Origin of the sequence: Butyrivibrio sp. AE2015 (assembly GCF_000420825.1) — a bacterium.
In the GTDB taxonomy this organism is placed as follows: Bacteria; Bacillota; Clostridia; order Lachnospirales; family Lachnospiraceae; genus Butyrivibrio.
This window is the reverse complement of sequence record NZ_ATVR01000014.1, coordinates 1-57,671: the sequence shown is the minus strand read 5'-3', so window position 1 is coordinate 57,671 and position 57,671 is coordinate 1. Positions and strand designations below refer to the sequence as shown.

The window sequence follows — 57,671 nt, the reverse complement described above, 5'->3', positions numbered from 1 at the left end:
AAGACAGACAGAGTAATGCTTCGCAGAAACAGGGTATCAAGAATCTTTTTTGACAGAAAGTTCTATGATTATCCAATCTCACTTAAGGTCGAAACTTTTAAGAACATGGGCCTTGTCAAGACAATAGCCTGTGGATTCTCATATTTGTGGGCTATGATCTTTAAGAGAGAAGAGAAGTCTCTTGAGGATTTCTATGTAAACAGATTTGGTAAGAAGCTCTATTCAATGTTCTTTGAGTACTATACAGAGAACCTTTGGGGTAGACACCCATCAGAGATCGATCCGTCATGGGGAGCCCAGAGAGTTAAGGGCGTATCAATCCTTGCAGTTCTTAAGAATGCTTTCCGCAAGAAGTCAGGTAAGACTGATGGAAAGGTGGAGACATCTCTTATCGAGGAGTTCAGCTATCCTAAGCTTGGACCTGGCCAACTGTGGGATGTCACAGCAGCTGAGATAAAGAACCTGGGCGGCACCATCGTTTGTAACGCCAAGGTTACCAAGATCAGAAAACAGGGTGATCACATCAAGGGAATAACATATCTTTTTGATGGAAAAGAGATGGAGATTGATGGCGATATAGTAATAAGCTCAATGCCTGTTAAGGACCTTGTTGAGGGAATGAACGATGTTCCTGCAGAGCCGCTTAGAATTGCCAAGGGCCTTCCATATAGAGATTATATGACTCTTGGAGTTTTGGTTCCCAAGCTTAACCTTGAGAACAAGACCAAGATTAAGACTATAGGTAATATCGTTCCTGATAACTGGGTTTATGTTCAGGACAGAACAGTTAAGATGGGACGTTTCCAGATTTATAACAACTGGTCTCCATACCTTGTAAAAGACCTGGAGAATACAGTTTGGGTTGGACTTGAGTATTTCTGCTTTGAAGGTGATTCAATGTGGAATATGACTGAAGATGAATTTGCCGAAATGGCAATTGGAGAGATGGTTACACTTAATCTTATCAGCAGCGCTGATGAGGTTATCGATTATCACATGGAGAGAGTTAAAAAAGCTTATCCGGCTTACTTTGATACTTATGAAGAGATGGATAAACTTGTGGATTATCTCAATACCATAGATAATCTGTATTGTGTTGGACGTAATGGTCAGCACAGATACAACAACATTGATCATTCAATGTGTACTTCTTTTGAGACGGTTAAGAACATTCTTAGTGGGGAGACTGATCGAAGTAATATATGGAATGTCAACACTGAGAAGGAATATCACGAATCTGATTCAGCACCTGAAGAAGAGGTTGAGGTAGATTGAGTTTTATGGGTGTGGCAATAGTGTCACACCCTTATTTTTATAAAAGATTTTAAGAGGTTTAATTGTGAAAAAGATTAGTATTTTAATACCTTGTTTTAATGAGGCGGAAAACGTAGAAGGAATATCCAAGGCAGCAGAGGAGGTTTTAGTAAATAAGCTCCCTGAATATGACTATGAGATCGTGTTTATAGATAATGCATCCACAGATGGCACAAGGGAAAAGATAGAAGCTATCTGCGCCGGTAACAAAAAGATAAAAGCAATTTTTAATGTTACAAATTTTGGACAGTTCAATTCTCCGTTTCATGGCATGTGTTCACTGGATGGAGACTGTGTTATTCCAATTTGTGCAGATTTCCAGGATCCTGTTGAGCTTATACCTGTTTTTGTGAGAAAATGGGAAGAAGGACATAAGATTGTAAGTGGTGTTAAGTCATCAAGCAAAGAGAATGGATTTATCTATTTCCTCAGAAGCTGCTATTACAAGATGATAAAGAATATGTCCAGCGTTCGTATGATAGAGCATTTCACAGGTTTTGGCCTTTATGATAAAACATTTATCCAGCTTCTTAGACAGCTTGGTGATCCAATCCCTTTTATAAGAGGAATTGTTGCCGAGTACGGCGAGGGCTTTAACATGACAACAGTTGAGTATGAGCAGCCTCAGAGAAGAGCGGGAAAGACACACAACAATTTTTATACATTGTATGACGCAGCTATGCTCAGCATCACTTCATATACCAAGGTGGGCTTAAGGCTGTGTACAATTGCAGGATTTATTTGTGCTCTTGTGGATCTTATCGTTGCTTTTGTGTACCTTGTATTAAAACTGACACATTGGTATAGCTTCCATGCAGGTTACGCACCAATGATCATTGGTATGTTCCTGATTGGCGCTATCCAGCTATTTTTCATAGGCCTTATGGGTGAGTATATCCTTAATATCAACACCCGTGTGATCAACAGACCTATTGTAGTTGAGGAGAAAAGAATCAATTTTTAAGGGGAATCCGCTATGCAGTTGGTATCGACAGAATTCTTTATATTTCTTCCTATAGTTGTAGTGATTAATTTTATAATCCCGAGAAAGTTTAAGTATATCTGGCTTTTGATAACCAGTTTATTCTTTTACGCCAGTATTGATGTTAAGAGCGCAGCAGTGCTCATAGTTTCAATTGCACTATCTTATGGTTTCGGGCTTTGGATTGAGAAAAGTAAACAGAAAAATGCTGCAGGTAAAGCAAGTGTGAAGGTTCTTGCCTTTGCCATAGCGGTCCACATTGCGGTGCTTATCGCCTGCAAGTATCTGAATTTTATTGAAAAGACCTTTCTATCACTGTCAGGCAGATTGGAAGATGCAGTAAATTTAAATCTCATTGCGACTCTTGGAATTTCTTTTTACATGTTAAAAATCATCGGATACCTGATTGATGTATACCGAGGAGATCTCATTGCGGAAAAGAATCCTCTTAAGTTTGGGCTATACGTATCTTTCTTTCCACAGATAACGCAGGGACCTATCGAAAGAGCCAAAAATATGCTGCCACAGTTTAACTTCCCTTTGACTGTTGACTATGACATGCTTAGGGATGGACTTTTGGAAGTGATCTGGGGATATTTTTTAAAGCTTGTGGTTGCTGACAGACTGGCAATTTTCGTTAATAACGTGTACATGTATCCTGATGAGGCTGTCGGTTTTACAACCCTTGTCGCTACATTGTTCTATACATTTGAAATATACACTGACTTTGCAGGATATTCACATATCGCGATTGGTATTTCAAGGATCCTTGGAATTGAAGTAATGGATAACTTTAATTGCCCATACCTTGCAAGCAGTATTGCAGGTTTCTGGAGAAGATGGCATATCTCACTCTCTACATGGTTAAGGGACTATCTGTACATTCCGCTTGGCGGAAACCGAAAAGGTACAGCAAGGAAGTACCTCAACATCATGATCGTATTTGCTGTCAGTGGGCTTTGGCACGGAGCCAATTGGACATTTGTGGCATGGGGACTTTTGCACGGCCTGTTCCAGGTTACAGGCTATGTCCTAAAGCCTGTCAGAGACTTTTGTGTGAATGTGTTTAAGGTAGAAAGACATGCCTTTTCACATAGAGCACTGAAAATAATGGTGACCTTTTTACTTGTTAACTTTGCGTGGGTTTTCTTTAGGGCTACATCCATTTCACAGGCCCTTCTAATAATTAAGAACAGTTTTGTGTTTACACCCTGGATGCTGGCCGACGGCAGCCTTTTTAAGCACGGACTTGATAATGCGGACTTCTTCGTGGCGATTGTGGGACTTATCATTGTGATCGTCACAGATATAGTGAGCTATAACGGTTTTGTTATAAGAGAGAGGATCCTTAAGCAGGGCATCTGGATCAGATATGTCATTGGAATTGCAGCCATTGTTGCAATCCTCATCTTTGGAATCTGGGGTCCCGGCTACGACAGCGCAGCATTTATCTACCAACAGTTTTGATGATATAGGAATTCAAAATCAAATGTGGCTCCATGCTCGCATGGAGAGCAATCCGTATATCATCAAAAAGTATAATATTTCAAGGAAGTTTAACCATGAAAAAGACACTGATTAACATTCTTAAATCAATAATCTTTCTGCTCCTGCTTGGTCTTGCCATTTTAGCTGCGATCGTGATCCTTAAGCGAAAAGACAGTGATTATAAATACACCGATTTTTTTAACGAAGCTAAAAAAGATAACATAGACGTACTTTTTATGGGATCATCCCATGTAATTAATGCCATTAACCCGGTATTCCTTTTTGAGGATTATGGAATAACCTCTTATAACATGGGCGGACATGGCGCAATGCTGCAGGCTACTTACTGGGAACTTAAGGAAGCTCTTGAGTACTGCACACCAAAGTGGGTTGTTGTGGATGCTTACATGCTTGAGAAAAATATCAGGTACCTGGATAACAGAGAAGAGTTTGATGATGAGGATGAGGTAAATACTGCAGTTGAGCAGCTCCATCTCAATATGGATGCCTGGCCTTTAAACGATCTTAAAAGAGAAGCCATAGATGACCTTATCCAGAGAAAAAGCGTTAAAAATGAGTTCTTATATGAGTTTATTATTTACCACAACCGTTGGAAATACTTAAATGAAAATGATTTTAAGACAATAACGGGAACAGCAGAAAGAAATCACCTCTTTGGCGCAGAGATGAGATATGATGTGGAACTTGAACCTGAGCAGCATCCTGATGTTACAGAGGCAGATCTTTTGACAGAGGATACTGTTGGAACAGAGTATCTTGAGAAGATTATCGAGCTTTGTCAGGACAAGGGGATAAACGTAGTTACGACATTTATTCCCTTTGCAGCCGGTGTAAAAGACAAGGCGGCAGCTATAAGGGCCGGAGAGATATCCGAAATGTATGATGTTCCTTATATCAATATGCTGGAAGAAGATGTGATAGATGTTAATACCGATCTTAATGACCGCAGTCACCTTAACGTAGTCGGAGCCAAAAAAGTTTCTGATTACATGGGACAGTGGCTTTCAGACACAGGAGATCTTACAGATCACAGAGGCGATGACAGATACGCATATTGGCAGCAGTGTGTAGAGGATTTTAATGAAGAACTTGATGATGTTCTTTTCACTGAGGACAATCTTTATATTAAGCTTGACCTTCTTTGCCTTGAAGATTACAATTTCGTGCTGTATGTAAACGATGGTTCACCTGTATTTTTGGATGATTATCTAAAGAGAATGGTGATCAAGTCTTCTATGACCAACAAGATTGATACCACCACCGGACCATATATTCTGGTAAAAGACAACTCTCATGACAAGATGTATGAGGCAAGTGAGGGCGATAGCCTGAGTGGCATGAGTACAGCGCTTGGCACTCTTAACTATCAGCCTGTTGAGCACTATTTCAGGCTCTTGTATTCTGATGAGGATCAGGATACCAACTATCTCTATGATGATATTCATTATCTGGAGGATATTCAGCTTATCATCTATGATGAAGATGGCGAGATCTTAGAGCACGATTATTATAAGTCAAACGGAACCAATTACGTGCGTTGAATATACGTTAATACTGTTAATTTTTTAGTTATAAATGGAGGTTTTTTATGAACGATAAGGTTTGTATCGTAGGAATTGCAGGAGGAACAGCTTCGGGCAAAACAACAATTGTCCGCATGATCAAGGAAAAATTTGGGGATGACATTGTTGTTATCAATCATGACTCATATTATAAGGCTCACAATGATTTATCTTATGAGGACAGGACAAGGCTCAACTATGACCATCCTGAATCATTTGATACAGATCTTCTCATCGAGGATGTTAAAAAGCTTAAGAACAACATAGCGATCGATGTGCCTGTATATGATTACACTATCCACAACAGAGCAGATCAGACAGTTCACGTAGTACCTAAAAAAGTAATAATCCTTGAGGGTATTCTTATCCTTGAAAACAAGGAACTTAGGGATCTTATGGACATTAAGGTGTTTGTTGAGACAGATGCAGACGAGAGACTTATGCGCAGAATCCGTCGTGACATGGTTGAGAGGGCAAGAAGTATTGACTCTATTCTTAAGCAGTATACAGAGACAGTTAAACCTATGCATGAGCAGTTTGTTGAGCCTAGCAAAAAATATGCTGATATCATCATCCCTCGTGGTGGAGAGAACATAACAGGTATCAGTATTCTTCAGGAGCATCTTAACCTTATGATGCAGGGATAAGGGGATAAAAAGTTGATTTCGATTGTTGGTGAGGTAGTTAAGTTAATATTCTGGCTTTTTTGTGCGCCGTTTTTAATTGGAGTTTTATTCAATTTTATATTGCCAAAGGAAAAGAAAAGCCTCGGGGTAACTTTCCTTTTGGGAGTCCTTATATACCTGGCCTGTTTTGAAGTGATCGCCATATACTGTATGACTACGATCATGTACAGTGCCTTCGCATATTGTGTGAAGTATTTTTTGATACTTGCATGGATACTGATAGCACTTGGAATTGCGAGAGCCTTTTATGCCCTTTATGTAAAAAAAGACAGAAGTTTGATCTTTAATACTGAGGCATTAGGAGAATTGAAAAAGCAGGCCAAACTGGAAACAAAGATTTACTGGCTGATATTTTTTGCTCTTGTGATATTTCAGCTTGTGATGGCTCTGGTAATGGCAAGTTTTGATGGAGATGATGCCTATTATGTTGTGGAGTCTCTTCTTGCCCAGCAGGCGGATGTTATGAACACTATCCTGCCATATACCGGCAATTCGACATCCCTTGATATCAGGCATGCACTGGCAGTGATAACTATGTGGATAGGCTTTATAGCCAAAGTCAGCGGAGTTCATGCAACTATCGTTTCACACTCGGTTATTCCGCTTTTATTCATTCCACTGGTTTATCTTGTTTATGTGGAAATAGGGAAAGCCTTATTAAAAAGCAGACAGGACATGGTGCCTGTTTTCATGATAATCGTAAGCTTTCTTATGATGTTTGGAAATGTTTCCCACTACACGCCTGCCACATTTTTCTTAATGAGAACATGGCAGGGAAAAGCCATGGTCGGAAATCTGGTATTTCCGCTTATTTTCTGGATCTTCCTTGAAATGTATGGAAGTGTCAGAGGAAGTAACAACGAAGAACCAGCTTCTGTGGATAAGACGGCTGCAAAAAGAGGTTATTTGTGGATAATGCTTGCGCTTGTGAATATGCTCTCAGGCATGTGCAGCGCCATGGGCGTGATCTTCGGCACAGGGCTCATTGCACTTTTAACACTGCTTTTATTGGTATTTAGCAGGAATTTCAAGGTGATAATTGGAGCGGCACTTAGTGTTGTGCCAAACCTCGTATATCTGGCCCTTTATTTTTCAATCTGGACAAGCGGAATGTGATGAGGTGACCATTTATGTATGGAATATTCATGGAGTGCTTTGTTGCTCTTAAACTATATGGCGGAAATGGCGTGCTGCTTTTGATGTTTGTGGCAGCAGCTCTTTTTATAACGTTTTGTGAAAAAGACATAAAAAAGAAAATAGTACTTGGAATATTGCCCCTAGTAATTCTTGTGGGATTTCTTTTCCCTGTTACGAAGATCGTGTATGTAGCTCTATTTGATGATGGAAGCGATACATATTACAGGATACTGTGGCTTATTCCTATGTACATAGTGATAGGTTATGGCGCCTGCAAGGCTCTGATGGGGATAAAAAGAGAAGCAGTTAGAAGAGGCATTTTTGCTTTGATGGTTCTGGTAATCGCAGTTACAGGCTCTTTTGTATATGCCAATCAGTATATGTCTGTGGCAGAAAATCTCTATCACATTCCTCAGAATATTATCGATATCTGCGATGTTATAGCTCCGGATGAAGGAGAGCCAAGAGTTCGTGCAGCTTTCCCTTCAGAGCTGGTTCACTTTGTAAGGCAGTATAATACCAATATTCTTATGCCCTATGGACGTGAGATGGTGGTAACTCAGTGGGATTACTATAATGCAGTTTACGAGGTTATGGAAAAGCCTGAAGTTATAGATGCCAAGGCGCTTTTGGAGGCCACAAGGCAGACGAAGTGTCATTACATTGTTCTTTCCGATAGCAGAAAGATTAATGGCAATCTTTCTGAAATGGGACTTACCGTAGTAGAAAACATGCACGGATATACGATTTATTCTGATCCTGAGGTTCAGTAATACTATGAAGAGAAACAAGCAGCTTATTGGTATATGTGCGATTCTTGTTCTGTTTTCAGGCATATGCTTCGCACAGACAAAAGTTGAAAAAAATAATGCCAGCTCGCCTGTTGTTATCTCGGAAGTGTGCACGCATAATACCTCTGCAGCTTACGATGACAATGGGGATTATGGAGCAGATTACATAGAGCTATTCAACAGGTCGGACTCTGCAGTGAGCCTTCTTAACTGGGGACTTTCTGACAGTAATAAGGATCTTAGAAGATTTATTTTGCCGGATATAAGTATTGAGCCCGGCCATTGCATAATAGTTTGGTGCAATGAGATTACAGATGATACGGATGCTTATCTTGAGACGTACGTTCCTGTTGATGTTCATGGTGTAAACTTCCATCTTTCAAACGGAGAGAGATGTATTCTGACTGATGAGGATGGGAAAGTTGCAGATTCTGTTGCAATCCTTGAGGATCTTCCAAGGAATAAGTCTTACGTAAGGTTTTTAGATGACCTAAATGGGTGGGAGGTTTCTGATTCATCACCTTATAGGGTGGAAGCGAGAGTTCTTTCTTCTGAGAAAAAAAGTCTCAAAATGCCGACTTTTTCTCTTCCCGGAGGTTGGTTTTCAGAAAATGTTGAAGTTGAATTAAGTGCAGAAAAGGGAGACATATACTATACTTTAGACGGGTCAGATCCCGATGAGACTTCAATAAAATATGATGGCCCTATAACTGTTACAAACAGGTCGGAAGAAGAAAACATCTACTCCGCTATAGGCGATATTGCTGCGGAAAATGACTACCTTCCAGAGGAGCCTGTGGACAAGGGGACTGTTATCAAAGCTGTTGCAATTACAGAAGATGGAGCAAGTGATGTAAGCTCACAGACCTATTTTGTTGGTCTTGATGATAAAGCTTATGAGGGCCTTAATATAGTATCAATTTCTTTTTCACCCGATGACTTTTTTGGATATGATAAAGGGATTTATGTGACCGGAAAAGTTCGCGAGCTATTCCTTAATAAGGTTAACATGGATCTTTATTCCGGTGATTCTTCGCAGTTTTTCAATTTTGCCAAAAAGGGAAGAGGATGGGAAAAAGAGGTTAACGTAGAAATCTTTTCACCGGAAAGAGAACTGCTACTGGAACAGAAGGCGGGAATTCGTATTCATGGTGGATGGACCAGGAATCAGAACCAGAAGAACTTCCAGATCTATGCAAGGGAAGAATACGATGGAAACGCCAGGTTTAACTATGACTTTTTTGACAACGGAGCATCGTACAGTAAGCTCATGTTAAGAGCCGGTGGTTCTACTGATATTTTCGTTACAAAGTTAAGGGATGCATTTATCCAGTCTCTTGTAGCTGACAGAGCTATAGGAACCCAGAGGACTATTCCTTGTGCCGTCTTTTTAAACGGAGAGTACTGGGGATTTTATCATCTGCAGGAGACCATTGGCACCAGCTACATTAATCACTATTACGGAGTGGATGAAAATAATATCATCATCGTCAAAAATGGTGAGAGCCGGACAAACAGTCCGGATGATGTGAAGTTTTATGATGAAGTTGTTTCTTTTGCCAGAGATAATGACATGTCAGTTGAAGCCAACTATCGAAAGATAGAGGAAATGGTGGATATTCAGAGTCTTATAGATTATTACGCCATTGAGACATATGTTGGCAATTCGGATGCCTACCAAAATAACTATGCCGTATGGCGCAGCAGGGATCCGGGATTTGGCGAGTATGAGGACTGCAGGTGGAGATGGCTTTTATTTGACCTGGATGACTCCTGCGGCATGAACATGGATGCCAACACTGCTGACATTGATTCCTTTGTGACAGGTAACTGGTATGACAATAATCCTTTAAACGGAGACGTTTTGTTTTCAGCTCTCATTGAGAATCAGGAGTTTAAGAACAGATTTGTAAGTTCCTTTATGGAGATTGCAACAAACAACTTCAGATATGAAGACGTTTCAGGAAAGCTCTGGAATATGGCAAGTCAGTACAGCACTGCTATAATTAATTCAAACAACAGATTCAGAGGGGATGTGCAGCTCGAGGAATACCCTCTGTATGAGAATTATGAAGCCCCCTATGATGAGGCTGATTTTGCCGAGGATATAGGCTGGATTGATACATTTTTCAGAGAAAGAGCTGATTACATAATTCAATATATGCTTGATGACCTGGGACTTGGCCAGGGCTGAGAGCAGCAATTTATAAAAAGAAAAGAAGTAGCAATATTTATGGAAAAAGAAGTACAGGAATATTTAGACAGAGTGCATGAATCGGATTTTGCTATGCTCTCTGAAGTTGACAGGATTTGTAAGAAATATGGAATACAGTATTATCTTCATGGGGGAACAATGCTTGGAGCCGTAAGGCATCAGGATTTTATTCCCTGGGATGATGATGTGGATATTCTCTTTTTGAGAAAGGATTACGAGAGATTTTTAGAGGCTTTTGAAAAAGAGGCAGATACAAGGTTTAAGCTCCTTAGATTTGAAAGGTATCCACAGTTTTTTGATTTTATCACCAAGATTGCAGATATGGATCTGACATATGAGGGTACAACCTTTGGAGCAGAAGATTTCTATGAGAATAGGTACTCTCATCCGACTTTGGATCTTTTTGTTTTTGATAAAGAGGCAGATGCTCACAAGTGGCAGCTTACAAGGATGAAGCTTTTGTATGCCCTTGCCATGGGACACAGGCCTTACGTTGATTATGGCAAGTTCAAGGGAATAATGAAGTTGGCAGCATTTGTGCTTGCTGCTATTGGAAGAGTAGTTCCGTTTAAGAGTATTGCTAATAGTTATATGAAGCTGCAGACTCTTGGGGGAATAGCAAGTTTAGGCGATGACTACAGGACTTTGTTCATATCCAATGAACAGCCTGACCCGAGATACTGGGGACTTGATTTTGATGCGGAGCACCTTGTGAACGGTCCTGATACAGCTCTTATCAGGGGAAAAGAATTTCCTATCCCCAAGCTCCACGACAAGTGGCTTAAAAAGACCTATGGAGATTACATGGCACTTCCGCCAGAGGACAAGCGTGTGCCAATGCATGTGAATATTATAAAAGAGTGATCTTTTTTGAGAGGATTTATTATGAAGACAGTAGCACTTATCATAGCCGGAGGCACCGGTGCAAGAATGCATCAGGATATTCCGAAGCAGTTTTTAACAGTCAACGAAAAGCCTGTTATCGTTTATACACTTGAGGCATTTCAGAATCATCCGGAGATTGACTCTATCGCAGTTGTATGCGTTGAGGGTTGGGAGCAGATGCTAAGGGCTTACGCCAAACAGTTCAATATAACCAAGCTTGAATGTGTAGTTCCCGGTGGTGAAAACGGACAGGGCTCAATCAGAAATGGTGTATATGAACTTGAAAAAACTTTTGACAGGGATACCATCGTGCTTATCCACGATGCCATTAGACCAATGGTTTCTGCAGAGATTATTTCTGACTGCATTATGAAGACCAAACAGTATGGTAATGCCATTACGGCTATTCCTTGTGCTGAGGCCATGCTTACAACCGAGGATGGCGTGGTTTCTGAAGAGTCCTATTCAAGGGATAAGCTCAAAAGAACTCAGACTCCGCAGGGATTTAAGCTTGGAGAGATCTGCGATCTTCACAGACAGGCCCTTGAAAAGGGCATCACAGCTTCTGTTGCGTCCTGTACTCTTATGATAGAGATGGGCAAAAAGGTATATTTTTCTCAGGGGTCAGAAAAGAATATCAAGCTCACAACAGTAGATGACATCGACATTTTCAAGGCACTTCTTATGAGCAAGAGAAGCGAGTGGCTTAAGTAAGGGGAGTTATGTTATTTAATTCTTATGAGTTCATACTGGCGTTTTTGCCGGTGTTTATTATTGGATTCTGTGCCATAAGGCATTACTTCAGAGAAGATGAAAAGCTGATGAGGCTGTGCAATTTGTGGATAATTGCAGGCTCATTGGTTTTTTATACCTTGTTTGGAGTGAATAATCTCGTGATTCTTATCATAAGCATCTTGTTTAATGCTCTTGTGATACGATTTATGAATGGCTCAAAGATTCTATTGGCTGTTGGTATAACAGGCAATGTGCTTATTTTACTTTCATTTAAATTCTGTGGCACTTTCCTTCCTGTTGCCATTAGTTTTTATACTTTTAATCAGATATCGTATCTTGTAGATCGTTTCAGGGGAGAAATAAAAGACTTTGATCTTCCTGAATATCTTTCTTATATCTTGTTTTTTCCAAAACTTCTGCAGGGACCGCTCATGGGTTATGGGGCTTTTGATGAGCAGCTAAAAAAAGCTTTGAAAGAGCACCTGGATTTTGAGTATTTAATGAGAGGAATCCTTCTTGTCTCCATCGGACTTTTTAAAAAAGTAATTCTGGCTGATACTATTGGTAAGGCCGTAAACTACGGATATGAAAGTCTTGCAACCCTTGGCTGGTGGGAGGCAGTGCTGGTAGCAGTTTTTTATTCCTTCCAGCTTTATTTTGATTTTAGCGGATACTGCGATGTGGCCAGTGGAATCTGCATGATGACAGGTTTTGAACTTAGTCTTAACTTTGATTCTCCATATAAGGCTCTTAATATCATAGATTTTTGGAACAGATGGCACATAACTCTCACAAAGTTTTTTACCAAGTATATCTATATTCCACTTGGAGGAAGCAGAAAAGGTGCTGTAAGAACATATGTTAACATTTTGATCGTGTTTCTTTTAAGTGGTTTGTGGCATGGGACAGGCTGGACATTTATTATCTGGGGAGCTATGCACGGAATCCTCAATGTGGTTACAAGAGCGTTGGGAAATGTGGATTTCTTCAAAGCAAAAAAAAGCTTTGGTGGATATCTCATAAATATTTTAAGGCGTACCTTCACATTTATCTATGTGACAGTTGCCTGGGTATTTTTCAGGGCTGGTACTGTCTCAGATGCGTTTTTATTGTTTGGCCGTATGATAAGCGGTGGAATAAGACCTTACTACAGCGATTTTGCTAACTTCTTCAGACTTGACGAGATATGGTATGTGCTAAAAATGACACCAGTCGTTAGATTTAACTTTTCCTGGGATCTGTGCATGTGGCTGTTCCTTTTTGGCTCTGCAATTATCGTGTTCTTTGGAAAGAGCGCTGTGAATTATGCAAAGGAGTGCAGGATAGGAGTATTCACAACTCTTTTGTCAGCTCTTTTGCTGGTGTGGTGCATATTGAGCTTTGGCGGAGTCAGCACCTACCTATATATGAATTTCTAAGGCGAATATTTCGAGGTTGATTATTTTAGATGGAAAAAGACAAGAACTATAAAAATCTTTTTATAATGCTTCTGGCTTTGATGCTTATGGCCTTTGCGGCGTGCTCAGCTCTTGTAGTGTATGTGGATCCTTTTTTTCACTATCATACTCCATTAAAAGGGTTCCCATACGTTGTTGACAACCAGCTGAGCCAGAATCCTGGAATGGCCAAAAATATGGAGTATGAGGGGTGCATCATTGGCTCATCCATGACTGTTAATTTCGATACAGACGATTTTAAGGAACTACTTGATGTAAACACAGTTAAGCTCAGCTATAGCGGTGCCTACCCAAGGGATGACTACAACATCCTCTCTATCGTATTTGATAAGGATACTTACGCCAGGAGAAAAAATGATGTGAAAGCTGTGTTTTTTGCCATGGATATACCGACAATGACAGCTGACATAAACGCTACAAAGTATCCTCTACCCGAGTATCTTTATGACTCAGATCCTATAAATGACGTGAAATATCTTTTGAATAAAGATGTAATATTGCAGTATATTATGAGGCCTCTCATACAGGGACAGGGGTCAGATCTTTCTGAGATCTACAAGAGCTGGTGGACTCCTGATTACTACAATATTCAGTGGGTTATGCACAATTACGACGAGCCTTCCTATGTGGAAGAGGAAACATCTTTTGATACTCTTTTACCACAGACAAAAGAAAACCTGGATGTGAATATCCTGCCCTTTGTAAAAGATAATCCTGACACGGAGTTTTATTTCTTTTTCCCACCCTACAGCATTTTGTACTGGCATAATGTGATGCAGGAAAATACTTTTGAAGCGACCTTTAAACAGTATCAGTATGTGGCAGATGCTCTGCTTGAGTATGACAATGTTCATTTATTCTATTTTCAGACTATGCCTGAGACGCTGGATCTCAACAACTATGCGGACTACACACATTACAAACCCGACATTAACAGATTTATGGTAGAATGCTTTAAGAGTGGAGAATATGAGATAACATCTTCTGAGGATATGGCAAAAGAGCTGACTAAGATGCGCAGCATGATAGATGACTTTGATTTTGATGAATTGTTTTCCACTGAGTGGTAAAAAAGATTATAAGGATGGTGCTACATAAAATGAGTAGAAGAGATGAGAATGATCAAAGGCAGATCCCTATGTGGGTCCATATTGCTTTGGCGGTTATTATTGTCGGAGTTTTAGCTTTTTCGGCATTTAAGCTTTGGAAGTGGAATATGGGAACTGCCAAGACTGAAGGAGTAACCGGTGAGAGCTATGAGATAGAAGTTCTGGATCAGATATTTCTTTTGTCTGAGGATAAGAAAGCAGGGCATGAGGATGATGGCACAGAGACTATTCTTTTCCTTGGCAATGATGCTCTTACTTATGACACAAGTGAAACAGGTGTTACTGCTAATGTGCAGTCACTTATCCCCGGATCAAATTGCATAAATGCTGGCTTCCCTGCATCTACTGTGGCACTTAAGAACGCTACATACACTGATGACTACGGTCTTGATGCCTTTAGTTTTTATAATGTTGCAAAGTGCATATATGACGAGGACTTTGATCAGCTTATAGAAAAAGCTACATTATTTCCTGATTCTCAGTACGATAAGAGCGCAGAGGCTCTGAAGGCTCTTGATTTCAATACTGTAGATACTCTTGTGATCTTCTATAATGCGCAGGACTATTTAAGCCTTAGGATCGGAATGAATCCGGACGATGATAGCGATCCTGTTACATACAGCGGTGCTCTTAATGCAGGCATCAAGCTTATTCAGGAAAAATATCCTTTTATAAGGATCGTGTGTATGTCATTTCCTATGTGTTATGCCTATGATTCATCAGGACAGCTTGTGAGCGGAGACAGATTTGATTTTGGAAACGGTAAGCTCACAACATATCTGCAGTTCATGATCGATGTATCCGGAGCTACAGGCGTTTCTTTTGTGGATAACTATTATGGAACAATCGATGAGGATAACAGCTCCTCATGGCTTTTGGATAACGTTCATGTAAATGCTGACTGTAATGCATATATGGCGGAGCATTTTGTGAGAGTGATATATCCTGAATATACAAGTGGAACTGGGGAGAACTGATAATGATAGAGAACTTGACCAAAAAATACTGGAAACTTGCTGCGTTTTTATTTGTCTTTGCGGCAGCTTTATACTCTGTTTTCATGTCTGAGCAGCTTACCAATAATCTTGATGGCTACTGGCAGCAGGAATATTATGTCGGCAATAACTGGGAATTTACTTGTGGAAGATGGTTCATTGTAGTTCTTGATAAGCTTTTATTGGGAGTACATATTGATCCGCTTGTTTCACTGGTTTCAATAGTGTTGTTTGTACTTGGATTCGTACTGGCTCTTGATCTTTTTGATATTAAGAGCGGACTGCCTGCTTTTTTGTGCGGGGCCATATTCCTTTCATCAGCACCTGTGCTTAGTATACTGGGATATAAGTTCTGCTCATCTCATTATGCTTTATCATTCTTTCTTTCAGTACTTGCAATGTACCTGGTTGGAAAGGTAAATGCTAAACTATGGCCTATAATTGCAGGCGGAGTTCTTTTGTGCCTTAGCCTTGGAATCTATCAGGCTTTCCTCGGAACAGCGGCAGTTGTGGCATTTTTCTATATTATTTCTGAGATATTTTCAGGAAAAAGCTTTGGAGATAGCTTTAAAAAGGCATTGAGGCTTCTTGGTACTATCATCCTTGGCGGTGTTTTATATACGATAGTTACCAATATTGTTTTAAAGGTAACAGACCTTGGACTTACTGATTTCCATGGTGCGTCTGAGGTAGGCGTTGGAAGTATTTTCCTTTCTCTTTTGGAAGTTGTTGGAGGAATGTATTCCTTTATCTGGGAGGCAAGTTATATAAACATTCTTGATAACAACGGCATCGATCTTTTGATAAAACTTTTTGTTGCGGTTGTTGTTATTTATCTGTTTGTGAACATATTTAAAAAGGACAGGAAAAATGCAGTTCTTTTTGCTGTTTTGGTTGCTCTTCTTCCGGTGGCGGCCGATGCTGTACTTATCATTTCAAGGGAGACAGAACCTCAGATACACATGTCTCTTGCTGTGTATATGATATTGCCGTTTTTGATTCTTATTGCCATGAAAGAGATTGATGTGGCAAAGCTTGTACGCGGACTTGTGATCGCTTTTGTGGTTCTGATAATATATGGAAATTCCATGCAGGTTATTGTGGATCAGTATGCGATGCTTGAGGGCAAAAAAACAATGCTCACATTTGCAAACATGGTTGTATCTGACCTTGAGGACATGGGAGCACTGTCACCTGATATTGAGTATTTCATTATCGGAAAACCTTATTCAAATGGCCTTTATTACAAAAACGAGCTGCAGGACAGGGCCCTTGGCTATGCCAATGTGGGTGATTTTATCCTTGATGAGATCGGAATGCATGCATATTATGACGGACTCTTTAGGAAAACTCTTGGACTTAATATGAATATTTCAAGAGATTACTATGAGGACAAAGCTTACTCAGAGTATCTTGCTGATATGCCCAGCTTCCCTAATGAAGGCTATATCGTAAAATGGGACAATTATGTGATCATCAAGATGAGTGAGCCTTGATGAAGTTACTGATAACAGTTTTAAGAGAGAGATAATTATATGAAAAAGAGAATCAATCTGACAGATATTCTGCTGCTTCAGAGTGCGGTGGTTGTTTATTCCCTCTCCACAGTGGCAGCTAATCTGGCATCGAAATATGAATTTTTATCAACGGGATATTTATTGTTTTTTGGACTTGAATTTATTATTCTTGCTGCCTATGCGCTTATCTGGCAGCAGATGATAAAGAGGTTCCAGTTGTCTGTGGCATATGCCAATAAGGCCATGACTTTGATGTGGTCAATGCTTTGGAACTTTATAATCTTCAGCCAGGGAATCACACCCTTTAAAGTAGTGGGCGTGGTGCTTGTAGTTATAGGTGTTGTAATTATGAATACCGGCGCTGTGAAAGGAGAAGGAGAAGATGATTAATATTTTCTTTTTTCTAATGATCGTATCTGAGTTCATAGCCTCAACATCTCAGATGCTTCTTAAGCAGAGCGCCGGAAGAAAGTACTCATCATTTATCAGAGAGTATTTAAACGGCCTGGTTATTGGCGGATATGGCCTTTTGGTCTTATCTATGGTGATCTCTATTTTCTGTTATGATGGCCTTGGTTACATGGGGGTTGTAGTCATGGAGCCTGTCGGATATATCATCGTTATGTTTATGTCCAGATTCTTTTTCAGGGAAAAGATAACAACCAGAAAGCTTATAGGAATGATCTTTATAATTGCGGGAATCGCTGTGTTCTACGCGCTGGGGTGAGCGTTAAGTTTGATGAAGTGACTTGTTGATGTTAAAATGTAAATGAATTTTAGCTATAAAAGTGGCTAGATCGGGAGAGAAGTATGAGGAGAAGTTCTAAAAGAGGCTTGGGGCTTATGGGAAAGAGTTCGCGTAAAAGGCACCATGACGAGGATATAGATTACAGAGAGCAGTACGATGATGAGTACGACGATTATCCTGAGGATGATTACGAGGACGACTACAGTGATGTAGAGGATGATGATTACTACGAGGATGATCGTGAGTATGACGAGTCCGGTGATTACGAAAGGGATGATCAGGAATATGATCGCGAGACAGATGGCATAGATGATGACGAATATGACAGAGACTATGATGACGACCGCGATTATTATGAAGATGATGATTACGAGGACGATGATCCTTATGAAGATGAGGATGATGAACTCTATGAAGGTGATGAAGACTACAGAAATGTAGAAGACATCGATAATCGAAGAAATTATGAGCACGACGAATATGACGAGGATGATGAAGATTACGATGATGTCTATGATGACTATGTAAGCGATCGCCGGGGAGGAAGGCCCGATAGACGTAGCAGAGAGTATGATGACAGGAGGTCCGGAAGAGAGAGAAATCATGATGACAGACAATTAAGAAGAGGCAGAGATCATGATGACTGGCATGACAGAAGAAGGTCAAGCGATGATTCCGGGTCAGGAATTCTTGGCATCATAACTGAGTCTTCAGCAGTTGAGAGAATTGCTGCATTTATATTTATACTCCTGATTGTGGGAGCTGTGGCTACCGGTGTGTTCTATAAAAAGGCCATGGACAAAAATCATCAGATCAGTTCTTTTGCCAGTGTAGGGGAAAATTATGGCAATACCGAGATTGTAGGTGAGAGCGGCCTTATGGCGGTTGCGGATGCCCAGAGAGCAAAACTGGAGGCAGCACAGCTAATTTCCGAAGATGAGGAAGGAAAAGAGCAGGAGAATAGTGAGAAAGAGGATGAGAACGCCACAATAAACGTTTCCATGTCTGTTGCCACTATCAAAAGCGATATCAAGATTAAATTTACCAATTCCAAGACAGGAAAGCTTGTAGCGAGCACACCTTTTACTGTAACAGTAGTAAATCCTGATGGAACAAGCGTGTCATATGATGACCACGACCAGGACGGTATAATTTATAAAAAAGACCTGACAGCAGGTAAGTATACAGTTACGCCTAATGCTCTTTCAGGGGATTATGCCAATTACAAAGTTGATACTTCCTCCAAATCGGTTACAGTAAAGAATACAGTCGAGATGAAGGCTGTGGATGTGACAGGCGAGGTTAAAAAGGAATCTGAAGTAAATGTAGCCAAAGAGGACACAGCTGTTGCTGATAAGGTTGAGTCAGCTCTTACAGATACGGTTGAATGGGTTGAAAGTACCAAGACTGCTGTTGGCGAGGGCGACGGAAACAGTGATGGAAGTGGCAGCTACACGTACGAAGCTGTGGACAAGAGTAATATTGTAGATCCTTCAAGCAGTGCCATGAACGGTGTAGGAAGATTCATGTTCCTTGCTTTCACAACAGATGGCGAAAAAAGTGAGTCTGAAGAGGAAGATAAAGAGTTTAAGGTCAAGCAGTATGATGTTAACTTAAAACCGGGAGAGACTTCAAAGATTGAACTTATAGACGGACCATCAGAGCCTCATTATTCATCATCAGATTCAGATCTTGTAAAGGTTTCAGAGGATGGCACCATTACTGCTGTAGGAGAGGGAACTGAGTATATTACTATAACAGCTGATGGATATCAGAAAGAAATAGTTAAAGTTGTAGTTAAAAAAGAGGGTAGTGAATCCTCAAGTTCCAGCAGTTCCAGCAGCTCAAGTAGCTCAAGCAGTTCGACTTCAAACTCCAGCAGTTCAAGTACTACGGGCAGCAGTTCATCAAGTGACAAGGGCTCACCAATAAGTATCACCAAGGTGACAATAGTTAAGGGACAGACATTTAAGATTGAACCAAAAAATTCAGATATATCCCTTAAGGTTTCATCTGCAGATACAGGAAAGGTTTCTGTTGACGGAACAACCATAAAAGGTGAGGAGTCAGGTGAAACTACAGTGACAGTTACCGCTGATGGCTATTCAGAGGCCAAGGTCACAGTAACTGTAAAGAGCACAAGCGAAAAACTAAAGACCAAAGATGGCAAGTCTGTCTATATCAAGGACAGCGATGGCAACTATATCGAAGCTGATTACGGTGACTATTATATAGAGTCTGTTTTCTACCTTCGAAACGGTGCTACATCCTATAAATATACAGGATGGCAGACTATCGATGGCAAGACTTATTTCTTTGACAAAAATGGTAATCCTGTTACAGGCGAGCAGGTTATACAGGGAGCCAAGTACACATTTGGAAGTGATGGCGCTATTGCAGGATCATCCAATGTTATGGGAATAGATGTAAGTAAGTGGAATGGAAATATTGACTGGGCAGCAGTTAAGAACTCAGGTGTGAACTTTGTCATAATCAGATGTGGCTACAGAGGTTCATCCGAGGGAGCTCTTATTGAGGACTCAAAGTTTAAGTCCAATATAAAGGGCGCTCAGGATGCCGGACTTAAGGTAGGTGTATATTTCTTTTCACAGGCGGTTAATGAAGTAGAGGCTGTTGAGGAAGCCTCAATGGTAATCAGCCTTATCAAGGGCTACAGCCTTTCATATCCGGTTTACCTGGATATTGAAAAGAGTAACGGCCGTGGCGATGGAATCAGTAATGACCAGAGAACAGCCAATATCAAGGCTTTCTGCGGAACAGTTGCAAATGCCGGTTACTCAGTTGGTGTTTATTCCAATAAGACCTGGTTTACTGAGAAGATGAATGTTTCTCAGCTTAGCAGCTATAACATCTGGCTTGCCCAGTACAAGTCAGCCATGGAATATTCAGCTTCCAAGGTAAATATGTGGCAGTACACTTCAAAAGGAAAAGTGTCCGGTATTTCCGGAAATGTAGATATGAATATCTACTACTGATTGTCTATGATTAAAACAAAGCAAGAAAATAATTTAATATTGTTGTACGTAATACTGCCATTCCTGTTTTTTATGGGAATGGCGGTTTATGACGGAACCGTGTGGTGCGTCGATTCTCCAAGTTATACCAGTATGGATTTTTCAAGAGAACCGGTGTACCCTCTATTTCTTTTAGGGATAAGAAAGATATTTGAATTCTTTGATTTTGCAGGAACCATGTACGGACAGCCTTCTTATCTGTTTTGCGCAGTGATCATACAGAGCCTCTTTTGGGTGTATGCAACATCAAGAACTGGCTTTTTTATGTACAGGGTTGCAAGAGATAATACTAGTGAAGGTAAAGCAAAGGTTATTGGCTTTCTGACAGTGTTTTTCCAGATTGCTGTGGCTGCGCTTAATCGTTTTGCGGCTAAAAGGGGCTCCATGTATTCGGAGTGTATCATGACAGAGTCTCTTGCAATGCCACTTTTTGTGCTGTTTAACATAAGGCTGTTTGCACTGATAAAGGATAATAACCGCTTTAATAGGGTGGCTCTTTTTGTCTTGTGTGTGCTCATATCCAGTGTCAGAAAGCAGATGCTCATAACACTTCTTATCTGGGGATTTGTGTCTTTTGTGCTCCATCTTTTGTGGAAAAAAACCAGAAACATCAGAGAATTTGTGGAAAACTGCATTCTTATCATTCTTGCAATTGTCTGCATAAGCCTTGCTGACAGAGGTTATAATTACGCAGTCAGAGGAGTTTTTGCAGAGCACATCGGAAATAGCAAGGGAGCTCTTGATACAGTCCTTTATACTGCTAAAGCTGAAGATGCAGCTTTGTATGAGAAGTATGATACTTCTGAGGATTATCCGAATCTCAGCGAGCTGTACGCCAGGATCTATGACACTTTGATCGAGCGGGAGCTTACAATTGACTTTGCTTCATCAGGGTATGAGCTTGGAGAAGAGTCGACGATTTCTAACTCTGACTGGGTTTCCATGGCCGCGCACTATGCGGATAGCTATGATGTTATCGGATTTGATGTGGTACTGCCTCTATGCGATGAATATGTCGCGGAGCATTTTCCGGAACTTGAGGGAACTGCTGCGTCATTAAAAGAAGATGCGGTTGAGAAAGTTCTTTTGACAGAGCTTATGAAAAAAGATATTTCGGGAATATTTAAGGGAGAGTCAAAAGCCTTCCTGTATGTATTCAAGGCAAATGTGCTCAAGGCGTTTGTAATATCAGTGGCGAACATATCTCCAAGAATTCTTATTACAGCATCTTTGGTGATCTATATTTTGTATCTGACCTTGATGTTCAGAATGGGAGTCCTTAGGAAAAAAGAGGATATTCTTTTAATGGCATTCATTGTTATCGTAGGAGTGTTTATAAACAGCGTGGTCACGGGCTCTATGATATTCCCCCAGCCCAGGTATATGTGCTATTCTATGGGACTCTTCTACTTATTGATGAGTTGTGGTATACTCCTATGATGAGAATATGTTTGTAGGATTGCGAGAACGAAGTGAAGCAATCCGTCTTATCATAGCTTAGTAAATAAAAGAACAAAAGGAAAACGAGGAAAAATAAATGAGAACCTATTTAGTAACAGGTGGTGCCGGATTCATCGGTTCTAACTACATTCACTACATGTTCAAAAAGTATGATAATGAGATCAGGATCATTAACGTTGATGCTCTTACATATGCAGGAAACCTTGAAAACCTCAAGGACATTGAGAACAGAGATAACTACACATTTGTAAAGGCTGATATCTGCGACAGAGATGCTATTAACAAGATCTTTGAAGAGAATGACATCGACAGAGTTGTTCATTTCGCAGCTGAGAGCCACGTTGACAGATCGATCGTAAACCCTGAAATCTTTGTTCAGACAAACGTTTTGGGAACAGCTACAATGCTTAACGCAGCCAAGAAGGCTTGGGAGCTTCCTGACGGAACATTCAAGGAGGGCAAGAAGTTCCTTCACGTTTCAACAGATGAAGTTTACGGTTCACTTGATGATGACCCAACAGCTTTCTTCTATGAGACAACACCATATTCACCACACAGCCCATACTCAGCAAGTAAGGCAAGTTCAGATATGCTTGTAAAGGCTTATATGGATACATATAAGTTCCCTGCAAACATCACAAACTGCTCCAATAACTACGGACCTTACCAGTTCCCAGAAAAGCTTATTCCACTTATTATCAACAACGCTCTTGCAGGCAAGACACTTCCTGTATACGGCGATGGTAAGAACGTTCGTGACTGGCTCTATGTTGAGGATCACGCTAAGGCAATCGACATGGTTCAGGAAAAAGGCCGTCTCTTCGAGACATACAACGTTGGTGGACACAACGAGAAACAGAACATCGAGATCGTTAAGACTATTATTGATGTTCTTAAGGATGAACTTGATGATTCAGATCCAAGAAAGGCTAAACTTTCCTATGATCTTATCAAATATGTAGAAGATCGTAAGGGACATGATAGACGTTACGCTATCGCTCCTGACAAGATCAAGTCAGAAATCGGCTGGGAGCCTGAAACAATGTTTAAAGAAGGCATCCGTAAGACAATAAAGTGGTACTTCGAGCACATGGACTGGATGGCTAACGTAACATCCGGTGATTATGAAAAGTACTATGAAAAGATGTATAAAAACAAGTAAGGAGAACTGAGATGAAAGGTATAATTTTAGCCGGTGGATCAGGAACAAGGCTTTATCCACTTACACGTGCAATGTCTAAGCAGATGATGCCTGTATATGACAAGCCAATGATCTACTACCCACTTTCAACACTTATGCTTGCAGGCATTAGAGAGGTTCTCATTATTTCAACTCCAAGAGATCTTCCTATGTTTGAAGAGCTTTTCGGCGATGGATCACAGCTTGGAATGCATTTTGAGTATGCAGTTCAGGAACAGCCAAGAGGACTTGCTGATGCATTTATCATCGGTGCCAAGTTTATCGGAAGCGATTCAGTAGCACTTGTTCTTGGAGATAATATTTTCTACGGCCAGAGCTTTTCAAAGCTTCTTAGAGAAGTTGCATCAAGAGATAAGGGCGCAACTATCTTTGGTTATTATGTAAGAGATCCAAGAGCTTACGGCGTTGTAGAATTTGATGAAAACGGAAAGGCTATCAGCATTGAAGAAAAGCCTGAGCATCCAAAGAGCAATTACGCTGTACCTGGTCTTTATTTCTATGACAACCAGGTAGTTGATATAGCAGCAAATGTTAAGCCATCAGCAAGAGGTGAGATTGAGATCACAAGTATCAACAATGAGTACTTAAGAAGAGGCGAGCTCAGAGTTGAGACTATGGGCAGAGGCTTTGCATGGCTTGATACTGGAAACCACGATTCACTTCTTGATGCATCAGATTTCGTTTGTGCTTTCCAGAAGAGACAGGGACTTTACATTTCCTGTATCGAGGAGATTGCTTATAAGAGAGGCTTCATCGACAAGGAGCAGCTTCTTAAACTTGCTGAGCCTTTAATGAAAACAGATTACGGCAAATACCTTAAAGAGGTAGCTGAAGGGCTGTAAGTATGGATAAAAGAGTGTTTAGAATGGCGATACTCACTATATTAAGCGCTATTTTCCTTGTGCTTGTTATAGTGTATGCTGCCAACACTGAAAAAATAAATGCACTTTTTGGATGGGGACAGACTACATCGGAAGAGAATACTTCTGAAGTGGCTGCCTCCTATTACAGCGGGGATTTATCTGAGTATGGCCTGCAGATTGGCAATGACCTGGACGGCTTTTTGGCAGATCCTGACTTTTTTGATGAGACAGAGAAGATTTCTTCTGCTGTTGTCATAAAAAAAGTTTCTTCGTCTGAGGATTCTTCGGAAAGTTCATCGGCGTCAAGCTCTGGAAACTCAGATGAACAGTCAGGTACAGGAATGGCTGTTGTGGGAGAACTCCTTAATCCAAACGGACAGGGCGTTGATCCGGCCACACTTGATAGCAGTCTTTTTCAGTATAATGGCCAGATGCCACAAACTCCGCCTCCTGCAGGGCAGGCACCGGGAACTGCTGTTGGAACTGTACCCGGCAACTGATTTTTGTAAAAAGAAATTAATCTGACTGCAAGCAGCAGTTTAGGATATAAGAATAAAATTATTTATAAGAACAAATTTATAAAATGGAGATAGTTTTAAAATGGGTAAGATAACAGTAGAAACATGTGAGATCGAAGGACTTAAGGTTATAACACCTACAGTTTTTGGAGATTCTAGAGGCTATTTTGTTGAGACTTACAATAAAAATGATTTTGTTGAGGCTGGAATTGATGTAGAGTTCGTTCAGGACAACCAGTCAGCAAGCCACAAGGGAGTATTAAGAGGACTTCATTTCCAGAAGGAATTCCCACAGGATAAGCTTGTAAGATGCATCAACGGTGAGGTATTCGATGTTGCAGTTGACCTCAGAAGAGATTCAAAGACTTTCGGAAAGTGGTTTGGCGTAAGACTTTCAGCAGAAAACAAGAAGCAGTTCTTTATTCCTAAGGGATTTGCTCATGGATTCTACGTATTATCCGATTATGCAGAGTTTGCTTATAAATGTTCTGATTTCTATCATCCAAACGACGAGGGCGGCCTTATCTGGAATGATCCTGATATCGGAGTAGAATGGCCACTTCTTGAGGGAGTAGAAATTGACCTTTCAGACAAGGATACAAAGTGGAAAGGAATTAAAGAGTATTGATCAGGGGACTTAAGAAACTTCCCAAGCGCGCAGGCTTGGGGATTTTCTACGTACTGGCGCTTTCACTGGCGCTCTTAGTTATTTTTCACACAAACACTCTTGCAGACCCGCACACAGAGATGCTTAAAAAGATATGTGGTTGTATCTTGATAGGTGTCAGCTGTGTTCTGGTCTTCTTTTGGTATGACAGACTTCTTGTTTTGCCTGTTGAACTTTACAATTCAAGAAAGCTCATAAAGAGATTATCAATTAATGACTTTAAGAAAAGATATGCAGGATCCTATATGGGTATAGTATGGGCTCTTGCTCAGCCTGTAGTAACGGTAGTTATGTACTACATTGTTTTTGACAGGGTTTTCCAGTCAAGAGCACAGGCTGTATCTGACGGTGTTGAAGTTCCTTATGTATTGTTTTTGACTGCCGGCCTTGTGCCATGGTTCTTTTTCTCAGAAGCTCTTACAAATGGAACGACATCCCTTCTTGAGTACAACTATCTTGTAAAAAAGGTGCTTTTTAAAATCAGTATCCTTCCTATCATCAAGATAATTGCAGCTATGTTTATCCATGTGTTCTTTATTTGTGTGCTCTTATTCATTGCATGTGTATATGGCTATTATCCAAGCATTTACTGGCTACAGCTCATATATTATGTGGGCTGCGAATTTATTCTGGTTTTATCCATAAGCTATGCAACTTGTGCGATCGTGGTGTTCTTTAGAGACCTTTTGCAGATAATCAACATAGGACTTCAGCTCTTCCAGTGGGCTACACCTATTCTCTGGAATATTGAGATCATACCTGACAAATACAAGTGGATCTTTAAACTTAATCCTATGACATACATTGTTGAGGGCTATAGAAATACAATTTACGGTGATACATGGTTTTTTGAGCATTTCTATTCATCAACATATTTCTGGATCTTTGTAGTTACAGTATTCTGCATCGGGTCCCTCATATTTAAAAGATCTAAACCGCATTTTGCGGACGTTCTATAATCGGAGATTTGTATGGATAAAGACATTGCTATTGAAGTCAAAAATCTGACTAAAATATATAAGCTCTATGATAAGCCTATGGACAGACTTAAGGATTCTCTTGGACTTGCTAAAAAAGGCAAGTTTAAGGAGCACAAGGCTTTAAACAATGTAAGCCTTTCTGTCAAAAAAGGCGAAACTGTTGGAATTATTGGAACTAACGGCTCAGGAAAGTCCACTATCCTTAAGATAATTACAGGAGTTCTTTCTCCAACAGAGGGAGAAGTCAATGTAGACGGCCATATTTCAGCTCTTTTGGAGCTGGGAGCAGGCTTTAACATGGAGTACAACGGAATCGACAATATTTACCTTAATGGTATGATGATCGGTTTTTCTGAGGAAGAGATTGAAAAGAGGATGGATGCTATCCTTGAATTTGCTGATATAGGCGACTATGTGTATCAGCCTGTGAAGACCTATTCAAGCGGTATGTTTGTGCGTCTTGCTTTTGCAGTTGCCATAAATATTGATCCGGAGATACTTATTGTCGATGAGGCTTTGTCAGTAGGTGACGTATTCTTCCAGGCCAAGTGCTATCACAAGTTTGAGGAGTTCAAAAAGAAGGGAAAGACAATTCTTTTTGTATCACATGATCTTTCAAGTATCAGCAAGTATTGTGACAGAGCGGTTCTTTTAAATCAGGGTGTTCTGCTTGGAGAGGGAACTCCCAAGAAGATGATAGACATCTACAAGCAGGTTCTGGTAGGGCAGTATCCGCTTCCAAGTAGTGATGTGGAAAATCTTCTTGATGATGAGTCCATCAGGGAAGCCGCTGCCACAGCAGACAAAAGAGCTGACGCCAAGATCAAGGGCGATGATAAAAAGCCAAAAGAAGATTCTAAAGATCAGGAAAGTGTTTCAGATGTTGAGGCGCTTGAGTACGGCGACGGCGCAGCAGTTATCACTGAGTATTACATCACTGATAACAAGGATGTTCGCACAAACTCCATTATCAAGGGAACAGATTTTACTGTTCACATGAGAGTTAAGTTTAACAGAAATGTGTCAGCTCCTATCTTTGCAATGACCTTTAAAAACGTTATGGGCATTGAGATAACAGGTACCAATTCCATGGTTGAGAAGGCCTTTTTGGAACCTGTAAAAGCAGGAGATGTTAAGGATATTACATTTACTCAGAACATGTCACTTCAGGGAGGAGATTATCTGCTCAGCTTTGGAGTAACAGGTTTTGAACAGAATGACTTTACAGTTTATCACAGGCTTTACGATGTACTTAGTGTTTCAGTTGTTTCCGACAAAAATACTGTCGGCTATTACGACATGAACAGTATATGTAAAGTCAGTGATGCTAAGGACTAATTGCCCAATAATGTGCAGATGGGCGAAAAAACATGAAACAAGTGCAGGCATATTATCTCTAAAATGGCAGAGATGAAATGATAAGACACTTGCGAGGAACGAGCATGCAGGAAGAGATCAAGATCGGGGAAGTAACCCTTAACTTTAAACACTATTCAGGGGTTGATCTTTATAGCGATGGCGCTATAGAGAATGACCTTCTTGATATTGTTAAAAATCATAAAAAAGAAGAGTATCAGAAGATCATCGAGGAGAGGGCAAACTGGCCTATCCTTTATCATTTATCTGATCAGAGAGCCAATATTGTTGAGTGGATTCCAATGGATCCAAAGGCTAAAGTCCTGGAAGTTGGTTCGGGATGCGGCGCTATCACAGGTATGCTCGCTTCAAAAGCTGGAGAGGTTGTAGCCTGCGATCTTTCAAGAAGGCGCTCTGAGATCAATGCCACAAGAAATCAGGAGTGTTCCAACGTAACTATTCATGTTGGTAACTTCAGAGACATTGAGCCAGATCTTCCTAATGATTTTGACTATATCTTTTTGATCGGTGTATTTGAATATGGTCAGGGCTATATTGGCACGGACAACCCTTACGAGAAGTTTTTGAGAATGCTCTCAAGACACATGAAAAAGGGTGGAAGACTTGTCATTGCCATTGAGAACAGGCTTGGACTTAAGTACTTTGCAGGATGCGCAGAGGATCACCTTGGAACCTACTTTACAGGGATCGAAGGCTATTCACCTGACAGCGTAGCCAAGACTTTTACCAGAAATGGACTCATAAACATTTTCAAAAAATGTGGCATGAATGATTACCATTTCTATTATCCATATCCTGACTACAAGCTTATGACTCTTTTGCACTCTGATTCATATCTTCCAAAATTTGGAGAGCTTCAGGATAATGTAAGAAACTTCGACAGAGACCGAATGGTTCTCTTTAATGAAAAACATGCCTATGAGGATCTTATCAAAGACGGCATGTATCAGGATTTTGCCAATTCTTTCCTGGTTATTTTGGGACCGGGAGTTGATACAATATACAGTAAGTATAGCAATGACAGGGTAGATGAGTTCAAGATCCGTACTGATATTGCAATAGACAGGGCAGGCAGAAAGATAATCAAAAAGTATCCTCTTACAGAGGCTGCAAAAGAGCATGTCTTTGGCATAAGAGATGCATATCTTGGGCTTGTTGAGAAGTTCAGAGGCGGAGACCTTGAGATCAATGACTGTCAGCTCGATGAAAAAGAGGGCTGTGCCATTTTCTCTTTTGTCAACGGAGTTCCGCTGTCATCTCTACTTGATGAGTGCATTGATAAGGATGATATTGAAGGCTTCAACGCCCTTATAAATGAGTATTATCGCAGAATAAGGTATAAAGAGGATTATCCTGTATCGGATTATGACCTTATTTTCTCAAATATTATGGTTAATGGCCCTATTTGGACTATAATAGATTATGAATGGACTTATGGTAAGTGCATCCCTGCAAAAGAGCAGATGTGGAGGGCGCTTTACTGCTACAGGCTAGAGGACAGGAAAAGAGAAAGATTCGATCCAAAGCCTATATTTAATAAGATCGGTATCACAGAAAAAGAGATCCAGGTTCTTCTTGATGAGGAATATGCTTTCCAGAAATATGTGACCGGCAACAGGAAGTCCATGGTTGAGATCTGGAAGGAAATCGGACGAAAGGTCATTGTGCCAAAGGAAGTGACTTTGGGGGCACAGAATGCGGCAAGACCTGCGGATCTTATCCAGATATATCTTGATGAGGGCGAAGGATATTCAGAGGATGAATCCATCTTCCCTGAGGAGCAGTACGATGAGAAAAATACTGTAAACCTCGATATCAGGGTGGATTCAAACTGCAAGACAGTAAGAATTGATCCTGCCTTTGCATCATGCGTAGTGACTATCGTTGACGCTTCCTGGAATGGAACCTCCATTTCAGAGGGCGGAGCAGATATAGATATACATCCTGTCAATGGACACTGGATATCAGATGATTCTTTTGTCTTTAACAGTGATGACCCTAACATTGAGTTTAACCTTACAAGCAACAAACTCAGTATTCAGGAGAGAAATCATCTGAAGGTATCTCTTTTGACAACTCTGATCCCAAGGAATGCGGCAGATGCTATCGCAAACTCCATTCCAGAAGTGGCAGTAGCCAAGCCAAAAGAGAATATCATTAAAAAGATCGGGAAAAAGATAATCAGTAAGCGTGAAGAGCTGTACTACAAAGACGACGAGGAGTAAGTAAAGGGGAATGCTTAAAGACCTGGCAAAGAGTGCTCTGATCAAAAGGAGTGTAACTAAATACAACAAAACAGTTAATGCTAAGTCTTCGGCCTATGACAAGTGGCAGAAAGCCATAGAAAAAGAGCCTGTAGTTAAGGCAGATGCGCCTGTTATCATGGAGACTTTGGAGACAGGGGAAGTTGTGCCTCACAAAAAGCCTGATCCAAAGGTTAAGGTTATTGCCTATTCCAAGGTCTGGGAAGTCTCTGATGCTAAGGGCGATGAGAATACCATCTACATTTTTGCAAGCAACAGAGGAAAGCTTACAAAAAGGGCGTCAGAGGTCATTCAGCAGTACTTTATTGCTCATCCTGAGCACAATGTAGTTTACGGAGATGAGGATGAAATAGGAAGTGGTGGCAAGTACATCCATCCTTATTTCAAGCCTGACTGGTCTCCGGACTCTTATTTAAATGCTTTCTATATTGGCAGCTTTTTTGCCTGCCGTTCAGAAACCATGCATGCTGCAGCTACAGAATACGACAACGCAGTCAGGATGCTTGGTGGCGTTTCCAACAAAAAGAATTCACCGGAACAGGTTGGTCTTGAGGCATCTTTATTATCAGCAGATGTCCTCTTTTGCATGCTTGCAATACATGAGAGAGCCTTTGCCAAAAGAACCGGAATGGAGCTTCCAATCGGTCATATAAGAGAAGTATTATTTCACCGCAGCGCTGAGCAGGAGGTCTTTTACGGAAGGTCATTCCACAATTCAAGGCATATGCTCTTAAAGCCTGCTACAGTCAGTATTATCATTCCGTCAAAGGATCACCCGGAGATACTGCAGCAGTGTCTTAATTCCATTATTGAGACCACCGGTGATGAGAATATCAAATATGAGATTGTGATAATTGATAACGGTTCTTCTGCCGCTAACAGGGTTAAGTACGGCGTATACTGCAGCCGCGCTCCGCGAAAGAACGGGCTTACCAATATCAATTACATTTATAAGCTTCAGGAGTTTAATTTCTCAGCTATGTGCAATCAGGGTGTGAGAAATTCAACAGGTGAATATCTTCTTTTCCTCAATGATGATATTGAGGCTAAAAAAGAGGGCTGGCTTCGTGAGATGCTCTCCCAGGCCCAGCTTGGTCATGTGGGAGCAGTAGGCGCAAAGCTGATCTATCCTGATACTGACCTGATACAGCACGCCGGAATTGCCAATGTAAGGCGTGGTCCGGTGCACAAGCTTCAGAAGATGCACGATGGCAAGAACCATTATTTTGGCTACAACAGAGGCGTTCACAACAACATTGGTGTTACTGCGGCATGTCTTTTGATAAGCAGGAAAAAATATAATGATATCGGAGGCTTTCCTGAGGAACTGAAGGTGGCCTTTAACGATGTGGATTTTTGTTATTCAGTGATAGAGGCTGGTTACTACAATGTCTGCTGTAATCATATTTTCCTGTATCATCATGAGTCCCTTACCAGGGGAATTGATAATCTTGATCCCAAAAAGATGGAGAGACTTGGCCGGGAGGGAGATACCCTTATGAGGCGCCATTCTCATCTTTACAATTTTGATCCATTTTATAGTCCTCATCTTACTGAGGATGAGACTATTTCGGCCATCATTCCCAAGGAGGATTACACTCCTGTAGAGGACATCCCTTACAGCCGTATCTCTGTCCATGAAAAGGGCATCAAGGGTGCAAGGGAAGATCAGTGCTTAAGGATTGGCTGCGAGTACAATGGTACACTGGACAACTGGCTCTATGGCGTGACAGCTGAGGGAAATGATGAAGGCTATTATTTAAAGGGCTATAGCTTTGTTATAGGATCTGACAATGCTATTTTTGAAAAGCAGCTTTTATTGCGCCTTGTGGAGAGGCACGAGGATGGAGCTGGCCCTGCTGACCGAAGGGTTTACACAGTGCCGTTTTATACCTGGTACAGGCCTGATATCAGGATAAGGCTTCAGGATCAGGTCAATGTGGATCTGACCGGTTATAAGGTAAAAATAAGAAAAGGCGATCTTGAGCCAGGGTATTACCAGATCGGGATGCTTGCCAGTGATAAGACGAGCCGCCTTAAGCTTATAAACTGGGTGCCAAACATTCTCAATGTAAAAGAGTGATATGTTTTAGGAGTAGTAGATGAACGAAATTGACTATAAGTCTGCATATAAAAAAGAGAAATTAAAAAGTGCAGAGCTGGCCAGCAGAATAGCGGAGCTTGAAGATAAGAACCAGGAGCTTCAGTTTAAACTGGACAGGATCAAGAATAATCCTATATGGAAGGCATCGACACCTGCGCGAAATACCATGCACTGGGTGATCAGACAAAGAGACAGGATCAGAAACCAGGGCTCTTTAAAGGGAGTCATTGCCAAGATAAAGTACAAGCAGATTGAGAAAAAGGCCATGACTCACTACGGAACAGAGAGTTTTCCAACTGAGGAGACCAGAAGAGAGCAGGAGAATACTAAGTTTGAATATGAACCACTAATTTCAATCCTGGTACCTTTATACAACACTCCTGAAAAGTTTTTAAGAGACATGGTTGAGTCAGTTCTGGCGCAGACCTACTCTAATTGGCAGCTTTGTCTTGCTGATGGTTCTGATGCTGAACACATTGAACTTGTTTCAAGGATAGTTAAGGAGTATCAGGATAAAGACGTTCAGCAAAATGCCGGTGATGCAGCTGGCAAGAGATTAAAGAACCGCATCAGCTACATGAAGCTTGAGAAGAATGAGGGTATTTCAGGAAATACCAATCACTGTCTTGAGCTGGCTGAAGGTGAATATATAGGTCTTTTTGACCATGACGATATTCTTCATCCTGAGGTCCTTTACTGGTATGTAAAGGCAATCAATGAGGAAAAGGCAGATTATCTCTACTGTGATGAGACCACTTTCAAGGGTGATGACATCAACAAGATGATAACCATGCACTTTAAGCCTGATTATGCAATTGATAATCTAAGGGCTAACAACTATATCTGTCATTTCAGTGTATTTAAAAGAACTCTTTTGGACGGAACAGAGCTCTTCAGGACCAAGTTTGACGGAAGCCAGGACCATGACATGATCCTTCGCCTCACAGACAGGGCAGAGCACATCGTTCATATTCCAAAGCTTTTGTATTACTGGAGATCCCACGCCGGGTCTGTTGCATCAGACATAAATGCCAAACCTTATGCTATTGAGGCTGCAAAGGGTGCAGTTGCTGATCACTTAAGGCGTCACGGCTATGACCATTTTAAGATCACAAGCACCAGAGCTTTTGAGACAATCTTTAAGATTTCTTATGAAGTTGTGGGAACACCAAAGATAAGCATTGTGATCCCTAACTGCGAACACGCTGAGGACCTTAAGAGATGTATTGATTCAATCTATGAGAAATCTGTTTACGACAACTACGAGATAATAGTTGTTGAGAACGGCAGCAAGGGTTCAGAAATAAAGGGCTATTATGAAGAGCTTAAGAATGGCTCCTTAAAAGATATTGTGAAGGTTGTTGATTTCTACGAGAATGGGCTTCACTTAAATGCAGACGGCTCAAAGCCGGCATTTAACTATTCAGCAGTTGTAAACTACGGAGTTTCAAAGTCTACAGGTGAATACATAGTTCTTTTGAACAATGATACTCAGGTTATCACAGTCAACTGGATGGAAGAACTCCTTATGTACGCCCAGAGAAGTGACGTTGGTGCGGTTGGCGCCAAGCTCTACTTCCCGGACAGAAAGATCCAGCACGCGGGCGTTGTGTTAAAACTTGGTGCTCACAGAACTGCAGGTCATTCACACTATGGCCAGGCCGGTATGAATCTAGGATACATGGGACGCCTTTGCTATGCACAGGATGTCAGCGCTGTTACAGGTGCATGCCTTATGGTGAGCAGGGCAAAATACGATGAGGTAGGCGGCTTTGACGAGGGCTTCCAGGTTAGCCTTAACGATGTGGACTTCTGCTTAAAGCTCCGTGACAAGGGATATCTGAATGTATTTACACCTTTTGCAGAGCTGTTCCATTATGAGTCACTTTCCAGAGGCCTCGATCTTGAAGGTGAAAATGCAAAGCGCTACGAGGCAGAGTCGGAGCACTTCAGGACTAAATGGAAAAAAGTTCTCGATAAGGGAGATCCTTACTACAATCCAAACTTCTCCCTTGACAGAAGTGATTTCAGCCTTAATGTAGAAGGTTATTCGAGCTTAAGAACGCAGTAAACGCCTTTATGTGCTATAATATTATGATATAGGCGTCAAAAGTCGAAGAAACGACGCAATTCGTATATCATATTATCGGTTTTAATTTCAAAACTTAGGAGGAAAGAGATATGAGTAAAGCTACGGAACAGTTTGAATATTGGCTGAACAATGATTATTTTGACCAGGAGACAAAGGATGAGCTCCTTGCCATCAGAAATAATGCTGATGAGGTCGAAGATCGTTTCTATAGAGAACTTGAATTTGGTACTGGCGGACTTCGTGGAGTTATCGGAGCCGGCACAAACAGAATGAACAAATACACTGTAAGAAAGGCTACACAGGGTCTTGCTAATTATATTAAAAAGCACGGCGGAGCTGATGCAGCCAAGAAGGGCGTTGCTATTTCCTATGACTGCAGAAAGTTTTCACCTGAGTTTGCAGAGGAGACAGCTCTTTGTCTTGCAGCAAACGGAATCAAGGCTTATGTAAGTGATATCCTTCGTCCTACACCTGAGCTTTCTTTTGCACTTAGAGAGTTTGGATGTATCGCAGGTGTAATGGTTACAGCTTCTCACAATCCACCTGAGTACAACGGATACAAGGTATACTGGGAGGACGGCGCACAGATCACACCTCCTCACGATACAGGAATCATCAGTGAAGTTATGGCTATCACTGATTACAATGAAGTTAAGACAATGGCAAAGGAAGAGGCTGTTAAGGCAGGTCTTTATGAGTCATTTGGCGAAGAACTTGATGACAAGTACATGGTTGAGCTTAAGAAGCAGATCATTCATCAGGATGTTATCGATGAGATGGCTGATAAGTTCACTATTGTTTACACACCATTCCACGGAACAGGTAATCTTCCTGTAAGAAGAGTCCTTAAGGAACTTGGATTTAAGAATGTGTTCGTAGTACCTGAGCAGGAGCTTCCGGATCCTGACTTCACAACACTTGATTATCCTAACCCTGAAGATCCTAAGGCATTTAAGCTTGCCCTTGAGCTTGCAAAAGAGAAGGATGCAGACATTGTTCTTGCAACTGACCCTGATGCAGACCGTCTCGGAATCTATGCAAAAGATACAAAGACAGGCGAATATGTTGGATTTACAGGTAACATGTCAGGTATGCTCATCGGTGACTACATCTTAAGAGAGCGCACAAAGACAAACACAATGCCGGCTAACCCTGCATTTGTTACTACAATCGTTACTACAAACATGGCTAAGGCTGTTGCTAAAAAGTACGGCTGCCACTACATCGAGGTTCTTACAGGATTTAAGTACATTGGCGAGCAGATCAAACTCTTCGAGCAGAATGGTCAGTCTCACAACTATGTATTTGGTCTTGAGGAGTCCTATGGATGTCTTGCAGGAACACACGCAAGAGATAAGGACGCTGTTGTTGCAGTTATGTGCCTCTGCGAGCTTGCTGCTTTCTACAAAAAGCAGGGCAAGAGCGTATGGGATGCTATGATCGATATGTACGAGGAGTATGGTTATTACAAGGAAGGCCAGTACTCAATCACAATGAAGGGCAAGGAAGGCGCAGAGCAGATCGCAGCACTTATGGATAAGCTCCGCAGCAATCCACCTAAGGAGTTTGGTCAGTGGAAGGTTGAAGAGTTCAGAGACTACAAGACAGGCAAGACTCTGGATATGGCTACAGGCAAGGAAGGCGAGACAGGACTTCCTACATCAAATGTTCTTTACTTTGCACTTGATAATGATGCATGGTGCTGTGCAAGACCTTCAGGTACAGAGCCTAAGATCAAGTTCTACATGGGTGTTAAGGGAAAAGACCTTGCTGATGCAGACAAACTTCAGGAAGAGCTTACAAACGCTGTTAAGGCTGTGATTGGCTGAGCCGAGAGAAACTTCCTCATGAATAAATAGGAGAATGAATTCACATGGGCATAAAGAATGCGGCTAAAAAGACAATAGCATATGCAAAACGCAATGGTGCTAGGGCTGCATTCTTTGCTGCCGTTGAAAGATTGTCTGACAACAGGAAAGAAAAGTATACATATAATGAATTGTCAGAGGCTGTACTTAATGAGCAGAAGCAGGAGTACAAGGCTCTGGCTGAAACAGGAGGCGCTTTGCGGTTTAGCATTGTAGTGCCTCTTTTTAATACTCCGGAGAAATACCTTCGCCAGATGATAGATTCCGTAGTTGCTCAGACCTATGGCAATTGGGAGCTGGTTCTTGCAGATGCCTCACCCCTTGAATCTGACCTGGTAAAAGAGTATATGAAGGAAGACCCAAGGATAAAATATTTTTACCTTGGTTCCAATGAAGGAATTTCAGAAAACACAAACAGAGGTTTAGAGAAGGCAAAGGGGGATTATATTGGTCTTTTGGATCATGACGATCTCCTTACACCGGATGCATTATATGAAGTTTCAAGGGTTATCAGAAAGAGCATGTCAAGGAATCACCTGACACAGTTTCAGACATGCCCTATAAGGCTGATTTATTCAGATGAAGACAAGTTTGATGACCATAAGAATCTTTACTATGAGCATCATCAGAAGCCTTCATTTAATTTGGATTATCTTTTGTCCAATAACTATATCTGCCATTTCACAGTAATGAGGGCTGATATAATAAAGAGACTTAAATTCAGGAAAAAGTACGATGGAGCTCAGGATTTTGACCTGGTTTTAAGGGCCTGTCTTGAGGCAACGCTGACAATGCCCATGGCTACTGATCAGATTGCACACATTGATAAGGTTCTTTATCATTGGAGATGTCATAAGGGCTCCACAGCATCCAACCCTGCCAGCAAAATGTATGCCTATGAAGCAGGACAGATCGCTATAGGCGATGCTCTTAAGACTTTTGGAGTGGAGGCGGAGATTGCCCAGCTCCCTCATCTTGGTTTTTACCGTGCGGTTTATACGAAAGATATCTTTTCCCAGAGAAAAGACATTGGCTGTGTTGGTGGCAAGCTCATAAATAAAAAAGGCAGAGTCGCAGGCGGCATTTACAAAAAAGATGGAACCGCTGTCTTTAAGGGAATGCCTTTTGGATATAGCGGCGGCCTTCAGCATAAAGCTGTTGTGCAGCAGGACTGCTATGCAGTGGATATCAGGTGCATGGCACTTAGACCTGAGTTTGTAGAAGTCTTTAAGGATATTGCAGGCTTTGACTATGTGGATACCTTTAATGATTTGCAAGAAACAGTGACGGATAAAGCCCCTGGTAACCTTCAGGCTGAGAGCAAGAGGGAGTACTTTGATAAGATAAATAGTCTGACCGAGGAAGAAATCCTTAGGATCAATCTAAAAATCGGGGAAGAGATGAAAAGACGTGGCCTAAGGGTTATGTGGGATCCTCAGGTTGTCAGAAAAATATAGGGAAAGAGCTTATGGAAAAAGTTTCGGTTATAATTCCCAATTACAACGGAAAAAAGTTTTTGGCTGATTGCCTTGAAAGTTTGAAAAAGCAGACTTTCAGGGATTTTAGAGTGCTTATAGTTGACAACGGTTCAACAGATGGAAGTCAGGATTTTATTAAGAATAACTATCCAAGGGTGACTTTGGTGGCACTTCCTGAAAATACTGGCTTTGCCAATGCGGTTAATATCGGCATAAAATCCTGCGAGTCAGAGTATGTCTTTTTACTAAATGATGACACTGTCTGCTCGGAAGATGTCCTGGAAAGATTAGTAGCAACCATGGACAGGAAAAAGAAGATCTTCAGCGCTCAGGCCAAGCTGCTTCAGTTTAAAGAGCCCCACCTTATCGATGATGCAGGGGACCTTTACTGTGCCCTGGGATGGGCTTTTTCTCCGGGAAGAGACAAGGATAACAAATATTTTTCAAGCATAGAACCTGTGACCAGCGCCTGCGCGGGAGCTGCAATTTACAGGAGAGAGTTGTTTGACGAAGTTGGACTTTTTGACCCTGCACATTTTTGCTATCTTGAGGACGTGGACCTTGGCTACAGGGCCAGATTAAAGGGATATATCAATGTCTGTGAGCCCAGAGCCATAGTTTATCACGCAGGAAGTGGCACAAGTGGTTCAAGATATAACAGATTTAAGGTTGAACTTACAGCGGGTAATAATTTATACTTTATCTATAAAAATATGCCTATCCTTCAGATAGTGATAAATCTGCCGCTCATTCTGGCAGGTATATTGATAAAGCATATTTTTTATACAAAGAGGGGGCTTGGAGGAGCACATCTTAAGGGACTCGCCCTTGGCTTATCCAAGATTAGAGTTAATGCCGACAAAAGAGTGGCATTTGGGAAAAAAGAAATCTTTAACAGTTTAAGGATGCAGCTGGAGCTGTGGATTAACTGTGCCAGGAAGTTTGGGGCTGTATTTTTATGATAAAAGACAATCAGGTTCATTTAAACAGGGCGCATGTAGTTGCGGACGGGCTCATTGTAGCCGGTTCTTACATTGCGTCTTATTTTATAAAGTTTGAGCTCTTTAGTAAAAGACTGCCGGGCGGCCATCTGCCTATGGAGATCTACTTCAGGGCACTGTATTTTCTTGTGCCGGCATACCTTATTCTTTATTATATGGTTCAGCTGTATACGCCGCGCCGTGCCCTACGAATGTGGGACGAGTTCATGGACGTGGTCAAGGCCAATGTTGCCGGGATCCTTGGCTTTTGGGTAATCCTTTTCCTTTTAAAGCACAACGACTTTTCCAGATCCATGATGATCATATTTGCGGTGCTGAATGTGACCTTTGCCACAGCTTTCAGGATTGTTCTCAGGAAGTTCCTAAGGTATATCAGAAAAAAGGGCTACAATCTTAAGCACGTGCTTCTTGTTGGCTATTCAAGGGCTGCAGAAGGCTATATAAGCCGAATCCTTGACAATCCTCAGTGGGGATATGAGATAGCAGGAGTTCTTGATGACTTTGTTCCCCTTGGGACCAATTACCACGGCGTTAAGGTTGTGGGCAAGATCGAGCAGCTTGGTCTTTACCTTGAAAATAACAACTACGATGAGATAACTATCACCCTTCCTCTGGATGACTATGACAGACTGGAGGAACTGGTTGCCCAGTGTGAGAAATCCGGAGTTCACACCAAGTTCATTCCGGATTATTCATCTCTTTTCCCAAGTAATCCATATACTGAGGATGTTCAGGGAATGCCGGTTATCAATATCAGGTACGTGCCCCTTTCCAATTCATTTAATAAGGCGATGAAGAGACTTGTGGATATCATAGGATCTTTGTTTGCTATCATTATCTTTTCACCGGTCATGCTGGCTGCGGCCATAGCAGTCAAGGCTACCAGCAAGGGACCTATCATCTATAAGCAGGAGAGAATAGGCCTTAACGGCGCTCCTTTTAAGATGTACAAGTTCAGGACCATGAAGGTTCAGACTGAGGCGGAGGAGAAAAAGGGCTGGACCACCAAGGGAGACCCGAGAGTTACAAGAGTTGGGGCAATCCTTAGAAAGACAAGTATTGATGAGATGCCACAGTTCTTTAACATCTTTATCGGGCAGATGTCTCTGGTTGGGCCTCGTCCCGAGAGACCGCAGTTTGTTGAGAAGTTCAAAGAGCAGATTCCAAGATACATGGTAAAACACCAGGTTAGACCGGGACTCACAGGCTGGGCACAGATCAACGGATACCGCGGTGATACATCCATCAGAAAAAGAATTGATTACGATATCTACTATATCGAGAATTGGACCATGGCTTTTGATTTTAAGATAATGCTTGGAACCATCCGATATGGCTTTGTAAATAAAAACGCATACTAAATAGTGAGAAACAAGCGCAGGATAGAATAATTTATCCTGCGCTTGTATATTTTATTTATTTGTGGCATAGTATAATGTGGTTTTTATTTATGTAAATTATTATTTTGTTGGGATAAAGGAGATAGAAAATGTCAAGGCGTGATGACGAGTATTATGACAGAGACGAGAGACGTTCTTCTCACAAAAATAACGGAGAAGTGAGAAAGTCTACTCGAGATGATAGATACCGTGATGATAGATATCGTGATGATCGCGATGACTATGATGATTATGATGACAGACCGGTAAGAAGGAGTTCGGCTAGCTCCAGAAACCACTCTTCATCAAGAAATGGTTCAAAAAGCCATTCAAGTGCTTCAAGAAGCCATTCTTCAAAAAGAGGTGGATCAAGAGGCGGTTCAGGTAAAAAGAAAAATAACACTAAAGCAATTGTTATTCTTATAGCAGAGGTTTTGGTGGCATGCGTACTTGTTCTTGTTGCATATCATGTATTCTTTAAAGTTGATGTTACCAAGGTTGGTAAAGTCAACATGAACGAGGAAGTTATTTCAAACAGTATCAGTGAATCTGCAGCTGAAAATGAGCAGATGAAGGGCTATACCAATATCGCACTTTTTGGTGTTGATACCCGTGATGAAGCTAAAAACCAGGGCGCTATCAAGAAAAACACCAGAACAGATACTATCATTATTGCTTCTATAAATAATGAAAATGGTGAGGTTAAGCTTTGCTCAGTTTACCGTGATACATACCTCAACCTTAGTAACGATGAGTACACTAAGTGTAACGCAGCTTACGCTGAGGGTGGTCCTGAGCAGGCTATCTCAATGCTTAACATGAACCTTGATATGGATATTGAGGACTTCATCACTATCGGATTCAAGGGACTTACAGATGTAGTTAACGCTCTTGGTGGTGTTGAGATTGATGTTACAGAGGCTGAGATATCTCACCTTAACAACTATCAGGCAACAATGGCTACAGAGCTTGGACTTGAGTATGTACCTGTAACAAGCACAGGACTTCAGACTCTTAACGGTCTTCAGGCAACAGCTTACTGTCGTATCAGATACACAGCAGGTGATGACTTCAAGCGTGCTGAGAGACAGAGAACAGTACTTATGGCTTGTCTTGAAAAGGCAAAGGGCAAGAGCTATTCAGATCTTGAGACAATTGCCAACAAGGCATTTGATGAGACATATACATCACTTGATCTGTCAGAGATCCTTGAGCTCCTTAAGAATGTAGCTAATTACAACGTAGTTGATAATGGTGGATTCCCTGAAGAGAGCATGAGAGCAACAGGTACTATCGGTAAGAAGGGAAGCTGCGTAGTTGCAGTAGATCTTGCTAGCAACGTTAAGTGGCTTCATCAGTTCCTGTTCAATGATTCAGATTACACAATTTCTTCAGATGTACAGAAATTCAGTGACAAGATCAAATCTGATACAGATCCATATTTGAATTGATGATTTAATGCTGAGGGCATTTTAGACTGTAGAGATGGTATGTGCGTATTGTGCTCGAACAAAGCGCACATACCTCTTTTCATGTGATAGGGTATTCCTACCGGGTGAAAAGGCTACGCTAAATATGTGCTCAGCATAAGTTGTATATAAAAGGAAAAACAGATGAATACAGTAGACGTAATTATTCCTACCTACAAACCGGATTATTCTTTGCTAACACTGATCGATGATCTGGAAAAGCAGTCCCTTAGACCAAGCCACATCATCATCATGAACACAGAGGAGAAATACTGGAACAGGCTTCTTGAGGAGACAAAAGAAAATCCTTTGGAGAAGTATGACAACATAATAGTAAAGCATGTGACAAAGGCTGAATTTGACCACGGCGAAACCAGAAATCAGGGAGTAGCCTTATCTGATTCGGATTTCTTTTTAATGATGACTCAGGATGCGTTTCCAAGAGATAAGATGCTTATAAGTAACCTGGCAAAGGCCCTTGACAGGGATGTTGCAGCAGCATATGCAAGACAATATCCAAAGTCTGACTGCAATCTGGCGGAGAGATATTCCAGAAAGTTCAATTATCCCAACGAGCCTATGAGAAAGACACAGGAAGATGTGGATAAGCTTGGAATAAAAACTTATTTTTGTTCAAATGTATGTGCCATGTACAGGCGTGACGTATATAATGTAATTGGTGGATTTACTCACAGAACTATTTTTAACGAGGATATGGTATTTGCGGGGAATGCCTGCCAGCGCGGCTATGCTATCATGTATGTTCCTGAGGCAGGAGTTATCCACTCACACAATTACACCTGTATGCAGCAGTTTCACAGAAATTTTGACCTTGGGGTTTCACAGACTGATCATCCGGAGATCTTTGGCAAGATCAAGTCTGAGACTGAGGGTAAAAAGATGGTGAGACAGACCATTGATCATTTCAGACATATAGGAAAAGCCCATCTTATCCCGGGATATATTGTTATGTGCGGATTCAGATGGATGGGATATAAGCTTGGAAGAAATTATAAAAAGCTTCCTATGGGCATTGTGAAGGCTTGCAGTTTGAACAAAGAGTATTGGAAAACAAGGAGCTGATATGGAATTAGATCTCGCTGAGAGCAACATAAAGATTTCCGATGATATTAACACCTGGGAGGAAGTTAACCTCCTTTACAATGCAGCACTTAAGCAGATAACAACCAAGATCGAGATCCTTAACGAGGAGTTTCAGGAGGTTCACAGATATAACCCCATCGAGCACGTTAAGGCAAGAGTCAAGGTGCCTGAGAGCATTGTAAAAAAGCTTAAGAGAAACGGATATGAGTCCACGATAGGAAACATGGTCCGCTATGTTAATGATATAGCAGGAATCCGTATCATATGCTCTTTTACCTCAGATATATACAGAATTGCTGAGATGATCAGCAACCAGAAAGATATTCAGGTCCTTACAGTCAAGGACTACATTATGAATCCCAAAAACAGCGGCTACAGGAGCTATCACATGATAGTGTCTCTCCCTGTTTATCTTTCAGACAGGATTGTTAATGTTAAGGTTGAAATACAGATAAGAACAGTAGCCATGGATTTCTGGGCTTCTCTTGAGCACAAGATCCAGTACAAGTTCGAGGGTAAGGCTCCTAGTCATATCAATTCTGAGCTTACACAATGTGCACAAATGGTGGCTGACCTTGATGCACGCATGCTTTCACTTAATGAAGAAATTCAGGCAGTGGGAGAAAAACAAGAGGATTAAGGCGTGGGTAATGGTATATTTGCCATTACCATAATCGCCCCATTAATGAGGAGTGGCCAGACACGGTTTCCCGCACCTGGCCTATTATGAAAAAATCTATCTTTCTAAATTAGGTTGCCGTATTTCCATCGGCTATGGTATTAATATACAATTCAATTATTAACAAATTATGAACAAACGGTAAACAAATAGTAAAAGTGAACAACAAAACTATTTTTTGAAATATTGTCTTGTCTAATTTGCACAACAAATGATAATCTATATTGTATGCAGAACAGAGGGATAGTAGATCACGTTGGGAGGGAATATTTTGGATAACATTATGGATAAGCTCACTAGAGAAATGAGCGCACAGGACATGATCAAAGCTAACACACAGGCTGAAGTTGAGTCAGCTATCAGTGAATCTGTTGAAGCTGTTTCAAAGAAAATGGAGGAGAACTTCAACAAGAAGTTTGATGAAAATAGCACAAAAACCCATGACGTTGGTGTTCAGACCTACCGCAATATTCAGGCAATATTGAACAAACAGGAAGAGAAGCACCAGGAAGAATATAAAGAGATCCAAAAGAAATTCGAAGAAGTTCATTTTGCCATTGAGACCAAGAATACAGCCCTTCTTCCACTTCTTATAGTTACACTCCTGGTGGCCGGAGCAGATCTTGTTATCAATATTCTTAGAATTTTTGGCATTATTTAATACGCTTTGGAAAGATTTACAACATGAATTTTAGAAACACAATTTTTAGAAACAGGATTAAAATATGGTTTTTGCACTCCACTTTGGTGGTAATTGCTTTCTGGATTTTATTTATGCCTACATTTGTAAAGTTCCAGAAGGGCGGCAACAACCTTTTTACTATAACTTTAAACGGACAGTTCGTTGGAACGGTTGCTTCCAGGAATGATGCTTATGAAGCATATCGAACAGCGAGAAAAGAGATATCCAGCAGCGACGATGAGCTCACTCTTGCCGGAGCAGATATGACAATTGACGGAAGTGACAAAATCTTTGGGGCTGTCAATTCTATAGCAGAAGTTACAAACGCCATGGTAGATGTCCTTTCAGGCAGCAGAAAGAGCACCCTAAACAGGGCTTACTCCATTAAGATAAATGAGTTTTCAGTGAATCTGGCTTCTATCGATGATGTAATGGCGCTTCTTGAGACAGCTCTTTCTACCTATGACACAGAGGACAAGTACGATGTCACACTGGCCCTTGATCCTACAAGAGAAGTGAACGTTCTGACTCCTGTTGTTCTTAGCAAGGAAGAGGTAAAAAAAGAAGAGCAAGATGCCCAGACAAGTATGCCGGGGTCTGGCTTTTCTCAGATGCTCACAGATGCAGTAAAAGAAGCAACACCTCTTTCTTATGACAAGGACTTTTCAGATTATGAGCTGGGACTTATGTCCATAGATTTTGCTGATAAGGTTGAGATTGTTGAAAGTTACCTTCCTGATGATGAGATCACATCTCTCTCAGATGCTATCGATGAAGTAACAAAGGACAAAGAAACTAATCAGATCTATGAAGTACAGGAAGGTGATGTCCTTGGCTCTATAGCTTTAAAATATGATCTTACTGTAGCGGATATCGTTGCCATGAACGGATTTTTGGAGAGTGAGAACACCACGATCCGAACCGGTGATGAACTTATAGTAACAGTTCCTGAACCTGAGCTTTCTGTTGTTTACACAGTTCAGGAATACTACGAAGAGGACTACGAGGCAGAGGTCGAGTATGTCTACAATGATTCCTGGTATACGACACAGAGTAAGGTCCTTCAAGAGCCTTCTGCAGGACACAGAAAGGTTGTAGCCCTTGTGACATATAATGATGCCAGCGAGGTATCAAGCGAGATCCAGAAGGAAGAAGTAACATATCAGGCTGTTCCTAAGATTGTTGAAAAAGGTACGATCGTTCCTCCTACATACATTAAGCCTATATCCGGTGGTCGTTTGACATCAGGCTTTGGAAAGAGAAATGCACCTACCAAGGGAGCAAGCTCTTACCATAAGGGCGTTGACTGGGCGACTCCTGTCGGAACTGCTGTTGTTGCATCTTCTTCAGGTGTAGTTACAAGAGCCGGTTGGGGAAGCGGATATGGATATTGTGTATATATCAGACACCCTGACGGAAGAGAGACAAGATATGGTCACCTCTCAAAAGTTCTTGTTTCTGTGGGCCAGTCTGTAACTCAGGGACAAAAGATTGCTCTTTCAGGTAACACGGGTGTTTCCACAGGACCGCATCTGCATTTCGAGATTTTGGTTGGCGGTACTCAGGTCAATCCTTTGAACTATTTGAACTAAGCCATTTTTGACACATATATCATATTGTGCTATTAATATAATTTGGCAAATGAGTTATTTTTTTAAAATTAGGTTATATGGGATGGGATTCCTATGGAAAAATATGTAATAAAAGGTGGAGTTCCTCTTGTAGGTGAAGTTGAAATAGGTGGCGCTAAAAACGCTGCGTTGGCTATTTTGGCTGCAGCTACAATGACGGACGAAACTGTCTATATAGACAATATGCCTGACGAGTCAGATACCAATGCGATGCTTCAGGCCATAAGCTCTACCGGAGCTTTTGTAGAGAGAACCGGCAGACATTCAGTAAAAATTAATGCTTCACAGATCCACACATTTACTATAGAGGACTACATTAAAAAGATACGTGCTTCTTACTATCTGCTTGGTGCTTTCCTTGGAAAGTATAAAAAGGCAGGAGTTGTACTTCCAAGCGGCTGTAACATCGGTCTTAGACCTATTGACCAGCATATCAAGGGTTTTACAGCTCTTGGTGCACAGGTGAGCATTGAACATGGTATCATTGATGCTCACGCAGATAAGTTGATCGGCAGTCACATTTACCTGGATGTTGTAAGCGTTGGCGCTACTATCAATATCATGATGGCAGCAGCAATGGCTGAGGGCAAGACTATTATCGAGAATGCAGCAAAAGAGCCACACGTAGTAGACTTTGCAAACTTCCTTAACAGCATGGGTGCCAATATCAAGGGCGCTGGAACTGATGTTATCAGGATCAAGGGCGTTGAGAAGCTTCATGGTACTGAGTACACTATCATTCCTGATCAGATAGAGGCCGGAACCTTCATGATGGCAGCGGCAGCTACAAAGGGTGATATCACAATAAAAAATGTTATTCCTAAACACTTGGAATCAATCAGTGCAAAACTCATAGAGATGGGATGCCAGATCCATGAGTCAGATGATGCAGTCAGAGTAGTAGCTACAAAGCGTCTTACCAACACTCATGTTAAGACACTTCCTTATCCTGGATTTCCAACAGACATGCAGCCACAGATTACGGTTGCCCTTGGACTTGCCAGCGGTATCAGTATCGTAACAGAGAGTATTTTTGAGAACAGATTTAAGTATGTGGATGAGCTCACCAGAATGGGAGCCTGCATTAAGGTTGAGGGAAGTACAGCTATTATCGAAGGTGTGGATAAGTACACCGGGGCTACAGTTTCTGCACCGGACCTTAGAGCAGGAGCAGCTCTTGTTATCGCAGCTCTCACAGCCGAAGGATTCTCATCCGTAGAGGATATCATGTATATCGAAAGAGGCTACGAGGACTTCGATAAAAAGCTTCGCGAGCTCGGCGCACATATTGAAAAAGTTGATTCAGACTACGATATGCAGAAATTTAAATTGAAAAATGCTTGATATAAAAAAGGAAAGCTGTGATAGCTTTCCTTTTTTTATAGAATTCTCTCAATGGTGACTCCCTGGCGCTTACTAAGGTCGATATAATCATCGCCTATTTTTACAGTTGGCTTTGACAGACTGTCCTGATTTACAAAGATGATCTCGCCTATTTCTCCGGTGCTTAGTTTTACAGTGCTTGAAATATACGTATCCACAATATGTTTTAAGAAAGTCATGATCATTTCAGAATCATATTTTGTGAAGCCGCTTTCTTCAAAAAGCTCAATTGCAGTGAATGGGCAAAGGGGTTCGCGGTAGTATCTGGCGCTGGTCATGGCATCGTATACATCTGCGATGGAAACGAGCTTGGCATAGCGGTCGATCTGTGGAGCCTTTAGCCCCTGTGGATAACCTGTGCCATCGCATCTTTCATGGTGCATAAGCGCAGCATTTTTTATGTGATTGCCGATTGGCTTGTCTTTTAGCACGTCATAGCCAATCTGGGGGTGCTTTTTTATCTCCTCGTATTCTTTATCAGTGAGCTTTCCTGGCTTTTTAATGATCTTTTCAGGGATCATTATTTTGCCGATGTCATGAAAAAGACCTGACTGGGTTGCAGTTTCTATCTCTGTGTCATCCATTTTCAGCCATTTTGCAAGGATGTTGGAGATGAGAGCAACATTGATGCAGTGGGTGTAAGTTGCATCGTCATACTCTCTTAAGTTGTGGAGCATATCAAAGACTGTGTTGGTATTTGGATTGTTCTTAATGAGTTTGTAGATCGGGGTCATAAGCTCCCCAACCTTAAATTCTTTGTTTTTGAGAATAACGTCATTTATAGTATTTGCAAAAGTGTCTGCGCACTCTTCGAAATTCTTTTTGAATTCCTGAAATTCAGGTGTAGCCTTTATCCTTTCTGAACGGGTAGGGAAAGCATCTGAATTGTCATTTGATTCGACAGGAGGTTCTTCGATGATCTTATCTTCGATACATACTTTGTCTATAGAATAAAAAGCAAGCTTTGCAAGATCTTTCCTGGTTATGACATCGCCTTTATTCAGAAGAACAACATTTTGTGAATTTACATGGACATCTTTTGCCAGCACCATTCCGGGCTTAAGGCTCTTTCTGTCTACTGTTTTCATAGCTACCTCATGGACTCTGGGTGCGTTTGTTCATATAACTTTTAGTGGTAATTTGTACAGTCAAATTATAATTTTGCAAAATTAAATTGTCAAACACTCTTGACATATGTCTATAACCATTATAGTATTTGATTTAGAAAAAATATAGTTCTTCGGGGTAGGGTGTAATTCCCAACCGGCGGTATAGTCCGCGACCTGCTTATCTATTGATAGGTGGCTGATTTGGTGAGATTCCAAAACCGACAGTAAAGTCTGGATGAGAGAAGAATGCACGATTTTTAGTTTGCGTACCCCAAGTATATTTACTTGGGATTTTTTATTTTTCGAAAGTTCTTTTACCAAACTTAAGGGTCGTGTGTAGGACTCTTCCCCCGAACAAAAGGAGGAAAAAATGAAACAGGAACAAAGTTTACTTCAGATCATTGCGGGGAATTCAGGCAGATTCATAGGCCTTGTACTTCTTATAGTACTGGCTTTTGCACTTGCATATCTGGCTGAAAAGATTGCAGCAAAGAAGGATCTGAAAGAAGGAAGAAAGACGGAGGGAATCTTAACACCCAGAAAGATGGCAATCATCGGTGTTTTCTCAGCAATATCTTTTGTGCTGATGCTTATAGAGTTTCCGCTTCCAATCGCACCAAGCTTTTACAAGTTCGACTTCAGCGACATTCCGGCTCTTATAGTTGGATTTGCAGCTGGTCCATTTGCAGGAGTTATGGTGGAGTTCATCAAGGTTACACTTAACGTTCTCATTCAGGGAACAACTTCTGCTTTCGTAGGAGAAATAGCTAACTTCGTGATCGGAGCTTCTTTTGTAATGGTGGCTTCAATCGTTTACAGATTTAAGAGAACAAGGAAAACAGCCCTTATCGGATGCATTCTCGCAACACTTTGCATCGCATTTATCGGTGCATCACTGAACGCATTCTTTATGATTCCTGCTTACGCCCTTATGTTTGGCGGTGTGGAGAACATTTTAAAAGCAGGAACAGAGATCTATCCATTTGTTGATAATCTCTTTACATTCTGCCTGTTCTGCGTAGCACCATTTAACCTTATCAAGGGAATTGTACACAGTGCAGTGACATTCCTTATCTACAAGCAGATTAGTCCTATTTTAAAGGCAGAGCCAATGCTCGTTGCTAAAAAGAAAACAGCTGAAGCTGATGCGTGATGGTGGCTGCAGTTTAATATGAGGGTTTTAAGAGTCGCATGTAAAAGTGCGACTCTTTTTGCGCCTTGCCTTATATGCTATACTATAATTTAGAATGTGATATTTGTGAGGTTTTATATGGATATAGTTACCAGACTTGAAACAAATAGTGCAAAAGAAACCTTCGAAATAGGAAAAAGAATCGGTGAGAATGCGACACCGGGAATGGTCTATACTCTGATCGGTGACCTGGGCGTTGGCAAGACTGTGCTCACTCAGGGAGTCGCAGCAGGACTTGGGATAAAAGGACCTGTCAGCAGTCCTACTTTTACAATCCTTCAGGTTTATGATGAGGGAAGGATTCCTTTTTACCATTTTGATGTTTACAGGATTGGCGATGTGAGCGAGATGGATGAGATCGGCTATGAGGACTATTTTTATGGCGATGGAATCTGTTTTGTTGAGTGGGCCAATCTTATTGAGGAGATTCTTCCTGAGCACTACACAGAGATTGTCATAGAAAAGAATCTTGAAAAAGGCTTTGATTATCGCCTTATTACAATGACAAAGAAATGATCCGGAGATATAAATGAAGATATTAGCAATTGATACATCTGGACTTGTGGGGGCTGTAGCTGTTTCAGACGGCGATATGCTTCTTTCACAGTTCCTTATTCAGTACAAAACTACACACTCAGAGATACTTATGCCTATGCTTGATGACATCTGCAGAAAGGTTCATCTTGACCTTTCAACTATCGATGCCATAGCTGTGGCCAAGGGGCCCGGTTCTTTTACCGGACTCAGGATAGGAAGCGCAACAGCCAAGGGACTTGCTCTTGCACTTGACAAGCCTATAATAGCCATCCCAACTGTTGATGGCATTGCCTATAATCTCTATGGTGTTGAGAAGATCATCTGTCCTATGATGGACGCCAAAAGAAATCAGGTATATACGGGTCTTTACACCTTCGTGCCAAACAGGCAGGAGGGGAAGGTTCGCGAGCAGACCTTTGATATGCAGGTGATCCACGAGCAGTTTGCAACCTCTGTGGAAAACATTGCCGAAGAGATTAATAAAATCGGGAAACCTGTAGTTCTTTTGGGAGATGGAGTTCCTGTGTACAGGGATAAGCTTGAAGGGCTTTTGACTGTTCCTTATTCCATCGCGCCATTTCACCAGAGCAGGCAGAATGCAGCAGCTCTTTGTGCTCTTGCAAATGTCTATGCTGCAGAAAACAGATTTACCACGGCAGATGAGTTTGCACCTGACTATTTAAGGCTGTCCCAGGCTGAGCGCGAAGCCAAGGAAAATGGTGGCGCAGCACCTAAAAAGGACAATACTCCTAAGGCTCCCGGAATTATCAGAGTACGAGAAATGACTCCTGAAGATGTGGATGATGCCTATAAGCTTGAAGAGATGAACCTTGGCAGAGAAGCCTGGACTAAAAAGCAGCTTCTTGATGCCATGACCCGTGACGATACGATCTATCTTGTTGCTGAAAAGGCCGGAAGGATCGTGGGCCTTTGCGGAGTTCAGAATATATCAGGAGAGGGCGAGATAACCAATGTGTCAGTATCGCCTGACACCAGAAGAGAGGGCGTCGCCTATAAGATGATGAGGCAGCTCCTTGAAAGAGGCCGCGGACTTGGTATAGGTGACTACACTCTTGAAGTAAGAGCAGGCAATGCCCCTGCCATAGGTCTTTACGAGCGTCTTGGATTTGTATCTGAGGGCAAAAGACCCGGATTTTACGAGGATCCCAAAGAGGATGCCGTTATTTATTGGAAAAGGAAATAATCTATGATAGATGTTTGTTTACTTGGAACCGGCGGAATGATGCCCCTTCCAAACCGTTATCTCACTTCACTTCTTGTGAGATATAACGGAAAATGTATTTTGATCGATGCCGGCGAGGCCACACAGATAGCCATGAAAAAGAAAGGTGTCAGCGCCAAACCAATCGATGTGATCTGTTTTACCCATTACCATGCAGACCATATCAGCGGCCTGCCGGGACTTCTTTTGACCATGGGAAATGCAGAGCGCACGGAGCCTCTTCTAATGGTAGGACCAAAGGGACTTGAAAAGGTGGTTAATTCACTTCGAGTGATCGCTCCGGAACTGCCTTTTAAGATAAACTTTATGGAGCTTAATGAGAATGAAAAAGAGTTTTCTTTGGAGGAATTTCCTGAGTTTACGATAAAAGCCTTCAAGGTTAATCATAATATTACATGCTATGGATATACGATGGAACTTAAACGACAGGGGAAGTTTAATGTGGAAGCGGCCACGGCAGCAGGTATAGACAGGCAGTACTGGAACAAGCTTCAAAAGGGCAATACCATTGAACTTGAGGATGGCAGAGTATTTACTCCCGATATGGTGCTTGGAGAGACCAGAAAGGGACTCAAACTTACTTATACAACGGATTCACGTCCTACGGACAGTATCGTGGAGAATGCGAAAGATTCAGATCTTTTCATATGCGAGGGAATGTATGGAGAGCCTGATAAGATCGCAAAGGCCAAAGAGTACAAGCATATGACCTTCTATGAAGCCGCTAAAATGGCCTCAAGAGCGGGAGTAAAAGAGATGTGGCTTACTCACTACAGCCCGTCACTTGTGAATCCGGCAGAGTATTTACCAGAAACAAAAAAGATTTTCCAAAATGTAGTGGCAGCAAAAGACGGCAGAAGTGTCACACTTAAGTTTGAAGAATAAAAGAGCTTAAGAAAGCGAGGGGGCTATGGAAAACACAAAATCAGCAGTGATCAAGTCGGTATTACTGGTAGTTTTTGGCGCACTTGTTGTACTGGGACTTTTTCTTCTTTTTACCAGGAATCAACGTTCGTCCAATGAAGAGAACTATACATTGACGGTGGTTGATCAGATCACAACAACCAATCTTGAAAAAGATTATCCTGCCAATCCCAGGAAGGTTGTGGAAATGTACGCCAATATAATGAAGGTGCTCTACAAGGAGACCTATACTGACGATCAGCAGAAGAAGATGCTGGATGTTTTGGCGGGGTTAATGGATGATGAGCTTTTGGCAAATCAGTCCAATTTCTATCAGTCCATGAAAAATGAGGTAAAGACAAGGCGGGATGAGGATTACTCAATCCCCACTTACCAGGTGCAGAGCAGAGAACCTGAGGTTGTAACAGTTGAAGGCAGGAAAATGTGCAATGTTGACTGCTATCTTAATCTTAGAAAGGGCACTGCAAGCCAGGGTCTTTACTACATGTTTATTTTAAGACAGGATGATTCCGGCAAATGGAAGATCCTTGGGTGGACACAAAAAGCGAATTAAGTTTCAGGAGGATATATTTTTGGTTGAGTATCATGCGGACGACTATGGCCTTTTTCCGGAGCAGAGTCGTCATATTATAGATTGCTACCACAACGGAGCTCTAAACGGCATAAGCATCATGCCAAACAGCCCCTATCTCAAGGAATGCATGGATGCCATAGAGGACATCAGAAAAGATCTCTTTGTGACAGTGCATCTTAATTTTGTTGAGGGAAAACCGCTTACAGGTGACAAGGCATCAAGACTTATTGGCCCTGATGGGAATTTCAATATTGGTTTTATCAAGCTCCTTGTAATGAGCTATGTTCCTGTACTGCGACTTTTGTATTTTAAACAGGTGAAAAAAGAGGTTGAGGCCCAGATTGAAGCTTGCAGACCCTACATGAATGATGACGGTTTCAGGATTGACGGCCATGTTCATTACCACATGATCCCCGTCATTTTTGATGCTGTTATGGATGTGATAAAAGACAAGAATCTTCAGGTTTCATATATAAGATTTCCCAAGGAAGAAATATCAATTTATAAAAAAGCTGCCTCAAAGCTTACCGGTATCTCTTTTGTAAATGTACTTAAGGTGCTTATCCTGAATTTCCTTTCAGCGAGAAATCAGAGAAAATACAGAAATGAACTGGATAGCCTGAAGGTAGAAGATAAGCTCTTTATGGGAGTTATGATGTCGGGGCACATGTTTTATGACAATGTAAAGGCCTGCCTTCCTTTTGCAGGAGAGATTCTTGCTGACAGGGGAAAGAGCAGTATGGAAATTCTTTTCCACCCGGGAGACGTATCAAATTCAACAGATATAGCTCTTCTTACCAGCAAGGACGATTACAATTTCCTAACAAGCCAGAACAGGTTCAAAGAAGCGGAAGCTCTGAAGAAATTTGGTGGAAATCTTAAAAGATAAAGGTACAAAAAGATATGGAAATAAATAAAAATGTCGAGGATGACGGCGTCATCTTTATGTCAATAAAAGAAGGAAAAAACAGTGAGGCTGCTGCGAAGGAAGATGGCGATGTGACTATACTTGCCATTGAGAGCAGCTGTGATGAAACTGCAGCAGCAGTAGTGAGAAACGGCAGAGAGGTTCTCTCTAACATCATTTCTTCCCAGATTGCGCTTCACACTATTTATGGAGGCGTTGTTCCTGAGATTGCGTCCAGAAAGCATGTTGAAAAGATGAACGGCTGCATAAGAGCTGCTCTTTCAGAGGCAAATCTGACTTTAGAGGATATTGACGCTATTGCAGTTACCTACGGCCCGGGGCTTGTAGGAGCTCTTTTGGTGGGTGTTTCTGAGGCTAAGGCAATTTCTTTTGCCACAGGAAAGCCACTTATCGGTGTCCATCACATAGAGGGACATATCAGCGCCAACTTTATTGAGAATAAAGACCTTGAGCCTCCTTTTGTGTGTCTTGTGGTTTCAGGTGGCCATTCACACCTTGTTGTTGTGAAGGATTATGGAGAGTATGAGATCATCGGTCAGACCAGGGACGACGCAGCAGGAGAAGCTTTCGATAAAGTGGCAAGGGCTATTGGACTTGGCTATCCCGGCGGCCCCAAGATTGACAAGGCGGCAAAAGAGGGAAATCCTGATGCCTTTACATTCCCACAGGCTCAGATCCCTGACGCGGAATATGATTTTTCTTTTAGCGGATTAAAATCATCTGTACTAAATTACATAAATCAGGCAAAGATGCAGGGCCAGGAGCTTGACCAGGCTGATGTTGCTGCTTCATTCCAAAAGGCTGTGGTTGAAGTTTTGGTTTCTCACGCCATTAAGGCCTGCAAGGAATATGGCTATGACAAGCTTGCAATTGCCGGAGGCGTTGCGTCCAATTCAGGGCTTCGTGAGCTCATGGAAAAAGAATGTGCCAGGGAAAATATAAAGTTCTACAGGCCTTCACCGGTTCTTTGCACTGATAATGCAGCAATGATCGGGGCAGCAGCCTACTATGAATACAAAAAAGGTGTGCGCTTCGGACTTGATATGAATGCAGTTCCAAATCTTCCGCTTGGAGATCGCGAGCGAAGATTCCACGGAAGGCAGTAATGTAGCGTATTGCCACGTTTTTTATGAAATATGTAAAAGCAGTATTGTTAAAAGATGATGCAGTAAATTCATCCATGAGGAGATGACAATGAAGACAGTAGCGGTGGTTCTGGCAGCGGGCAGTGGCAGCAGGATGAAAAGTGATGTTAAAAAGCAGTACATGGAGCTTGGCGGAAAGCCGCTCATATACTACTCTTTAAAGGCTTTTGAAGAGAGTCTTATAGACGATATAGTTTTGGTGGTTTCTCGCGGTGATATTGATTACGTGAGAAATGAGATAGTGAATAAGTACGGTTTTGATAAGGTTAAAGCCATTGTTGAAGGTGGTCTGTACCGCTATCACAGCGTGCGACTTGGTCTTCAGGCAGCGGATCCGGATTGCGATTATGCTTTTATCCACGATGGAGCACGACCTTTTGTGGATAATGACATTATTTTGCGCGCTCTTCATGGAGTTAAGGAGTATGGTGCCTGCGTAGTGGGCATGCCCGTAAAAGATACCATAAAGATCGCCGACGATAACGGCTTTGCCCAGACTACTCCGGACAGAGCAAAGACATGGATGATCCAGACTCCACAGGTCTTTTCCTATAAGATGATCGTTGACCTCTACCAAAGACTTGACAGGGAGGAGGGAGAACTCATGGCAAAGGGCGTTAACATCACTGACGACGCCATGGTAGTTGAGTATTTTTCAGATAAAAAAGTTAAGCTCATTGAGGGCTCTTATAACAATATAAAGATCACTACACCTGAGGATATTCCAGCCGCAGAGGCGATTTTAAAGAACAGGTGAGAGTTATAGTTTTAGTTGGGTGAGGGTTAATGGAAAAAAGTAATAGAAAGCCAAGAGTTTGTATGATAGTGCAGCAGCCGGATGTAATGGGCGGAATAGCTGCAGTTACCAATGGCTATTATGGAAGCGAGATAGAGAATCGCTACGAACTGTGCTATGTCCAGTCATATTGTGATGGCAGCAAATTTAAGAAAGCAGTCAAAGCTTTAAAAGCGTTTGCGCAGTTCCACAAAGAGCTTAGGGCCTTTAAGCCGGAACTGGTTCATATTCATTCATCTTTTGGGCCGAGTTTTTACAGGATGCAGCCTTTTTTATATATGGCAAAGCGCAGGAATATTCCTGTTGTGGATCACTGTCACGGTGCGGATTTCAACACCTTTTATGTAAATGCTTCAGACAAAAAGAAAAAACGTATACGGAAAGTGTATAACGATTTTGATAAAGTCATAGTTCTGTCAGATGAGTGGAAGGCAACAATGAGCGCTATTGTCCCTGAGGACAAATTGGCAGTCATTGAAAACTACTGTAAACCACAGGATGAGGATTTCGTAAAAGACCTGTTTTCAAAGCGTTTTGAGAAGAAACAGGTTCTTTTTCTTGGTGAGATAGGAAAAAGAAAAGGTGGATATGATTTTGCAGGTATAATAGACGAAACCATAAAAGAAAACGGCGATGTTTCTTTTGCCTTGTGCGGAAACGGCGCAGAATCTGATGTAAATGAGATAAAAGAAGCTGTATACAAAGTCGCACCTAAAGAGAAAGTTCATTTCCCAGGGTGGGTAAGAGACGGAGATAAGGATAACTATCTGAAAGAATCAGCTGTGTTTATGCTGCCTTCTTATGATGAGGGACTTCCAATGTCTATTCTTGATGCGATGGCTTACGGGCTTCCTATAGTATCGACCAATGTGGGAGGAATTCCTCAGCTTGTGACAGAGGGGAAGAGCGGATATATCTGTGACCCCGGTGATGTGAAGGGAATAGCCGGAGGCATAAAAAAACTTTTATCTGATAAAGAAAAATATATAGATACATCTATGGAAAGCTATAAAGTTGCCCAGGAGAGATATAGTTTTTCTGCGCATCTTAAAAAGCTGTTCGATGTATATGATTCTGTGATTAAGTAAAGAGGGAAAATATGCGATCACCTGTATTGTATTTAAAGAATTTTGTTGTGGTTGGAATAAAGAAGATCAGGTATATGTCCAGATTCTCTGCGGGGATGATACAGACATTTGACAAGCTTCATGTAGAAATACATGGTAGTGGCAGGGTAAAACTTGGCAGCTTTAATCAGAACAGGGGAAATCTCTATCTGGTGGCTGATGGCGGAGAACTGATAATTGGTGACCATTGCTTCTTTAACACCGGCACATGTATTACAGCTACGGAACAGATTATTATTGGTGATAATTGCAAAATAGGAAATAATGTTGTGATAGTAGACCATGATCATAACTTCAAAAATGATGGTGAGAAGGAATTTATAAGCTCAAAAATCGAAATTGGACAGGGAACATGGATAGGAGCAAATGTGACAATACTGCGCGGAACAAAAATCGGTCCAAACGCAGTAATTGGCGCAGGTTCAGTAGTTAAAGGCGTCATTCCCGAAGGCGGCAAAGTTATACAGAAAAGAGTATAAAAATGCACGCGTAGAAATTTTTTAAAAAAAGTTTCAAATTACGCTTGACATAAGGGTCGCCCTTTGTTAATATAATTCTTGCGCTGCGGCGAGAACGAAAGAACTTCCGCAGAAACAATAAATATTCGGAGCGATATCGAAGCGGTCATAACGAGGCGGTCTTGAAAACCGTTTGGCGGCAACGCCACAAGGGTTCGAATCCCTTTCGCTCCGCTTAATTATGAACACGCTGCTTTACAATAATCAAATAATTATTGTTAATCAACTATTTTGCAGAAGTACTCAAGTGGTTGAAGAGACACCCCTGGAAAGGGTGCAGGTCGTTAATAGCGGCGCGAGGGTTCAAATCCCTCCTTCTGCGTTGCCTTATGCAACTAGTAAGGCTCATAATTACAGCACCTTGACAAATAAACAGTAATGCAACCCTGAAAAATTCCAAGAGAATTTATTCAGAACAAAGATTTAGTAAATAACGGACAGAACAAAAGCCAAGCTTAAGTTCTAGCCTGATCAAACTTTTAAACGTGAGAGTTCGATCCTGGCTCAGGATGAACGCTGGCGGCGTGCCTAACACATGCAAGTCGAACGGAGAATATACGCTTCAGAAGCTTCGGCAGATGATTGTATATTCTTAGTGGCGGACGGGTGAGTAACGCGTGGGCAACCTGCCTCATACTGGGGGATAACAGCTGGAAACGACTGTTAATACCGCATAAGCGCACAGTGTCGCATGACACAG

48 protein-coding genes, 2 tRNA genes, 1 rRNA gene and 1 riboswitch (1 of these 52 running past the window's edge) are annotated in these 57,671 nt (G+C 41.5%); of the genes, 50 read left to right on the top strand and 1 reads right to left on the bottom strand.

What is annotated here, in order from left to right; genetic code table 11:
- The 37 genes from G585_RS0108745 to G585_RS0108565 all read left to right on the top strand — a co-directional run.
- Positions 1-1,275 carry the 3' portion of an NAD(P)/FAD-dependent oxidoreductase gene (locus G585_RS0108745; RefSeq protein WP_022774405.1) on the top strand. The gene continues 303 nt to the left of window position 1, outside the view, so only the last 1,275 of its 1,578 coding nucleotides appear in the window; its start codon lies off the left edge, out of view; it ends in the stop codon at positions 1,273-1,275.
- 64 nt (positions 1,276-1,339) lie between these two features.
- On the top strand, positions 1,340-2,278 hold the full coding sequence (locus G585_RS0108740; RefSeq protein WP_022774403.1) for a glycosyltransferase family 2 protein: 939 nt from the start codon (positions 1,340-1,342) through the stop codon (positions 2,276-2,278).
- 12 nt (positions 2,279-2,290) lie between these two features.
- On the top strand, positions 2,291-3,763 hold the full coding sequence (locus tag G585_RS0108735) for an MBOAT family O-acyltransferase (RefSeq protein ID WP_022774402.1): 1,473 nt from the start codon (positions 2,291-2,293) through the stop codon (positions 3,761-3,763).
- Between the two features lie 95 nt (positions 3,764-3,858).
- Positions 3,859-5,346, top strand: a complete 1,488-nt coding sequence (locus tag G585_RS0108730; RefSeq protein ID WP_022774401.1) for a hypothetical protein — start codon at positions 3,859-3,861, stop codon at positions 5,344-5,346.
- 47 nt (positions 5,347-5,393) lie between these two features.
- Complete coding sequence (udk, locus tag G585_RS0108725) at positions 5,394-6,014, top strand: uridine kinase (protein WP_022774399.1); 621 nt, start codon at positions 5,394-5,396, stop codon at positions 6,012-6,014.
- A gap of 12 nt (positions 6,015-6,026) precedes the next feature.
- Positions 6,027-7,169 carry a DUF6077 domain-containing protein gene (locus G585_RS0108720; RefSeq protein WP_022774398.1) on the top strand — a complete coding sequence of 381 codons (1,143 nt, stop codon included), beginning with the start codon at positions 6,027-6,029 and terminating at the stop codon, positions 7,167-7,169.
- Between the two features lie 14 nt (positions 7,170-7,183).
- Complete coding sequence (locus G585_RS0108715; RefSeq protein WP_022774396.1) at positions 7,184-7,963, top strand: hypothetical protein; 780 nt, start codon at positions 7,184-7,186, stop codon at positions 7,961-7,963.
- Between the two features lie 4 nt (positions 7,964-7,967).
- Entirely contained in the window at positions 7,968-10,175 is a 2,208-nt protein-coding gene (locus G585_RS0108710; RefSeq protein ID WP_022774395.1) for a CotH kinase family protein, read from the top strand.
- Positions 10,176-10,214: 39 nt separating this feature from the next.
- Entirely contained in the window at positions 10,215-11,060 is an 846-nt protein-coding gene (locus G585_RS0108705; protein ID WP_022774394.1) for a LicD family protein, read from the top strand.
- A 21-nt stretch (positions 11,061-11,081) separates the two neighbouring features.
- A complete protein-coding gene (locus tag G585_RS0108700) occupies positions 11,082-11,795 on the top strand; it encodes an IspD/TarI family cytidylyltransferase (protein ID WP_022774392.1) in 714 nt (237 codons plus the stop codon).
- Positions 11,796-11,803: 8 nt separating this feature from the next.
- The gene (locus G585_RS17650) at positions 11,804-13,234 is read left to right on the top strand and encodes an MBOAT family O-acyltransferase (RefSeq protein WP_022774391.1); all 1,431 of its coding nucleotides are present in this window, start codon (positions 11,804-11,806) and stop codon (positions 13,232-13,234) included.
- A 29-nt stretch (positions 13,235-13,263) separates the two neighbouring features.
- Positions 13,264-14,343, top strand: coding sequence for a hypothetical protein (locus tag G585_RS0108690; protein ID WP_022774390.1), 1,080 nt, complete (start codon positions 13,264-13,266; stop codon positions 14,341-14,343).
- Between the two features lie 29 nt (positions 14,344-14,372).
- On the top strand, positions 14,373-15,359 hold the full coding sequence (locus tag G585_RS0108685) for an SGNH/GDSL hydrolase family protein (protein WP_022774388.1): 987 nt from the start codon (positions 14,373-14,375) through the stop codon (positions 15,357-15,359).
- A 2-nt stretch (positions 15,360-15,361) separates the two neighbouring features.
- Positions 15,362-16,873 (top strand): glucosyltransferase domain-containing protein, encoded by a 1,512-nt coding sequence (locus G585_RS0108680; protein ID WP_022774387.1) that lies wholly within the window; start codon positions 15,362-15,364, stop codon positions 16,871-16,873.
- Positions 16,874-16,912: 39 nt separating this feature from the next.
- Complete coding sequence (locus G585_RS0108675; protein ID WP_022774386.1) at positions 16,913-17,284, top strand: hypothetical protein; 372 nt, start codon at positions 16,913-16,915, stop codon at positions 17,282-17,284.
- Positions 17,277-17,621 (top strand): hypothetical protein, encoded by a 345-nt coding sequence (locus G585_RS0108670; RefSeq protein WP_022774384.1) that lies wholly within the window; start codon positions 17,277-17,279, stop codon positions 17,619-17,621. The genes G585_RS0108675 and G585_RS0108670 overlap by 8 nt, the downstream gene beginning before the upstream one ends.
- 83 nt (positions 17,622-17,704) lie before the next feature.
- Positions 17,705-20,638 carry a GH25 family lysozyme gene (locus G585_RS18920; protein WP_051142977.1) on the top strand — a complete coding sequence of 978 codons (2,934 nt, stop codon included), beginning with the start codon at positions 17,705-17,707 and terminating at the stop codon, positions 20,636-20,638.
- Positions 20,639-20,677: 39 nt separating this feature from the next.
- A complete protein-coding gene (locus tag G585_RS0108660; protein WP_196802899.1) occupies positions 20,678-22,117 on the top strand; it encodes a hypothetical protein in 1,440 nt (479 codons plus the stop codon).
- Between the two features lie 97 nt (positions 22,118-22,214).
- Positions 22,215-23,300, top strand: a complete 1,086-nt coding sequence (gene rfbB / locus G585_RS0108655) for a dTDP-glucose 4,6-dehydratase (protein WP_022774382.1) — start codon at positions 22,215-22,217, stop codon at positions 23,298-23,300.
- An 11-nt stretch (positions 23,301-23,311) separates the two neighbouring features.
- On the top strand, positions 23,312-24,181 hold the full coding sequence (gene rfbA / locus G585_RS0108650) for a glucose-1-phosphate thymidylyltransferase RfbA (RefSeq protein WP_022774380.1): 870 nt from the start codon (positions 23,312-23,314) through the stop codon (positions 24,179-24,181).
- 2 nt (positions 24,182-24,183) lie between these two features.
- Positions 24,184-24,702 carry a hypothetical protein gene (locus tag G585_RS0108645; RefSeq protein WP_022774379.1) on the top strand — a complete coding sequence of 173 codons (519 nt, stop codon included), beginning with the start codon at positions 24,184-24,186 and terminating at the stop codon, positions 24,700-24,702.
- A gap of 100 nt (positions 24,703-24,802) precedes the next feature.
- The gene (gene rfbC / locus G585_RS0108640) at positions 24,803-25,348 is read left to right on the top strand and encodes a dTDP-4-dehydrorhamnose 3,5-epimerase (protein ID WP_022774378.1); all 546 of its coding nucleotides are present in this window, start codon (positions 24,803-24,805) and stop codon (positions 25,346-25,348) included.
- The gene (locus G585_RS0108635; protein ID WP_026663884.1) at positions 25,345-26,346 is read left to right on the top strand and encodes an ABC transporter permease; all 1,002 of its coding nucleotides are present in this window, start codon (positions 25,345-25,347) and stop codon (positions 26,344-26,346) included. The genes rfbC and G585_RS0108635 overlap by 4 nt, the downstream gene beginning before the upstream one ends.
- A 12-nt stretch (positions 26,347-26,358) precedes the next feature.
- Positions 26,359-27,705 carry an ABC transporter ATP-binding protein gene (locus G585_RS0108630; RefSeq protein ID WP_022774376.1) on the top strand — a complete coding sequence of 449 codons (1,347 nt, stop codon included), beginning with the start codon at positions 26,359-26,361 and terminating at the stop codon, positions 27,703-27,705.
- A 104-nt stretch (positions 27,706-27,809) separates the two neighbouring features.
- Complete coding sequence (locus G585_RS19360) at positions 27,810-29,969, top strand: class I SAM-dependent methyltransferase (RefSeq protein WP_022774375.1); 2,160 nt, start codon at positions 27,810-27,812, stop codon at positions 29,967-29,969.
- 10 nt (positions 29,970-29,979) lie between these two features.
- The gene (locus G585_RS0108620; RefSeq protein ID WP_022774374.1) at positions 29,980-32,091 is read left to right on the top strand and encodes a glycosyltransferase family 2 protein; all 2,112 of its coding nucleotides are present in this window, start codon (positions 29,980-29,982) and stop codon (positions 32,089-32,091) included.
- 19 nt (positions 32,092-32,110) lie between these two features.
- Positions 32,111-34,183 (top strand): glycosyltransferase family 2 protein, encoded by a 2,073-nt coding sequence (locus G585_RS0108615; RefSeq protein WP_022774373.1) that lies wholly within the window; start codon positions 32,111-32,113, stop codon positions 34,181-34,183.
- A 110-nt stretch (positions 34,184-34,293) separates the two neighbouring features.
- On the top strand, positions 34,294-36,033 hold the full coding sequence (locus tag G585_RS0108610; RefSeq protein ID WP_022774371.1) for a phospho-sugar mutase: 1,740 nt from the start codon (positions 34,294-34,296) through the stop codon (positions 36,031-36,033).
- A gap of 44 nt (positions 36,034-36,077) precedes the next feature.
- On the top strand, positions 36,078-37,529 hold the full coding sequence (locus G585_RS18915) for a glycosyltransferase family 2 protein (protein ID WP_022774370.1): 1,452 nt from the start codon (positions 36,078-36,080) through the stop codon (positions 37,527-37,529).
- Positions 37,530-37,540: 11 nt separating this feature from the next.
- Positions 37,541-38,512, top strand: coding sequence for a glycosyltransferase family 2 protein (locus G585_RS0108600; protein WP_022774369.1), 972 nt, complete (start codon positions 37,541-37,543; stop codon positions 38,510-38,512).
- Positions 38,509-39,912, top strand: a complete 1,404-nt coding sequence (locus G585_RS0108595) for an undecaprenyl-phosphate glucose phosphotransferase (RefSeq protein ID WP_022774367.1) — start codon at positions 38,509-38,511, stop codon at positions 39,910-39,912. The genes G585_RS0108600 and G585_RS0108595 overlap by 4 nt, the downstream gene beginning before the upstream one ends.
- A gap of 128 nt (positions 39,913-40,040) precedes the next feature.
- Entirely contained in the window at positions 40,041-41,381 is a 1,341-nt protein-coding gene (locus G585_RS0108590; protein WP_022774366.1) for an LCP family protein, read from the top strand.
- Positions 41,382-41,543: 162 nt separating this feature from the next.
- On the top strand, positions 41,544-42,482 hold the full coding sequence (locus G585_RS0108585; protein ID WP_022774365.1) for a glycosyltransferase family 2 protein: 939 nt from the start codon (positions 41,544-41,546) through the stop codon (positions 42,480-42,482).
- Position 42,483: 1 nt separating this feature from the next.
- A complete protein-coding gene (locus G585_RS17630; protein ID WP_022774363.1) occupies positions 42,484-43,143 on the top strand; it encodes a GTP pyrophosphokinase in 660 nt (219 codons plus the stop codon).
- A gap of 310 nt (positions 43,144-43,453) precedes the next feature.
- Positions 43,454-43,843 (top strand): hypothetical protein, encoded by a 390-nt coding sequence (locus tag G585_RS0108575; protein ID WP_022774362.1) that lies wholly within the window; start codon positions 43,454-43,456, stop codon positions 43,841-43,843.
- A gap of 113 nt (positions 43,844-43,956) precedes the next feature.
- On the top strand, positions 43,957-45,456 hold the full coding sequence (locus G585_RS0108570) for a M23 family metallopeptidase (protein ID WP_242829990.1): 1,500 nt from the start codon (positions 43,957-43,959) through the stop codon (positions 45,454-45,456).
- 93 nt (positions 45,457-45,549) lie between these two features.
- A complete protein-coding gene (locus tag G585_RS0108565) occupies positions 45,550-46,839 on the top strand; it encodes a UDP-N-acetylglucosamine 1-carboxyvinyltransferase (RefSeq protein ID WP_022774359.1) in 1,290 nt (429 codons plus the stop codon).
- Between the two features lie 35 nt (positions 46,840-46,874).
- Here the strand turns inward: G585_RS0108565 and G585_RS0108560 are convergent, their stop codons facing one another.
- A complete protein-coding gene (locus G585_RS0108560) occupies positions 46,875-47,966 on the bottom strand; it encodes an HD-GYP domain-containing protein (RefSeq protein ID WP_022774358.1) in 1,092 nt (363 codons plus the stop codon).
- 144 nt (positions 47,967-48,110) lie between these two features.
- Positions 48,111-48,238: riboswitch (FMN riboswitch) on the top strand.
- Positions 48,239-48,357: 119 nt separating this feature from the next.
- Here G585_RS0108560 and G585_RS0108555 point away from each other — a divergent pair.
- The 13 genes from G585_RS0108555 to G585_RS0108495 form a co-directional block, all read left to right on the top strand.
- Positions 48,358-49,140: an ECF transporter S component gene (locus G585_RS0108555; RefSeq protein ID WP_022774357.1), complete on the top strand. Its 783-nt coding sequence runs from the start codon at positions 48,358-48,360 to the stop codon at positions 49,138-49,140.
- 117 nt (positions 49,141-49,257) lie between these two features.
- Positions 49,258-49,695, top strand: a complete 438-nt coding sequence (gene tsaE / locus G585_RS0108550) for a tRNA (adenosine(37)-N6)-threonylcarbamoyltransferase complex ATPase subunit type 1 TsaE (protein WP_022774355.1) — start codon at positions 49,258-49,260, stop codon at positions 49,693-49,695.
- Positions 49,696-49,708: 13 nt separating this feature from the next.
- On the top strand, positions 49,709-50,920 hold the full coding sequence (locus tag G585_RS0108545; RefSeq protein WP_022774354.1) for a bifunctional tRNA (adenosine(37)-N6)-threonylcarbamoyltransferase complex dimerization subunit type 1 TsaB/ribosomal protein alanine acetyltransferase RimI: 1,212 nt from the start codon (positions 49,709-49,711) through the stop codon (positions 50,918-50,920).
- A 3-nt stretch (positions 50,921-50,923) separates the two neighbouring features.
- Entirely contained in the window at positions 50,924-51,844 is a 921-nt protein-coding gene (locus G585_RS0108540; RefSeq protein ID WP_022774353.1) for a ribonuclease Z, read from the top strand.
- Positions 51,845-51,869: 25 nt separating this feature from the next.
- Complete coding sequence (locus G585_RS0108535) at positions 51,870-52,436, top strand: DUF6715 family protein (protein ID WP_022774351.1); 567 nt, start codon at positions 51,870-51,872, stop codon at positions 52,434-52,436.
- 19 nt (positions 52,437-52,455) lie between these two features.
- Positions 52,456-53,346, top strand: a complete 891-nt coding sequence (locus G585_RS0108530) for a ChbG/HpnK family deacetylase (RefSeq protein WP_022774350.1) — start codon at positions 52,456-52,458, stop codon at positions 53,344-53,346.
- A gap of 56 nt (positions 53,347-53,402) precedes the next feature.
- Positions 53,403-54,491, top strand: a complete 1,089-nt coding sequence (gene tsaD, locus G585_RS0108525) for a tRNA (adenosine(37)-N6)-threonylcarbamoyltransferase complex transferase subunit TsaD (RefSeq protein WP_051142980.1) — start codon at positions 53,403-53,405, stop codon at positions 54,489-54,491.
- A gap of 88 nt (positions 54,492-54,579) precedes the next feature.
- Positions 54,580-55,287 (top strand): 2-C-methyl-D-erythritol 4-phosphate cytidylyltransferase, encoded by a 708-nt coding sequence (gene ispD, locus G585_RS0108520; protein ID WP_022774347.1) that lies wholly within the window; start codon positions 54,580-54,582, stop codon positions 55,285-55,287.
- A gap of 29 nt (positions 55,288-55,316) precedes the next feature.
- Positions 55,317-56,414, top strand: coding sequence for a glycosyltransferase family 4 protein (locus G585_RS0108515; protein WP_022774346.1), 1,098 nt, complete (start codon positions 55,317-55,319; stop codon positions 56,412-56,414).
- A gap of 11 nt (positions 56,415-56,425) precedes the next feature.
- The gene (locus tag G585_RS17625) at positions 56,426-56,932 is read left to right on the top strand and encodes an acyltransferase (protein WP_051142976.1); all 507 of its coding nucleotides are present in this window, start codon (positions 56,426-56,428) and stop codon (positions 56,930-56,932) included.
- A gap of 127 nt (positions 56,933-57,059) precedes the next feature.
- Positions 57,060-57,145 (top strand) — tRNA-Ser (locus G585_RS0108505).
- Between the two features lie 59 nt (positions 57,146-57,204).
- Positions 57,205-57,293 (top strand) — tRNA-Ser (locus G585_RS0108500).
- A gap of 159 nt (positions 57,294-57,452) precedes the next feature.
- Positions 57,453-57,671, top strand: a 16S ribosomal RNA gene (locus G585_RS0108495); the annotation flags it as partial.

What these genes read in the sequence shown, in the direction of transcription:
- G585_RS0108735 (WP_022774402.1), top strand. Translation starts at nt 2,291, where the DNA reads ATGCAGTTGGTATCGACAGAATTCTTTATATTTCTTCCTATAGTTGTA.
- G585_RS0108730 (WP_022774401.1), top strand. Translation starts at nt 3,859, where the DNA reads ATGAAAAAGACACTGATTAACATTCTTAAATCAATAATCTTTCTGCTC.
- udk (WP_022774399.1), top strand. Translation starts at nt 5,394, where the DNA reads ATGAACGATAAGGTTTGTATCGTAGGAATTGCAGGAGGAACAGCTTCG.
- G585_RS0108715 (WP_022774396.1), top strand. Translation starts at nt 7,184, where the DNA reads ATGTATGGAATATTCATGGAGTGCTTTGTTGCTCTTAAACTATATGGC.
- G585_RS0108710 (WP_022774395.1), top strand. Translation starts at nt 7,968, where the DNA reads ATGAAGAGAAACAAGCAGCTTATTGGTATATGTGCGATTCTTGTTCTG.
- G585_RS0108705 (WP_022774394.1), top strand. Translation starts at nt 10,215, where the DNA reads ATGGAAAAAGAAGTACAGGAATATTTAGACAGAGTGCATGAATCGGAT.
- G585_RS0108700 (WP_022774392.1), top strand. Translation starts at nt 11,082, where the DNA reads ATGAAGACAGTAGCACTTATCATAGCCGGAGGCACCGGTGCAAGAATG.
- G585_RS17650 (WP_022774391.1), top strand. Translation starts at nt 11,804, where the DNA reads ATGTTATTTAATTCTTATGAGTTCATACTGGCGTTTTTGCCGGTGTTT.
- G585_RS0108690 (WP_022774390.1), top strand. Translation starts at nt 13,264, where the DNA reads ATGGAAAAAGACAAGAACTATAAAAATCTTTTTATAATGCTTCTGGCT.
- G585_RS0108685 (WP_022774388.1), top strand. Translation starts at nt 14,373, where the DNA reads ATGAGTAGAAGAGATGAGAATGATCAAAGGCAGATCCCTATGTGGGTC.
- G585_RS0108680 (WP_022774387.1), top strand. Translation starts at nt 15,362, where the DNA reads ATGATAGAGAACTTGACCAAAAAATACTGGAAACTTGCTGCGTTTTTA.
- G585_RS0108675 (WP_022774386.1), top strand. Translation starts at nt 16,913, where the DNA reads ATGAAAAAGAGAATCAATCTGACAGATATTCTGCTGCTTCAGAGTGCG.
- G585_RS0108670 (WP_022774384.1), top strand. Translation starts at nt 17,277, where the DNA reads ATGATTAATATTTTCTTTTTTCTAATGATCGTATCTGAGTTCATAGCC.
- G585_RS18920 (WP_051142977.1), top strand. Translation starts at nt 17,705, where the DNA reads ATGAGGAGAAGTTCTAAAAGAGGCTTGGGGCTTATGGGAAAGAGTTCG.
- rfbB (WP_022774382.1), top strand. Translation starts at nt 22,215, where the DNA reads ATGAGAACCTATTTAGTAACAGGTGGTGCCGGATTCATCGGTTCTAAC.
- rfbA (WP_022774380.1), top strand. Translation starts at nt 23,312, where the DNA reads ATGAAAGGTATAATTTTAGCCGGTGGATCAGGAACAAGGCTTTATCCA.
- G585_RS0108645 (WP_022774379.1), top strand. Translation starts at nt 24,184, where the DNA reads ATGGATAAAAGAGTGTTTAGAATGGCGATACTCACTATATTAAGCGCT.
- rfbC (WP_022774378.1), top strand. Translation starts at nt 24,803, where the DNA reads ATGGGTAAGATAACAGTAGAAACATGTGAGATCGAAGGACTTAAGGTT.
- G585_RS0108630 (WP_022774376.1), top strand. Translation starts at nt 26,359, where the DNA reads ATGGATAAAGACATTGCTATTGAAGTCAAAAATCTGACTAAAATATAT.
- G585_RS19360 (WP_022774375.1), top strand. Translation starts at nt 27,810, where the DNA reads ATGCAGGAAGAGATCAAGATCGGGGAAGTAACCCTTAACTTTAAACAC.
- G585_RS0108620 (WP_022774374.1), top strand. Translation starts at nt 29,980, where the DNA reads ATGCTTAAAGACCTGGCAAAGAGTGCTCTGATCAAAAGGAGTGTAACT.
- G585_RS0108615 (WP_022774373.1), top strand. Translation starts at nt 32,111, where the DNA reads ATGAACGAAATTGACTATAAGTCTGCATATAAAAAAGAGAAATTAAAA.
- G585_RS0108610 (WP_022774371.1), top strand. Translation starts at nt 34,294, where the DNA reads ATGAGTAAAGCTACGGAACAGTTTGAATATTGGCTGAACAATGATTAT.
- G585_RS18915 (WP_022774370.1), top strand. Translation starts at nt 36,078, where the DNA reads ATGGGCATAAAGAATGCGGCTAAAAAGACAATAGCATATGCAAAACGC.
- G585_RS0108600 (WP_022774369.1), top strand. Translation starts at nt 37,541, where the DNA reads ATGGAAAAAGTTTCGGTTATAATTCCCAATTACAACGGAAAAAAGTTT.
- G585_RS0108595 (WP_022774367.1), top strand. Translation starts at nt 38,509, where the DNA reads ATGATAAAAGACAATCAGGTTCATTTAAACAGGGCGCATGTAGTTGCG.
- G585_RS0108590 (WP_022774366.1), top strand. Translation starts at nt 40,041, where the DNA reads ATGTCAAGGCGTGATGACGAGTATTATGACAGAGACGAGAGACGTTCT.
- G585_RS0108585 (WP_022774365.1), top strand. Translation starts at nt 41,544, where the DNA reads ATGAATACAGTAGACGTAATTATTCCTACCTACAAACCGGATTATTCT.
- G585_RS17630 (WP_022774363.1), top strand. Translation starts at nt 42,484, where the DNA reads ATGGAATTAGATCTCGCTGAGAGCAACATAAAGATTTCCGATGATATT.
- G585_RS0108570 (WP_242829990.1), top strand. Translation starts at nt 43,957, where the DNA reads ATGCCTACATTTGTAAAGTTCCAGAAGGGCGGCAACAACCTTTTTACT.
- G585_RS0108565 (WP_022774359.1), top strand. Translation starts at nt 45,550, where the DNA reads ATGGAAAAATATGTAATAAAAGGTGGAGTTCCTCTTGTAGGTGAAGTT.
- G585_RS0108560 (WP_022774358.1), bottom strand. Translation starts at nt 47,966, where the DNA reads ATGAAAACAGTAGACAGAAAGAGCCTTAAGCCCGGAATGGTGCTGGCA.
- G585_RS0108555 (WP_022774357.1), top strand. Translation starts at nt 48,358, where the DNA reads ATGAAACAGGAACAAAGTTTACTTCAGATCATTGCGGGGAATTCAGGC.
- tsaE (WP_022774355.1), top strand. Translation starts at nt 49,258, where the DNA reads ATGGATATAGTTACCAGACTTGAAACAAATAGTGCAAAAGAAACCTTC.
- G585_RS0108545 (WP_022774354.1), top strand. Translation starts at nt 49,709, where the DNA reads ATGAAGATATTAGCAATTGATACATCTGGACTTGTGGGGGCTGTAGCT.
- G585_RS0108540 (WP_022774353.1), top strand. Translation starts at nt 50,924, where the DNA reads ATGATAGATGTTTGTTTACTTGGAACCGGCGGAATGATGCCCCTTCCA.
- G585_RS0108535 (WP_022774351.1), top strand. Translation starts at nt 51,870, where the DNA reads ATGGAAAACACAAAATCAGCAGTGATCAAGTCGGTATTACTGGTAGTT.
- tsaD (WP_051142980.1), top strand. Translation starts at nt 53,403, where the DNA reads ATGTCAATAAAAGAAGGAAAAAACAGTGAGGCTGCTGCGAAGGAAGAT.
- ispD (WP_022774347.1), top strand. Translation starts at nt 54,580, where the DNA reads ATGAAGACAGTAGCGGTGGTTCTGGCAGCGGGCAGTGGCAGCAGGATG.
- G585_RS0108515 (WP_022774346.1), top strand. Translation starts at nt 55,317, where the DNA reads ATGGAAAAAAGTAATAGAAAGCCAAGAGTTTGTATGATAGTGCAGCAG.
- G585_RS17625 (WP_051142976.1), top strand. Translation starts at nt 56,426, where the DNA reads ATGCGATCACCTGTATTGTATTTAAAGAATTTTGTTGTGGTTGGAATA.